Source organism: Actinoplanes xinjiangensis, assembly GCF_003148685.1.
GTDB classification, from domain to species: domain Bacteria; phylum Actinomycetota; class Actinomycetes; order Mycobacteriales; family Micromonosporaceae; genus Actinoplanes; species Actinoplanes xinjiangensis.
Window position 1 is genome coordinate 54,948 of the sequence record NZ_QGGR01000006.1, and the last position, 57,671, is coordinate 112,618.

The 57,671-nt window shown below is 70.9% G+C and carries 52 protein-coding genes (2 of these 52 cut by a window edge); 27 read left to right on the plus strand and 25 right to left on the minus strand.

What is annotated here, in order from left to right; all coding sequences use genetic code 11:
• Positions 1–323, minus strand: partial view of a trans-sulfuration enzyme family protein gene (locus BC793_RS14875; RefSeq protein ID WP_109593113.1) — the beginning only. 844 nt of this gene lie to the left of the window's left edge; the window shows 323 of its 1,167 coding nt (coding positions 1–323); its start codon is at positions 321–323; the stop codon falls past the left edge of the window.
• A gap of 63 nt (positions 324–386) precedes the next feature.
• Between BC793_RS14875 and BC793_RS14880 the strand changes: the two genes are divergently transcribed.
• From BC793_RS14880 to BC793_RS14895, 4 genes are all read left to right on the plus strand, one after another.
• A complete protein-coding gene (locus BC793_RS14880) occupies positions 387–1,778 on the plus strand; it encodes an aminotransferase-like domain-containing protein (RefSeq protein WP_109593114.1) in 1,392 nt (463 codons plus the stop codon).
• Between the two features lie 20 nt (positions 1,779–1,798).
• Complete coding sequence (locus BC793_RS14885) at positions 1,799–2,080, plus strand: hypothetical protein (RefSeq protein ID WP_146246284.1); 282 nt, start codon at positions 1,799–1,801, stop codon at positions 2,078–2,080.
• A gap of 80 nt (positions 2,081–2,160) precedes the next feature.
• Entirely contained in the window at positions 2,161–2,484 is a 324-nt protein-coding gene (locus BC793_RS14890) for a PadR family transcriptional regulator (protein ID WP_109593116.1), read from the plus strand.
• Positions 2,481–3,350 carry a hypothetical protein gene (locus tag BC793_RS14895; protein WP_109593117.1) on the plus strand — a complete coding sequence of 290 codons (870 nt, stop codon included), beginning with the start codon at positions 2,481–2,483 and terminating at the stop codon, positions 3,348–3,350. The genes BC793_RS14890 and BC793_RS14895 overlap by 4 nt, the downstream gene beginning before the upstream one ends.
• A 189-nt stretch (positions 3,351–3,539) precedes the next feature.
• Here the strand turns inward: BC793_RS14895 and BC793_RS14900 are convergent, their stop codons facing one another.
• From BC793_RS14900 to BC793_RS14955, 12 genes are all read right to left on the minus strand, one after another.
• On the minus strand, positions 3,540–5,582 hold the full coding sequence (locus BC793_RS14900; RefSeq protein WP_109593118.1) for a protein kinase domain-containing protein: 2,043 nt from the start codon (positions 5,580–5,582) through the stop codon (positions 3,540–3,542).
• A 200-nt stretch (positions 5,583–5,782) separates the two neighbouring features.
• Positions 5,783–6,853 (minus strand): hypothetical protein, encoded by a 1,071-nt coding sequence (locus tag BC793_RS14905; protein WP_109593119.1) that lies wholly within the window; start codon positions 6,851–6,853, stop codon positions 5,783–5,785.
• Entirely contained in the window at positions 6,850–7,407 is a 558-nt protein-coding gene (locus tag BC793_RS14910) for an RNA polymerase sigma factor (protein ID WP_239170048.1), read from the minus strand. Before BC793_RS14910 ends, BC793_RS14905 begins: the two co-directional genes overlap by 4 nt.
• Before the next feature lie 84 nt (positions 7,408–7,491).
• Complete coding sequence (locus BC793_RS14915) at positions 7,492–10,200, minus strand: exo-rhamnogalacturonan lyase family protein (protein WP_109593120.1); 2,709 nt, start codon at positions 10,198–10,200, stop codon at positions 7,492–7,494.
• Between the two features lie 5 nt (positions 10,201–10,205).
• Positions 10,206–11,042, minus strand: a complete 837-nt coding sequence (locus tag BC793_RS14920) for a carbohydrate ABC transporter permease (RefSeq protein ID WP_109593121.1) — start codon at positions 11,040–11,042, stop codon at positions 10,206–10,208.
• Positions 11,039–11,932 (minus strand): carbohydrate ABC transporter permease, encoded by an 894-nt coding sequence (locus tag BC793_RS14925; RefSeq protein ID WP_109593122.1) that lies wholly within the window; start codon positions 11,930–11,932, stop codon positions 11,039–11,041. Before BC793_RS14925 ends, BC793_RS14920 begins: the two co-directional genes overlap by 4 nt.
• Positions 11,929–13,200 (minus strand): ABC transporter substrate-binding protein, encoded by a 1,272-nt coding sequence (locus BC793_RS14930; RefSeq protein WP_158319256.1) that lies wholly within the window; start codon positions 13,198–13,200, stop codon positions 11,929–11,931. Before BC793_RS14930 ends, BC793_RS14925 begins: the two co-directional genes overlap by 4 nt.
• 252 nt (positions 13,201–13,452) lie before the next feature.
• Positions 13,453–14,595: an alpha/beta hydrolase family protein gene (locus BC793_RS14935; protein WP_109593124.1), complete on the minus strand. Its 1,143-nt coding sequence runs from the start codon at positions 14,593–14,595 to the stop codon at positions 13,453–13,455.
• 158 nt (positions 14,596–14,753) lie between these two features.
• A complete protein-coding gene (locus tag BC793_RS14940; protein WP_158319257.1) occupies positions 14,754–15,044 on the minus strand; it encodes a carboxypeptidase-like regulatory domain-containing protein in 291 nt (96 codons plus the stop codon).
• A complete protein-coding gene (locus tag BC793_RS14945; RefSeq protein ID WP_158319258.1) occupies positions 15,029–15,922 on the minus strand; it encodes a trypsin-like serine peptidase in 894 nt (297 codons plus the stop codon). The genes BC793_RS14940 and BC793_RS14945 overlap by 16 nt, the downstream gene beginning before the upstream one ends.
• A 198-nt stretch (positions 15,923–16,120) precedes the next feature.
• On the minus strand, positions 16,121–17,914 hold the full coding sequence (gene ctaD / locus BC793_RS14950) for an aa3-type cytochrome oxidase subunit I (RefSeq protein ID WP_109593127.1): 1,794 nt from the start codon (positions 17,912–17,914) through the stop codon (positions 16,121–16,123).
• 128 nt (positions 17,915–18,042) lie between these two features.
• The gene (locus BC793_RS14955; RefSeq protein ID WP_109593128.1) at positions 18,043–20,301 is read right to left on the minus strand and encodes a putative bifunctional diguanylate cyclase/phosphodiesterase; all 2,259 of its coding nucleotides are present in this window, start codon (positions 20,299–20,301) and stop codon (positions 18,043–18,045) included.
• A 133-nt stretch (positions 20,302–20,434) separates the two neighbouring features.
• On the opposite strand from BC793_RS14955, the gene BC793_RS14960 reads away from it, so the two are divergent.
• From BC793_RS14960 to BC793_RS15000, 9 genes are all read left to right on the plus strand, one after another.
• Complete coding sequence (locus BC793_RS14960) at positions 20,435–21,451, plus strand: LacI family DNA-binding transcriptional regulator (protein ID WP_109593129.1); 1,017 nt, start codon at positions 20,435–20,437, stop codon at positions 21,449–21,451.
• Between the two features lie 112 nt (positions 21,452–21,563).
• Complete coding sequence (locus BC793_RS14965; protein WP_109593130.1) at positions 21,564–23,705, plus strand: carbohydrate-binding protein; 2,142 nt, start codon at positions 21,564–21,566, stop codon at positions 23,703–23,705.
• A 121-nt stretch (positions 23,706–23,826) separates the two neighbouring features.
• Positions 23,827–25,845, plus strand: a complete 2,019-nt coding sequence (locus BC793_RS14970) for a glycoside hydrolase family 36 protein (RefSeq protein ID WP_109593131.1) — start codon at positions 23,827–23,829, stop codon at positions 25,843–25,845.
• A gap of 44 nt (positions 25,846–25,889) precedes the next feature.
• On the plus strand, positions 25,890–27,191 hold the full coding sequence (locus tag BC793_RS14975) for an ABC transporter substrate-binding protein (RefSeq protein WP_109593132.1): 1,302 nt from the start codon (positions 25,890–25,892) through the stop codon (positions 27,189–27,191).
• Positions 27,188–28,036 carry a carbohydrate ABC transporter permease gene (locus BC793_RS14980; RefSeq protein WP_109593133.1) on the plus strand — a complete coding sequence of 283 codons (849 nt, stop codon included), beginning with the start codon at positions 27,188–27,190 and terminating at the stop codon, positions 28,034–28,036. The genes BC793_RS14975 and BC793_RS14980 overlap by 4 nt, the downstream gene beginning before the upstream one ends.
• On the plus strand, positions 28,033–28,845 hold the full coding sequence (locus BC793_RS14985) for a carbohydrate ABC transporter permease (protein WP_109593134.1): 813 nt from the start codon (positions 28,033–28,035) through the stop codon (positions 28,843–28,845). Before BC793_RS14980 ends, BC793_RS14985 begins: the two co-directional genes overlap by 4 nt.
• 24 nt (positions 28,846–28,869) lie before the next feature.
• Positions 28,870–30,774, plus strand: coding sequence for a ricin-type beta-trefoil lectin domain protein (locus BC793_RS14990; protein ID WP_146246285.1), 1,905 nt, complete (start codon positions 28,870–28,872; stop codon positions 30,772–30,774).
• A 267-nt stretch (positions 30,775–31,041) separates the two neighbouring features.
• The gene (locus BC793_RS14995; protein WP_109593136.1) at positions 31,042–32,259 is read left to right on the plus strand and encodes a hypothetical protein; all 1,218 of its coding nucleotides are present in this window, start codon (positions 31,042–31,044) and stop codon (positions 32,257–32,259) included.
• A 95-nt stretch (positions 32,260–32,354) separates the two neighbouring features.
• Positions 32,355–33,653: an aspartate aminotransferase family protein gene (locus BC793_RS15000; RefSeq protein WP_109593137.1), complete on the plus strand. Its 1,299-nt coding sequence runs from the start codon at positions 32,355–32,357 to the stop codon at positions 33,651–33,653.
• A gap of 70 nt (positions 33,654–33,723) precedes the next feature.
• Here the strand turns inward: BC793_RS15000 and BC793_RS15005 are convergent, their stop codons facing one another.
• The 5 genes from BC793_RS15005 to BC793_RS15025 all read right to left on the minus strand — a co-directional run bounded on the left by BC793_RS15005 (position 33,724) and on the right by BC793_RS15025 (position 37,735).
• On the minus strand, positions 33,724–35,196 hold the full coding sequence (locus BC793_RS15005) for an MFS transporter (RefSeq protein WP_109593138.1): 1,473 nt from the start codon (positions 35,194–35,196) through the stop codon (positions 33,724–33,726).
• A gap of 93 nt (positions 35,197–35,289) precedes the next feature.
• On the minus strand, positions 35,290–35,931 hold the full coding sequence (locus BC793_RS15010) for a ribonuclease FAU-1 family protein (RefSeq protein WP_109593139.1): 642 nt from the start codon (positions 35,929–35,931) through the stop codon (positions 35,290–35,292).
• 9 nt (positions 35,932–35,940) lie between these two features.
• On the minus strand, positions 35,941–36,705 hold the full coding sequence (locus BC793_RS15015; RefSeq protein ID WP_109593140.1) for an RlpA-like double-psi beta-barrel domain-containing protein: 765 nt from the start codon (positions 36,703–36,705) through the stop codon (positions 35,941–35,943).
• Between the two features lie 3 nt (positions 36,706–36,708).
• On the minus strand, positions 36,709–36,882 hold the full coding sequence (locus tag BC793_RS49580) for a hypothetical protein (protein ID WP_211340637.1): 174 nt from the start codon (positions 36,880–36,882) through the stop codon (positions 36,709–36,711).
• 61 nt (positions 36,883–36,943) lie between these two features.
• Entirely contained in the window at positions 36,944–37,735 is a 792-nt protein-coding gene (locus tag BC793_RS15025) for a leucine-rich repeat domain-containing protein (protein ID WP_203896217.1), read from the minus strand.
• A 174-nt stretch (positions 37,736–37,909) separates the two neighbouring features.
• Here BC793_RS15025 and BC793_RS15030 point away from each other — a divergent pair, with 174 nt between their 5' ends.
• Entirely contained in the window at positions 37,910–38,362 is a 453-nt protein-coding gene (locus BC793_RS15030; RefSeq protein WP_146246286.1) for a hypothetical protein, read from the plus strand.
• Here the strand turns inward: BC793_RS15030 and BC793_RS15035 are convergent.
• Positions 38,340–39,710, minus strand: coding sequence for a B12-binding domain-containing radical SAM protein (locus tag BC793_RS15035; RefSeq protein ID WP_109593143.1), 1,371 nt, complete (start codon positions 39,708–39,710; stop codon positions 38,340–38,342). The genes BC793_RS15030 and BC793_RS15035 overlap by 23 nt on opposite strands.
• 102 nt (positions 39,711–39,812) lie before the next feature.
• Here BC793_RS15035 and BC793_RS15040 point away from each other — a divergent pair, with 102 nt between their 5' ends.
• The gene (locus tag BC793_RS15040; protein WP_146246287.1) at positions 39,813–40,268 is read left to right on the plus strand and encodes a hypothetical protein; all 456 of its coding nucleotides are present in this window, start codon (positions 39,813–39,815) and stop codon (positions 40,266–40,268) included.
• On the opposite strand, the gene BC793_RS15045 is transcribed toward BC793_RS15040, so the two are convergent.
• On the minus strand, positions 40,226–40,894 hold the full coding sequence (locus tag BC793_RS15045) for a DUF2306 domain-containing protein (protein WP_109593145.1): 669 nt from the start codon (positions 40,892–40,894) through the stop codon (positions 40,226–40,228). The genes BC793_RS15040 and BC793_RS15045 overlap by 43 nt on opposite strands.
• Positions 40,895–41,027: 133 nt before the next feature.
• Here BC793_RS15045 and BC793_RS15050 point away from each other — a divergent pair, with 133 nt between their 5' ends.
• Positions 41,028–42,134 carry a sensor histidine kinase gene (locus BC793_RS15050; RefSeq protein WP_109593146.1) on the plus strand — a complete coding sequence of 369 codons (1,107 nt, stop codon included), beginning with the start codon at positions 41,028–41,030 and terminating at the stop codon, positions 42,132–42,134.
• Positions 42,131–42,790 (plus strand): response regulator transcription factor, encoded by a 660-nt coding sequence (locus BC793_RS15055; protein ID WP_109593147.1) that lies wholly within the window; start codon positions 42,131–42,133, stop codon positions 42,788–42,790. The genes BC793_RS15050 and BC793_RS15055 overlap by 4 nt, the downstream gene beginning before the upstream one ends.
• Positions 42,791–42,827: 37 nt before the next feature.
• Here BC793_RS15055 and BC793_RS15060 read toward each other — a convergent pair whose 3' ends face one another.
• Positions 42,828–43,064: a hypothetical protein gene (locus BC793_RS15060; RefSeq protein ID WP_109593148.1), complete on the minus strand. Its 237-nt coding sequence runs from the start codon at positions 43,062–43,064 to the stop codon at positions 42,828–42,830.
• A 224-nt stretch (positions 43,065–43,288) separates the two neighbouring features.
• Here BC793_RS15060 and BC793_RS15065 point away from each other — a divergent pair, with 224 nt between their 5' ends.
• The 5 genes from BC793_RS15065 to BC793_RS15085 all read left to right on the plus strand — a co-directional run bounded on the left by BC793_RS15065 (position 43,289) and on the right by BC793_RS15085 (position 48,650).
• Entirely contained in the window at positions 43,289–44,881 is a 1,593-nt protein-coding gene (locus tag BC793_RS15065; RefSeq protein ID WP_109593149.1) for a lysyl oxidase family protein, read from the plus strand.
• A gap of 108 nt (positions 44,882–44,989) precedes the next feature.
• Positions 44,990–45,646: a response regulator gene (locus tag BC793_RS15070; RefSeq protein ID WP_203896236.1), complete on the plus strand. Its 657-nt coding sequence runs from the start codon at positions 44,990–44,992 to the stop codon at positions 45,644–45,646.
• A complete protein-coding gene (locus tag BC793_RS15075; protein ID WP_109593150.1) occupies positions 45,643–46,728 on the plus strand; it encodes a sensor histidine kinase in 1,086 nt (361 codons plus the stop codon). The genes BC793_RS15070 and BC793_RS15075 overlap by 4 nt, the downstream gene beginning before the upstream one ends.
• 60 nt (positions 46,729–46,788) lie before the next feature.
• Complete coding sequence (locus tag BC793_RS15080) at positions 46,789–47,088, plus strand: hypothetical protein (protein WP_109593151.1); 300 nt, start codon at positions 46,789–46,791, stop codon at positions 47,086–47,088.
• Entirely contained in the window at positions 47,076–48,650 is a 1,575-nt protein-coding gene (locus BC793_RS15085) for an amidase (protein ID WP_109593152.1), read from the plus strand. The genes BC793_RS15080 and BC793_RS15085 overlap by 13 nt, the downstream gene beginning before the upstream one ends.
• 10 nt (positions 48,651–48,660) lie before the next feature.
• On the opposite strand, the gene BC793_RS15090 is transcribed toward BC793_RS15085, so the two are convergent.
• Positions 48,661–49,074 (minus strand): DUF6010 family protein, encoded by a 414-nt coding sequence (locus BC793_RS15090; RefSeq protein ID WP_109593153.1) that lies wholly within the window; start codon positions 49,072–49,074, stop codon positions 48,661–48,663.
• Between the two features lie 342 nt (positions 49,075–49,416).
• Here BC793_RS15090 and BC793_RS15095 point away from each other — a divergent pair, with 342 nt between their 5' ends.
• Positions 49,417–51,198, plus strand: a complete 1,782-nt coding sequence (locus tag BC793_RS15095) for a S8 family serine peptidase (RefSeq protein WP_109593154.1) — start codon at positions 49,417–49,419, stop codon at positions 51,196–51,198.
• A gap of 3 nt (positions 51,199–51,201) precedes the next feature.
• Here BC793_RS15095 and BC793_RS15100 read toward each other — a convergent pair whose 3' ends face one another.
• Positions 51,202–52,083, minus strand: a complete 882-nt coding sequence (locus BC793_RS15100; RefSeq protein ID WP_109593155.1) for a Scr1 family TA system antitoxin-like transcriptional regulator — start codon at positions 52,081–52,083, stop codon at positions 51,202–51,204.
• 40 nt (positions 52,084–52,123) lie between these two features.
• Complete coding sequence (locus tag BC793_RS15105) at positions 52,124–52,363, minus strand: hypothetical protein (protein ID WP_239170046.1); 240 nt, start codon at positions 52,361–52,363, stop codon at positions 52,124–52,126.
• 198 nt (positions 52,364–52,561) lie between these two features.
• On the opposite strand from BC793_RS15105, the gene BC793_RS15110 reads away from it, so the two are divergent.
• The 4 genes from BC793_RS15110 (at position 52,562) to BC793_RS15125 (ending at position 57,598) form a co-directional block, all read left to right on the plus strand.
• Positions 52,562–52,801 (plus strand): hypothetical protein, encoded by a 240-nt coding sequence (locus tag BC793_RS15110; RefSeq protein WP_109593156.1) that lies wholly within the window; start codon positions 52,562–52,564, stop codon positions 52,799–52,801.
• Positions 52,802–52,891: 90 nt separating this feature from the next.
• The gene (locus BC793_RS15115; RefSeq protein WP_158319260.1) at positions 52,892–54,142 is read left to right on the plus strand and encodes a sensor domain-containing phosphodiesterase; all 1,251 of its coding nucleotides are present in this window, start codon (positions 52,892–52,894) and stop codon (positions 54,140–54,142) included.
• 101 nt (positions 54,143–54,243) lie between these two features.
• Positions 54,244–55,299 carry a M15 family metallopeptidase gene (locus BC793_RS15120; protein WP_239170045.1) on the plus strand — a complete coding sequence of 352 codons (1,056 nt, stop codon included), beginning with the start codon at positions 54,244–54,246 and terminating at the stop codon, positions 55,297–55,299.
• A gap of 181 nt (positions 55,300–55,480) precedes the next feature.
• Entirely contained in the window at positions 55,481–57,598 is a 2,118-nt protein-coding gene (locus tag BC793_RS15125; protein ID WP_109593158.1) for a transglycosylase domain-containing protein, read from the plus strand.
• Between the two features lie 49 nt (positions 57,599–57,647).
• Here the strand turns inward: BC793_RS15125 and BC793_RS15130 are convergent, their stop codons facing one another.
• Positions 57,648–57,671, minus strand: the end of a protein-coding gene (locus BC793_RS15130) for a hypothetical protein (protein WP_109593159.1). Its footprint extends 1,728 nt past the window's final position; 24 of the gene's 1,752 nt are visible here — the last part of the coding sequence; its start codon lies beyond the right edge, outside the window — the gene reads right to left on this strand; its stop codon occupies positions 57,648–57,650.

Below are 57,671 nucleotides of genomic sequence, written 5' to 3' on the forward strand. Positions count from 1 at the left end.
CCGCCGTAGAGGCTGTGCTGCGCGATCACGTGGTCGCCGGCCCGCAGCAGGCTGTGCAGCAGTAGGGAGACGGCACCCATGCCGGAGCCGGTGGCGATCGCCGCGGCGCCACCCTCCAGCTCGGCGACGGTCTCCTCGAGGGCACGCACGGTCGGGTTGGCGAAACGCGAGTAGGCGAACGGGCCGTCCGGCCGGTTGAGGCCGTCGGCCAGCGGATCCGGGTCGTCGAACGCGAACGACGACGTCTGATAGAGGGGCACGCTCAGCGGCGTGCTGTCCGGAACCGGGACGCGGATGTGAACGACGCGGGTGTCGGCATGCATACCCTGATCCTGACCCCACCGGCGGTGCGGAGACAGGGCCAATGCCGCTAGATTGGTTCGCTGATGAGTCCAATCGGGGTTGCTGAGCTGACCGCCCGGCTCGGGCGCTGGTCGGCCGGGCGCGGGCCGCTCTACCTGCTGCTCGCCGGCCGGCTGCGGGCCCTCATCGACGACGGTGACCTGCCGCCGGGGACCGGGCTGCCCACCGACCGGGCCCTCGCCGCCGGGCTGTCGACCGGGCGCACCACCGTCGTCGCCGCCTACGACCTGCTGCGTGCGGAGGGCCGGCTGGTGCGCCGGCAGGGGAGCGGCACCTGGGTCGCCGGGGCCGCGCCCGGTCCACGGGCCGCCACCGAGCCCACCAGCAGCCCCGTCTTCCTGCATCTGCTCGAGCAACCCGACCACGTCACCCAGTTCGCCTGCGCGGGCCCGCTCACCGCACCCGCCGCGGTGCCGGACGCCTACCGGGCCGCGCTGGAGGACCTCGACGGGCTCGGCTACCACCCGGCGGGACATCCCCGGCTGCGACAGGCCCTCGCTGATCGGTACACCGCCCGCGGTCTGCCCACCGAAGCCGGGCAGATCCTCGTCACCACCGGCGGGCAGCAGGCGCTGTCCCTGCTGACCCGGGTGCTGGTCACCCCGGGCGACGAGGTGGTGGTGCAGGCGCCCACCTATCCGGGGCTGCTGGAAGTGCTGCGCGAGCATGCGGCCGTGCCGTACCCGGCCGACGACTTCGTGGCCGCGGCCGGGCGGCGGGCGGCGTTCGCGTACCTGATCGCCGTCTGTCACAACCCGACCGGGGCGACCCTGCCGGTGGCCCGCCGCCGGGCGATCGCGGCGGCCTACGCCTCGGCCGGCGTGCCGCTGATCGTCGATGACGTGCTGGCCGAACTCGGCTTCGCCGGACCGGAGCCGGTGCTCCCCGGAGTGATCACCGTGGGCTCCCTCAGCAAAGTGGTGTGGGGTGGGCTGCGGGTCGGCTGGGTGCGTGCGGATACCGCGCTGATCGGACGGCTGGCGCGGGTCAAGGCGGTGCACGACCTGGGCGGCGGCGTCGTCGACCAGTTGGCCGCGACGTACCTGGTCGCCGATCTGACCCGGCTGGCCGCCGCGCGGGTCCGCGAGTTGCGGCGGCAGCACGATCATCTCTGCGGGCTGTTGCGGGACCGGCTGCCGGAGTGGACCTTCGAGGAGGCGGCGGGCGGGCAGACCCTGTGGGTGCGGATCCCGCGCGGGGACTCGGTGTCGTTCGCCCAGGTGGCGTTGCGGCACGGGGTGGCCGTGCTGCCGGGGACGCAGCTGGACGCCTCCGGGGGCGGCGGCGACCGGCTGCGGTTGCCGTTCGTGGCCGGCCCGGCCGACCTCACCGCGACGGTGTCCGCGCTGGCCGGGGCCTGGCACGGATACCGTGCCGGTCCCGCGGTCGCGGCGCTGCCCGCCATCGCGGTCTGAAAATGTCAGGGGGTCAGGGCATGATGCGGGGCATGTTCGAGTTTTCCGATGTCCCTGCCCTTCCGGATAACACCGCCCTTGCCGATGTCACCGCCTTTCCGGACGTCACCGCCGTGTCCGGCACCGTGCAGCGGTTGCGCGTCGTTCAGGCCGTCGCGGCTCTGCCGGCCGACTCCGACGGTGTCGTGCCATGGCTGACCCGGGTGTCGGCGGACGAGTCGGCCGAGCCGGAGGTCCGCCTGGCCGCGCTCGTCCACCTGGTGCGGCGCACCGCCGATCAGCGGCTTGCCATGTCCTGCTGACGCGGGCCAGCCGGCACACGCCGGATCCGGTGGTCACTTAGGACTCGTCATATGTAGTTCAACTACGTATAGTCGGGTGCATGCGGGAGACCACGTACTTCATCCTCGCGGCCCTTCAGGACGGGCCGCTACACGGTTACGCGATCATCCAACGGGCGTCGGCCCTGTCCAGCGGGCGGATCCAACTCGCCACCGGGACTCTCTACACCGCACTGGAGCGCCTCACCACCGCCGGCCACATCCGCGTCGTCGACGAGCAGATCGTCAACGGCCGGGCCCGCCGGTCCTACGAACTCACCACCGAGGGTGGGGCCGCCCTCACCGAGCACGCCGAGCAGTTGGCCGCCGCCGCCCGCGTCGTCACCGAGCGCCGCGTCAACCGGACGGTGGTGCGCCCCGCATGACCACCGTGGAGCGCCGCTACGCCCGTCTCGTCCACCTCTACCCGTCGCGCTACCCGCGCGACGAGATCCTCGACACCGTGCTCCAGAGCAACGCCCGGTTCACCGCCCGCGAGGCGTTCGGCCTGATCGTCGGTGCGCTGCGAGCCCGGACGGGCGCCGACGTGCACCGGGGGCCCGCCGAGTTCCTGCACTCCGCGAGCCGGCTGGCCGCACTGGCGCTGCTCGTCCACGCGGCCGCCGGTGACGTGCTGCGGGCCCTGCCCCTCGACGTGCCCGCGATCCTCCAGAGCCCGGACGGCATCGTCCAGTACGCGACGGCCGGCCTGATCGCGCTGATCCTGCACGTGACGACGATCGTCACTCTCGCCCGCGGGGCGTACCGGGTGTCCGCGGCCACCGCCGTCCTGGGCATGATCGCGGCCGTGGTGTCCGCCTCCCGCTTCGGCGCTGCGTGGGTCCAGGACGGTTTCTGGGCCGCCCCGATGGCCGCCCTGCTCATCGGTGTGCTCGCGGCCACCGCCCGGCGTGAGCGCTCCTCACCGATGTGGTGGCTGCTCGCGATCCTGCCCGCCGTCGTCCTGCTCCCCACCGGCTCGGGCGCCGTCCTCGGCGTGGCCTGGTTCATCGAGAGGCAGGCGTTCCTGGTGATGGCCGTCCTCGCCATCGCCTGGTCCCTGCTGGACGCACGGGTCCCGCTCGCGGTCGCCGCCCTCGGCCTCTGCAACCTGCTCACGATCGTGCAGATCCTGCTGTCCGCCGGCTGGGCGGGCGACGGCGCGGTCGCCGGCCAACTGGCCCTGGCCGCGGCGCCGACCCTGGTCCTGCTGGCTGCCGCGACGGTCAGTCGCCGCCGGTCACCGATCTGAACCACGCTCCGGTACGGGACTCGCCGCCCCTCAACCGCAGGCGACGGCAGTCCCGTACCTACCGCGCGACCCGGTGCGGCCCCTCCCGGCCGCAAGGCGCCTCACGGGTATCCCTCCGCGGCGGCTGCGGCAGCCCGTCCCGGCATCGTCTTCCGGTCGACGTGCCGGATTCGCTGCTCGATGTCCGCGTCAGGATCTGGTCAGCGACGCGGTCGCCTGGTTGGACGGATTGCCGCTGTCCTGCCAGCGCATCTCCATCCGCCCGTCGTCATCCAGGGTCAGCGTGATGTCGGCTTCGTCGACGCAGGTCTGGCGAGGGTTCCAGCCGGTCCGCTGGTGCAGGTGGATCTCCTGATCGGTGGGCCACGGCGCGACGACGGTCAACGTGCCCGTGCAGTTGAGCGAGGTGAAGAAGCTTCCGGTCCGGGCGGACGCGGCGAACGTGATCACCACCTCCCACGAGGCCACCGTGCCGATCGGCTGTTTCGCCGTTCCGGACCACTCGCCGAGGAAGGCGCCCGGGACAGCCTCCGACGATTCGGGCGAGGGGCTGCCGGGCGGGGCCGGGCTGCTGCTGGACTGGGCCGGGGTGCTGGTGCCCACCTCCGGAGCCGTGGAACGGTCCAACTGGAGCCAGGTCACGCGGATGATCGTTCCGGCGGCGACGAGGGTGCCGGCGACGAGCAGAACCATCCACATCACCTGCCAGGGGAACGCCCGCCCAGGAGCGTGCGCCGCAGCGGGAGAGGCCCCGGCTCCCCACCCCGCTGGCGCCGGCCCGGCCGGATAGTGGACGTCCGGTGAACCCGCCCCGGCCGCCGGAGCAGGCCTGATCACCGGCCGGTCACCGGACAGCCTCACCGGTGGCGCGAAGGCCGGTCCGGTCCCGGGTGGTGCTGCGACGGCCGGCCCTTCTCCGAGCGACGGCGTGACGGTTGGCCCGTCACCCGAGGGCTGGGAGATCAGCGATTCCCCGCCGCGCTCGCCGCTCGTCGGTTCGCTGCGCGGTGGGGTCACCACTGTCGGCGCGGCGGCGGGCGGTGCGGCGGCCGTCAGGATGCCGTCGTGCGGGTCCGCGACCGTAGGGGCGGTGAGGGGCGGCCGTGGCTCCGGCAGAGTGAGTGGCAACTGCGGCTCCGAGGCGGGCCGCCGCCCGGAACGGGACACCGCCGCGTCGCCCGAACTCCCCGGCTGCTCACCTTGGACGACTCCCGCCCGCTCCCCGGAGGCAGCTGCTGTCCGCCCACCGGAGGCGGCTCCCGCCTGCTCCCCGAAGGCGACTCCCGCCTGCTCACCTTGGGCGGCTCCCACCTGCTCACCTTGAGCGGCTCCCGCTTGCTTCCCGGAGGCGGCTCCCGCCTGTACACCTTGGGCGCCTCCCGTCTGCTCACGGGAGGCCCCTCCCGTCTGCTCACCGGAGGCCCGGACGACTGCTCTGAGCAGGGGGTAAGCCTGATCTGCGGTAAGGCGATCATCCGGGTCCTTGGCGAGCAGACCCTCGATGACCGGCCACAACAGACCGGCGTCGGGGGGTGGTTCCGGACTGCGGTTCAGGATGGCGGCGAGTGTGCCCGGAAGATCGCCGCCAGGGAACGGGGACCGACCGGTCACCGCCGTGTACAGGGTGACGCCGAGCGCCCACAGGTCGGTCGCCGCAGTCGCCGGCTGCCCGTCGAGACGTTCCGGCGCCAGGAAGGCGGGCGATCCGATCATCTGCCCGGTCGAGGTGATGGAGGTGGCGTCGTCGATCGCGGCGATACCGAAGTCGGTGAGGACGACCCGATCCGTGCCGAGCAGGATGTTGGCCGGTTTGACGTCCCGGTGCAGCACACCTTGGCGATGGGCGGCGCGGAGCGCGTCGAGAACCTGCGCGCCGATGTCGGCGGCCCAGTGCTCGGCCAGTGTCCCGTGCTGACGGATGGCCGCCGCGAGGGAGGGCCCGTCGATCAGCTCCATCACGATCCAGGGCCGTCCGTCGTCGGTGACCACGTCATGGACGGTGACGATGCCGCGGTGCCGCAGCCGGGCCGCGGCCCGCGCCTCCCGGAACGCCCGCCGGATCATCGGATCGTCGGGCCCGGCGCCGTCCTCAGGCAGGTAGATCTCCTTGAGCGCGACGTCCCGCCCGAGCAGGGTGTCGTGGGCCTCCCAGACCGCCCCCATCCCACCGCGGCCGAGCCATCCCGACAGCCGGTATCGGCCCCCCACCACGCGTGCCGAACCCCCGGACATGCCGCGAATCTACCCGCCCTCGATCCACCGCCATAACCGTCCCACCCGAACCCTCGGCTGGCCCCCACCGCTGTCTCAGAACCTTCGAGACAGCGGTGCGAGCCAGCCGAGGGTTCGTGGCTGGCTGTCACCGCTGTCTCGGAAGCGTTGAGACAGCGGTGGGGGCCAGCCGAGGGCTGGCCCGGGCGGGCTGAAGCGCGCTACTCGTTACAGCCGGCCACACGTTGTACGTCGAGCGGCATGTCCGGGTTCTGCTCGCCGATGGTCCGCCAGAGCATCCGGGACCAGTCGCCGCGTTTGCTCTCGTCCATCTCCTTGAGAATCGGCCAGTTCCGGCTGCCACGGAGTGCCGCGATCGCCGTCTGGGCCGCCATGTCGTCGCCGGCCCTGTCGGCGCGCACCCATTCGCCGGCCCAGCCGCAGGCGGTCAGCTTCACCACCCGGGCCTGGAACTGGTACGGCGTGTACGCCCCGTCCAGTCCGAGTCTCCCGGCGTCGAATCCGGGCGGGCGCGGCACCCCGGTGAGGGCCTTCTCGGCCTCGGCCGTCGCCTCACCGGGAGTGACGACCTCCGGGGGCAGGGCGGCCAGGAACTCCTCCGGCTCCACCCGCCTGATCCGTTCGAGCAGCTCGTCGAGGTAGGAGCGGCTCACCCCGGCGCCCTGGACGCGGATCTCGACGAAGGTGCCGTCGCGGGGGTCGAGCATGACCGCGAAGTCGTCGCGGCTGTAGGTGAACACCTTCGCGCCGACTCCGGCCACCCGGGTGGCCCGTGGTCTGCCGACGTCCAGCCGGTCTGCGAAGTAGCTCTGGTAGGAATCGGCCTGATACCAGGTCATGCCGACGTTCCGGTCGCCCTTGTGGAAGTCGGCGGTGCCGGTGCCGCCGGCGAAGCCGTAGATGACCTGGAGTTTCCAGCCGGGTTCGTCGATGAGCAGTCGCGGATGGCTCGTGGCGTACGTGAGGTCCAGCTGGTGACCGGCTCCCGCGCCGCCGGTCGAGATGCCGGGTGCGGCGCTGGGCACGGTACCGGGCAGGGTGACCGGGGGCGGTGCGGATCGTTCCGGCAGCAGGGTGGAGGCACCGATGACGCCGGTCACCACCGCGGCCGCGGCCACCGCGCCGACGAGACGACGGCGTAAGGGACGGACGGGGACCGACGGCACGAGAGGTACGGACATGATCTCCTCCAGGAGATGCTGCTCCGCCCCGTCGAGACGGCCGGCTACGGGCCGATACGGGTCCGCGTCGAGAAGCTGTTCGTCGTTCATCGGCCCTCCTTCGGGACGGTCGCGGTCAGGACGTCGAGTACATGTCCGCCCCCGCCGGGATCGTCACCGACCAGTTCCCGTAACCGGGCCCGCGCCCGGGACAGCCGGGTCCGCACCGCGCCCGCGCTCAGCCCGACGACCTCGGCCACCTCGCGGGGCTGTAGTCCCTCCCAGACGGTGAGCATGAGAACCTCCCGGTCGGCCTCGGGCAGCCGGGCGAGAGCGGCCCGCACGGCGAGTCGCTGCGGCACGTCGTGTCCGGGGTCGACGGCGATGAGGCTGGTGATGCGGTGCCGTAGCCGCTCACCGAGCCGTTCCCGGCGCGCCCCGCCACGGTGGTGGTTGGCGAGCACGCGACGGGCCACCCCGTACAGCCACAGGGTCACCTCGTCGTCGGGTGGCAGGTCACGGCTGCGCCGCCACGCCACCAGGAACGTCTCGGCGACGATGTCGGAGGCGTCCTCGGCCTGCTCGACGCGGCGCATCGCGTACGCCAGCATCGCCTCGAAGTTGGCCGAGTAGACCCGCCGGAAGCGGTCTTCTGGAGAGATCACGTCACGTCCATGTCCGGTCCGGCCCCGAACGTTACCGCCAGGTGGACCGGAGGAGAGAACGGCCGGCACGACGGCTTCCGCCGGTCAGGCGAGCAGGGCGAGGTTCTGGATGGCGGCCAGGCCGTACAGGGCGGTGGTGTTGGTGTCGACCCAGGGGGCGTCGTCGACCGGGTTGAGGACCTCCGGGCCGGTCAGGGGGACGGTCCGCCAGGGTAGGGCGTCGGTGTAGCCGTCGGTGGTGGTGAACTCCCGCCAGGCGCGGGCGGCCAGTGTCGCGTCGCCGAGGCGGGACGCGGCGTACGCGGTCAGGCGGGAGTGGCCCTGTTTCAGGATCAGGTTGCCGAAGTGGGCGCCGGTCTCGGCGGCCTGTTCCTCGCGGGTCGCGTTGAACAGGCGGCAGTACTGGAGCCAGGCGGCCTCGAAGGCGGGCATGTCGATCAGGGCGATCAGTTCGGCGCAGATTTCCACCTGGCCGAACATGGCGCTCAGGTGTGAGACGCTCACGGTCTTCGCGGCGGGGGCGAACTCGCCGGTGTCCAGGTCGTAGAGGCCGCTGCCGGTGACGAAGCCGTTCGGCATCCGGCCGATGGTGCGCATGGTGGCGAGCAGCTTCTTCTCGGCGATCGCGGCTTTCGGTCCGCGGCGTTCCCATTCGGTCAGCCAGGCCGCGGCCAGGCCGCTCCAGTCGGTGCCGAGGCCGATCGAGAGGGCGTGCGGGTCCGGCGTGTACGGCTCGGTGCGGATCTTGCGGAGCGGGTCCAGGGCCAGGAACGTACGGTCGGAGTCGACGAGTTCGTGCATCAGGTCGCCGACCCGCTCGTCGGCGGTGAGGAAGTAGAAGATGCGCCGGTAGACGGCGGTGCTGATGCGCTGCTGCTTGGCGCTGTCGGCCCAGTGCTGCACCCCGTGCCGGGTGCCCAGGCCGGCCCATTTACCCAGGTGGTAGACGTCGACCTCGCCGGTGTGCCGGGTCATCGCCTCGGCGAACCGGAAGATGTCGGCCCGCCCGGACCGCAGGTAGGCGAACCACAGCCACAGGTCCGGCGACAGTTCCGAGTTGTCCCACGCGTAGCCGCCGACGTCGTAGCGCCACACGTGCCGGTCCACGTCCGGCGTGTGCATCACGTCGCCGTAGTTCCAGAAGCCGTACCAGTGCCGTGATTCGACCTGGTCACGGTAGTAGGCGAAGAGGAAGTCGAGCCGGTCCTCGATCTCGGCCCGGTCCGGCGTGGACCGGTCGACGGGGGCGAACAGACCCCCGAACGCCCCGGCGGCGGCGAGGTGGGCGGGCGGCGCGACGATCTGCGGTGGATTCTTGACGGTACGGGCCAGAGCAGCCGCCTCCACGGAAGAGGGAGTGGCGGCGAGCGCGAAGAAGCTGAGCTCCGTGGTGCGCGCGATGCCGTACGGCGTACCGAATCCGGGCTCGTGGTCCTCGTAGGTGATGTTGAGCCCTTCGAGCTGCTCGGGATAGGTGTCCTGGCCGAGACCGTCGTGATAGAACCGGGTGTCCATCGGTCCCGCCTCGGGCGACCACAGCCACAGCGTGGCCTGCGCCTCGGCGGTGTCGGCGCCCCGGATGTCGAGCTGCGCCGGATACTTCTGCCAGAAGTCCCGCATCCCGAACCCGAGCCCGCCGCTGACCCCGCCGACATAGCCGAACCCGCCGGCCCGCTGTCCCGCGTCCACGTCGATCCACGCGTGCCCGGCCTTGGTGCGCTTGCGGATCGTGTACCCCTCGGAGCTGAGCTGCGCGAGCGTGTAGTCACCCCAGGTCGGGATGAGCGGCAGCCGGGTGGTGACGCGCTGGTCCCAGGTCGCCGGGTCGGGTAGCTTCCGGCCGGCGAGCTGCGCCGTCCGTACCGCTGCTCCGGGGTCGCGCCGCAGGCCGGTGATGCCTTTCACCGCCTCGCGCAGGAGCCCGTCGCCGTCCCCGGAGATCCGGATGTGCCGGTCGTAGGCCTCGTCGCGCATCGGCACGCCGACCCGCACCCCGAGCCCGGCGATGAACTCCTTCTGTCCCTCGGAGTCGAACAGGAAGGTGTGCACCACCCGCACGTGCTCGGCCCCGGCGTAGAGGTAGAGCCGCACGATGAACGGCAGCCACGACCGCCCGCGCCGCCGGTGGTCGCCCTCGATCCTCACGACCGCCCGCACCGGCCCGCGCTGCTCGACGGTGACCTTCCGGATGGTGCTGACCAGCCGTTCCCGTGAGGTCCGGCGCTCGTCCTCGTCGTCCGCGGTCGTCTGACGCAGACTGACCAGCTGCAGATCCCGGGCGACGACCACGCCGCCCCGGGTGATCGACCTGATCAGCGACGACCCGCGACGGCCGATGACCACGCTGATCACGCCCGTCGCGACGGTGATCGTGTCGTGCTTCTCGGCGACGGTGACGGCCGTGGTCACCGGCGCACCGGCGGATCGCGAAAGGGTGTAGGAGGAGGAGAGCGGCGCGGAGGCGGGCAGCGCGTGCGCGCTCCACTTGAGCGACCCGTCCGGCCAGTACCCGATCGGCCAGCTCTGCACCGGCACCGCGGTGCCCTCGGCACTGGTCAGGGCGAACGGCGAGTCGGCCGGCACCGCACCCTGCGGCCACGGCACACCCCAGGTGCTGCCGACATTGGTTCCGGGCGTGTCCTCGAGCCACTTCAGCGGCACGGTGTCCGGCGCGGTGTTCACCGCGGCACGCAGCGGGGGAGCGGCGGCCGCAGCGGGGGAACCGGGCACGGCGGCGAGCAGGGGAGTGGCGGCGACACCGCGGACGAAAACGCGGCGGGAGAATTCCTGCATGGGGATCAGCCTTTGAGTCCGGAGGTGGCGAAACCCTCGACCAGCAGCCGCTGGAACGCGGCGAAGAACAGCAGGATCGGCACGATGGCCAGCGCCGACAGCGCCAGCATGGGCCCGAACGCGTTGTGGTCGGTGGTGTCGATGAACAGGCGCAGCGCGAGGGGGAGCGTCAGGCGTTCCGGTGACGACAGATAGATCAGCTGGGTGAAGAAGTCGTTCCAGGTCCAGATGAACGTGAAGATCGCCGTGGTGACCAGGGCCGGCCGGACCAGCGGCAGCACGATCGAGCCGAAGATGCGGATCGAGCCGCAGCCGTCCAGCCGGGCCGCCTCGTCGAGCTCCCGCGGGATGGTCCGCATGAACTGGACCATCAGGAAGATGAAGAACGCGTCGGTGGCCAGCAGTTTCGGCAGGATCAACGGCCAGAACGTGTCGACCATCCCGAGCTTGGAGAACAGCGAGTACTGCGGGATGGTGATGATGTGCACCGGCAGCATGATGGTGGCGAGGGTGAACGCGAAGAGCACGCCGCGCATCCGGAACCGCAGCCGGGCGAACGCGTAGGCGGCCAGTGAACAGCTCGCGATGTTGGCCAGGGCGCACCCGCCGGCCACGATCGTCGAGTTCACGAAGAACCGCCACGCCTGCACCCCGGCCAGGTCGTCGCCGAGCGCCACGTAGTTGTCCAGGATGAAGTCCCGCGGCAGCAGCGCCAGACTCTGCACGATCTCCGAACCGGACTTGAACGACGCGAGGAACAGCCAGGCGATCGGGTAGAGCAGCGGGATCAACAGCAGGATCACGACGGCGTGCCAGCCGGTCACCCGCAGCCGCCCGGTCACGACTCGTCCCCGGAATAGAAGACCCAGGATCTGGCGGTACGGAACAACAGCGCCGTGATCGCGGCGATGACCACGAGCAGGAACCACGACATGGCCGACGCGTAGCCCATCTTGAACTCGACGAAGCCCTTCTCGTACAGATAAAGGGTGTAGAAGAGGGTCGAGTCGCTGGGCCCGCCGGTGCCGTTGCTGACCACGTAGGCGCCGGTGAAGACCTGGAACGCCCGGATCGTGTCGAGCACCAGGTTGAAGAAGATCACCGGTGACAGCATCGGGACGGTGATCTTCAGGAACGCGCGCCACGGCCCGGCCCCGTCCACCGCGGCGGCGTCGTAGTACTCCTGCGGGATCTGCTGCAGCCCGGCCAGGAAGATCACCATCGGGGCGCCGAACTGCCAGACCGCGAGCAGCACCAGCGCCAGCAGCGCCCGGTCCGGGTGGCCGATCCAGTCGTGGAAGATGACCCGCCAGACCAGGGCGACGCTGACGCTGGCACCGAGCAGCGACGGGGCGTAGAACGCGGAGCGGTAGAAACCCTGCGCCGGGCTCCTGCGGTGGATCAGCAGCGCGACACCGAGGGCGGCCGCCAGTTGTACGGGCACCGAGATCAGCACGAACTTGGAGGTGGCCCACACCGCGTTCCAGAAGTGCGGGTCGACGGTGAGCATCCGTACGTAGTTGTCCAGGCCGACCCAGCGCGGGGCGGTGAACAGGTCGTACTCGGTGAACGACAGGTAGAGCAGCCACAGCATCGGGCCGAGGGTCAGCAGGAGGGCCCCGGCGATCCAGGGCGTGAGGAACAGATAGGCGATCGACGGCCGCTCGCCGTACCGCTTCGGCGGGGGTGGCGCCGCGGCCTTGGCCGGTGGCCGGTCCAGCACGGTCGTCATACGCCCAGGGCCTGCTGAATCTCGCTCATCAGGCGGGGCGCGGCCGCCTCCGGGGTGGCCTTGCCGTGCATGACGTCGTCGTAGATCCGCTGGAACTGGGTCTTGACCACGCCGGCGCCCTTCGGTGGCGGCGCCGGGGCGGGCAGCAGCTGCGGCGACACCTTGGCCTCGTAGTCGGCGACCATCTTCCACTCGTCGGTCAGCTTCGCGGCGAGGGTCTCCCGGACCTTCAGGTTCGCGGGCAGGCCGCGGGCCATCCCGAGGATCGCGCCCGCCTCCGGGTCGTTGAGGAAGAAGTCGACGAACTTCAGGGCGACGTCGCGGTTCTCGGTGCGCTGGGCGACGCTGAGCATCATCGGCGGCTGGGTGAACTGGCCGATGCCGGTGCCCGCGGTCGGGAACTGGCTGAGCGCGAACTCGCCGCCGTACGTCTCCCAGGACGTCATGCCGACCGTGCTGTCCGGACAGAACTCGGCGGTCGACTCCTTACGCGGGAACGGGGTGAGGGTGGTGTTCGCGGTGATCTCCGGCGGGGTGATCGCCTTCGCGTCCCGGAACGTCACGCCCAGCTTCCACCACGCGACCACCTCGGCCTCGCCGTAGCCCAGCTTGCCGTCCGCGGTGTAGAGGTCCTTCCCCTGCTGGCGCAGCCAGTCGCCGAACCAGTCCTCGATGCCGAACGGATCGCTCAGCCCGCTCACCTTGGGCCCGAACTTCGCGGTCACCTGGGCGGCGGCCGCGCGCAGGTCGTCCCACGTCCATCCGTCGGCGGGCAGCTTGGCGCCGGCCTCCTCCCACCGCTTGGCGTCGTACTGGAGCACGTGTGTGGTCTGGCCCATCGGCAGGCCGTACGTCTTGTCGCCGATGTTGCCGGCCGGGAACAGCTTCTTCTCCAGGTCGGCGGTCTGTACCTCCCTGCCGAGGTGCGCGGTGAGGTCGAGCAGGGTGTTGCGCTCGGCGTACTCGCGCAGGTAGCGGTCGCCCATCTGGAGCACGTCCGGGGCGTTGCCGCCGCTCATCTCGGTGGCGAGCTTCTGGAAGTACGGGTCGTAGGCGGCGTAGGTGGTCTTCACCTCGACGCCGGGGTTCCTGCCGACGAACAGGTCGACGACCTGCTGGGTGAGTTTGGCGCGTTCCTCGCTGCCCCACCACGCGAACCGCAGCGTGGTCCGGCCGTCGCCGCCGTCGCCGCCGCACGCGGTGGTGGTGAGCCCGGCGCCGGCCAGGGCGAGGCCGGTGCGCAGGAGGGTGCGCCTGCTGACCGTCATGGGAGTCCTCCCCGTGTAACGTTTCATATGCATGCGAGAAAAGACCCCCATGAGGTGGGGGTTAAGATCTAATTATCGAATTGCTTCGATTGAATGACGGCAGCTTTGCATGCGGATCAAGGGCACGTCAACGCCCTCAACGCATCGATAGGAACCTTTATCGTGGAGCGTGAGGGCGGGCCGTCCGTTACTTGGCGGAAACCCTTGACAGGTTCCAAGTGATCGCTAACATCCGGTCGGCCCGCCCGGTCGTCACCGTGCCGCCACGGTCACCTCGGGATACCGCGCCGACACCGCGTCGAGCAGCGGCTGGGGCCGGTGCCGCAGGTGCTTGTCGAACATCGCCCGCACGTAACGGCGGGTGATCCCGGTGGCCCGGACACCCGGCGTGGCCGCCCCGATGTCGATGCCGAGCTGATCGGCGAAGATCCCGAGATCGGTGAACGAGGAGTGGTCCATCCCCGCCACCGCGAGCCACCGCTTCCACCCCGTCAGGTTCGCGAAGTCCGCGGTCAGCCACCGGTCCGGCCCGCCCGGCAGGTGATCGTCGCCGGTGAGCACGAGAGCCGGCCGCGACAGCCCGGTCACCGGGATCACCGGCTCACCACCGGAGTTCGTGGTCCCGTCCACATCGATCCCGGCGTCGATGCGCCGGTCCTTCGCCAGGGCCGCCAGCGCGGCCGCCCCGCCCGCCGAGTGCCCCGCCGCACCGATCCGCCGGGAGTCGATCAGCCGGCTGCCCCGCCACGCCGGATCCCGGCCGGTCAGCTCGTCGACCACGAACGACACGTCGGCCGCCCGGCTCTGGTAGAGCTTGCCGAAGAACGGCCGGTCGTCGTCGAACGCGCACGCCGCGCACCCGGCGATCCGCCCGTCCGGGAAGGTGATCGCGTAGGTCTCGTAGGTGTGGTCGATGCCGGCCACCACGTACCCGTGACTGGCCAGATCCTCCGCCACTCCGGTCAGCGTGGCGATCGGCTGGGTCCACCCCGGCGACAGGACGATCAGCGGCAGACTGTGCGGACGGCCCGCCGGTCGCGCGTCCACGATCGCGTGTGTACCGACCGTGCTGAAGATCTCCGGCGGCAGCACGTCCTCCAGGCGCTTGCCCTGAATCAGCAGGCGGGACTCCTCGGCGGACAGATATTCGGTGCGGGTGCCCTGCCGGGTGTCCGTCGGATACCAGAGGGTCACCATCAGTTCCCGGGCGGTCTGCTCGGGCACCCACGGGTCGGGCCGGGAGGTGTCCTTCAGATACAGCTCGGTGGCGCCCACCGCGTACCGGCCGGTCGGCGCCGACAGTTGCAGCGGCTCGGCGGCCAGGGCTGCGGTCCCGGTGGCAACCGGGGTGAGCAGGCCCGCAGCGAGGACGCACACCCCCAGCAAGGCTCTCATACGAGACATGCGGATGTTCCCTTCGATCGGAGTCAACCGATGCTAGGAACGGCGGCGCCCCCGGATCGTCTGCCCGCGGAGGGACATCCCGGGCCCCTCGTCAGACCCAGGGCCTACGACGTGCGATGGATCAGGGCGCCGCCGGTGACCCGTGGTCCCTACTCTCCTTCAGCGACCGTCTGCGGGGTGATCGTGATGACGATCTCGTCGCCGGCGGTGCCGGCCTCGACGGCGGTGTCGCCGGAGCCGTCCGGGCCGTGGGCGCGCAGGGTGAAGATCCCCGGGGGCAGCCGCAGACCGAAACGGCCGTCGGCGTCGGTGCGCAGGGCGATCTCCGGCATCGGCACGCTGCCGGAGACGATCACGACGATGGCGTACGGGACGGGCCGGCCGGAGGTGTCGACGACCCGGCCGGCCCGTTGCGTGGGCGGGGTCAGTGGCCGGGCCATCCGCCGTCCTGTGCGACCCATGCGGTGATCAGCGTGAGCACCTCCGGCGTGATCCGCGGGGCTGAGTTCGCGGTGATGCCCAGGGACGCCGGGGTGCCGCCGGTGCCGTACGCGTGCACGGCCACCGCCAGCGGCCGGGTGGTGTCGTCGTCCTCGTAGATCCACACCGGCGCACCGCTCTGCCCGCCGAACGTGTCCACCTCGTAGAAGACCCGGCGGTCGGTGACCTGCGCGATCCGGTTGCGTCCGTGGAACTGCGCGGTCCCGTTGCCGCGGTCGCCGGGGTAGCCGGACACGTTGACCTGGAAGCCCTCCAACTGCTCGGCGGTACGCACCCCGAGCGGGAACCAGCCGACCGTCTCGCCGATCGGCTCGTCCAGGTGGATGCAGCCGATGTCGAAGTCCGGGTCCTCGTCGCTCTGCCAGCGGTCCACCGACGAGAACCGGGTGCCCGTCACCCGGCCGAACGGCTCCGACTCGGCGGGTGGCCCGGCCCCGTTGCGGCCCGGGATGACGTCGATGGTGGCCGCCCAGCCGCCGAAGAAGGAGGTGCTGAACACGCAGTGCCCGGCGGTCAGTACGGTCCGCGGGCCGACGAGCCATCCGGTGCCGATCGCGCCGGACCCGGACGGCCCGCGCATCTGGAGCGAGCAGATCATCCGCCACGGCGCCAGGTCGGTGTCGACGATCCGGACCCGCTCGTCGCGGCCGATGACCGATTCGAACGGTGGCAGAAGCGGGCCGCTGCGACCTTTCCCGGTCAGGAACCGCACCGACCGGGAGATCTCGCCGGAGGCCGTTCCGGCGGATCCGGGCGTGACCGCCGGCCGCACCGGAGCCGTCTCGAGAGCCTCCGACGGCGACCGTGGGTTGGTCACGGATTTGAGTTGGTTCATTTTTTCCGCAGTCTCCTGCCCGAATCCGAACATTATCTCTTGCGCGTTTCTCCGCGCTCTTGGGCGACATGAGTATCTACGACCGATGGCACGGCGAGGCCACCGTTTCATGCTCCTTCTGCACGTTGTCGGTTTCCCGACAAAAGAAAGGCCGGGCGATTCGCCCGGCCTTTCGCGTATTCATTTTCTCTTTTTGCGATCCCGGTTGCGATCCCGGTTGCGATCCCGGTCCGACGCGATGTCCTCGGCATACGTGGCGCCGCCGTCGGACTCCTTGGTCAGCGGCCGCGCCCCGCCCTCCGGTGGTCCGGCCAGCGACTGCTCACCGGCGGCCAGGTGCGGGAACTTCTGGTCGAAGGCCGGCCGCTCGGAGCGGATCCGGGGCATCCGGTCGAAGTTGCGCAGCGGAGGTGGGCTGCTGGTCGCCCATTCCAGCGAGTTGCCGTGGCCCCACGGGTCGTCGACGGTGACGACTCTGCCCATCTTGTAGGACTTCCACACGTTGTAGACGAACGGCAGGGTGGCGATGCCGAGGATGAAGGAACCGATCGTGGAGAACGTGTTGAGGAACGTGAATCCGTCGCTCTCCATGTAGTCGATGTACCGGCGGGGCATGCCCTCGTTGCCGAGCCAGTGCTGAACCAGGAACGTGCCGTGGAAGCCGATCATCGTGAGCCAGAAGTGAATCTTGGCGAGGCGTTCGTCGAGCATCCGGCCGAACATCTTCGGGAACCAGAAGTAGACGCCGGCGAACACCGCGAACACGATCGTGCCGAAGAGCACGTAGTGGAAGTGGGCGATCACGAAATACGAGTCGGAGACGTGGAAGTCGATCGGCGGGGCGGCCAGCAGCACACCGGACAGCCCACCGAACAGGAAGGTGACCATGAACCCGATCGCGAACAGCATCGGGGACTCGAAGGTGATCTGGCCGCGCCACATGGTGCCGATCCAGACGAAGAACTTCATGCCGGTCGGTACCGCGATCAGGAAGCTCAGGAAGCTGAAGAACGGCAGCAGCACCTGGCCGGTCACGAAGAGGTGGTGTGCCCACACCGACATCGACAGCCCGCCGATCAGCAGGGTCGCGGCGACCAGGCCCTTGTAGCCGAAGACCGGTTTGCGGCTGAAGACCGGGATGACCTCGGTGATGATGCCGAAGAACGGGAGCGCGATGACGTACACCTCGGGATGTCCGAAGAACCAGAACAGGTGCTGCCACAGCATCGGCCCGCCGGTCTCGACGTTGAACACCTGCGCGCCGAGCACCCGGTCGGCGGCGAGCGCGAAGAGGGCGGCCGCCAGGAACGGGAAGATCAGGATCACCAGGAGGCTGGTGACGAGCATGTTCCAGGTGAGGATCGGCATCCGGAACATGGTCATGCCGGGTGCCCGCAGGCACAGGATCGTGGTGATCAGGTTGACCGCGCCGAGGATCGATCCGAGGCCGCCGATCGCCAGGCCGACCACCCACGCGTTACCGCCGACGCCCGGCGAGTGCAGGCTGGTGCTGAGCGGTGTGTACGCGAACCAGCCGAAGTCCGCCGCCCCGCCCGGCATGATGAACCCGCCCATCGCGGTCAGCGTGCCGAACAGGTAGAGCCAGTAGGCGAACGCGTTGAGCCGGGGGAACGCCACGTCGGGTGCGCCGATCTGGATCGGCACCACGAAGTTGGCGAAGGCGAACACGATCGGGGTGGCGAAGAACAGCAGCATGGCCGTGCCGTGCATGGTGAACAGCTGGTTGTACTGCTCCGGGGACAGGATCTGCATGCCCGGTTTGGCCAGCTCGGCACGCATCAGCAGGGCCATCAGCCCGCCGACCATGTAGAACACGATCGACGTGATCATGTACATGATCCCGATCTGCTTCGCGTCCGTGGTGCGCAGGATGCGGACCAGCGCCGACCCCTTCACCTGTCGGCGAACCGGATGCGGCCGGACGGGTACCGGCCTCGGCGCGACGGTAGTCATGCATAGCTCCTCGGCTGCGGATGCGGATACTTCTGGCCTATACCCGTTATAGGCGTCGACCGCAGCAATCCGCTCCGAATCGGCGTAAGAGCCGCATTCAGTGCATCACTTCATGTATAGGGGCCGGGTTAGGCGGCGATGCCGATTCCCGGATCGAGCAGTTCGTCGATCGCCGCCGCGGACATCGGCCGGGCGAACAGGAAGCCCTGCGCCCGCCGGTAACCCAGCTCGAACAGCCGCCGGGCCTGCTCCGGCCGCTCCACGCCCTCGGCCACCGTCGCCAGGCCCATCTTGTCGGCGATGTCGGCGATCGCGCCCGCGATCGCCTCCTGCTGCGGCGTCCCGTTGAGCCCGTCGACGAACGACTTGTCGACCTTGATCACGTCGACCGGGCAGGTACGCAGCAGGCCGAGCGACGAGTGACCGGTGCCGAAGTCGTCCAGGGCGATGTGCACCCCCAGGTCGGCCAGCGCCTGTACCGACGCCAGCGCACGGCCGCCGCCGAACACCGCGGTCTCGGTGATCTCGACGGTCAGCTGCTCCGCCGGAAGCCCGTGCCGGGCCAGCGCGGCCGCCACCATCTCCGGCAGTCCCGGATCGAGCAGCTGGCGTGCCGACACGTTGACGGCGACCGAGTCCAGGGCGTCCGGGCCGTGCCGGTGGCGCCACTCGGCCGCCTGCGCGCACACCGTGTCGATGATCCACTCGCCGAGCTCGACGATCAGCCCGGTCTCCTCGGCCACCGGCACGAACGCGGCCGGCGAGATCACCCGGCCGTCCGCCCTGGTCCACCGGATCAGCGCCTCGACCCCGGTCATCAGGCCGTGCGGCAGCGCCACGACCGGCTGGTACAGCATGTGGAACTCACCGGCGGTCAGCGCGCGCCGCAGGTCGGCGGCGATCGTGGCGCGCTGGGTGATCTGCCGTTGCAGGGAGACGTCCCAGCGGACCACCCGGGCGTCGGTGTGCGAGCCGGCCTCGCGCAGGGCGATCTCGGCCCGCCGGTACAGGTCGGCGCCGTCGGCGAGCCCGATCGACACCTCCACCACCACCTCGTGCCCGGCCGCGCAGAGCGGTTCGTCACCGGCCGCCATCAACCGGTCCACGGTCACCGCGGTCTCGTCCGGCGTGCCGGGCAGCAGCAGACCGAACTCGTCGCCGCCGAGACGGGCGACCACCGCCCGCTCACCGGCGATCCGGGTGACCCGGGCGGCGTACTCGGTGAGCAGCGCGTCACCGGCGACCGGCCCGAGACTGTCGTTGATCGACCGGAAGTCCTTGAGATCGAGCAGCGCCACGGTGTGCGGGCCCTCGGCGCCGGCCACCGCCGTGGTGAACGACCGGCGGCTGTACAGCCCGGTCAGTTCGTCGTGCATCGCCTGATGGGCGACGGTCTCCAGCAGGGTGGCGTTCTCGGCCAGCGCGAACGCCTGCCGGGTCACCACGAGCAGCAGCAGCAGCGTGGTGCCGGCCACCTGAACCGTGGTGAGATGCCCGGTACGCAGGTAGACCGTACCCACGAGCAGGCTGGTCAGCCCGGTCGCGACGAGCGGGACGACGGCGCCGCGCCGGTACACGGCCGGGTGTGCGACACGCGACGACGGTGCGCCGTGCCCGGCGTACACCCGCTGCTGGGCCCGGGCGGCCAGGACACCGAACAGCCCGACGAACGCCAGCACCGCGGCGCTGCCGTTGAGATGCGGCCAGGGCAGCAGCAAGGTCATCAGGATCACCGACATCGGGCCGGCGATGCCGATCGGGGCCAGCCACCACAGCGCGGTGCGGGCGGCCGGGCTGCGGCTCGCCGACATGATCTTGACAACCACGGTCACGCCGGCGACACCGATCGCCACCATGGCCAGGTTCAGCCACCACGCCGAGGCACGGCCGCCGAACCTGTCGACGGCCCAGCCCAGATACTCCGAGGCCGCGACCCCGGCGGTCACCCCGACCACGGCCAGGTCCAGCACGGCCGTGGTGAGCTGGCGCCAGGTACGGCCGCCGCCGGGCAGGCGCAGCATCGCGACGATCGCGAGCAGCGTGCCGACGACGTAGCAGAGCAGGGTGCGTGAGCCGAGTGGTGGCATCCCGTCGAAGGGGATCAGGGCGACGTCGACGGTCTGGCTCACCGCGCCGACGAGGACGGCGCCCATGGCGACCGCCACCCGCCGCCAGAACAGCCGCAGGGGGCCGGTGGCACCGCCCGCGGTGGCGGCGAAGGCGGTGACCGCGAGCCCCACCCCGCCGACGGCCGGAATCCACACCAGCAACCGGTGGAAGCCGAGGTGCGGGCCGAGCGCGATCAGCGCGACCTCGACCACGGCGAGCAGGACGGCCACCGGTGTGAACCAGGGACGCCAGCGAGGCGGAGGCGCTGTCCGGGCCACGTCCGCCTCCCCTTTTCAAGCATCGAGTTCTGCCGCAGATCGTGAATCGGCACGGCCGATTTTGATCTGAGAATTCCGGTACAGCGTGGGGGCGGGACGAACGACACAGTTTGGTTCGGATACAAGTTAGTGCGTGGACAACAGTGAGCGGCCGGGCAGACGGCGGGAACCGGGGCCCCAGATCCGGGACGTGGCGGCCGCGGCCGGGGTTTCGTACCAGACCGTGTCGCGCGTGCTGAACAACTCGCCCCGGGTGCGGCCGGAGACCCGGCAGGTGGTGCTGGACGCCATGGAGCAGCTGCGATACCGGCCCAACCGGGCGGCGCAGACGCTCGGCTCGGGGCGGGCCAACGCGGTCACCGTGGTCACCGCGAACACCACGCTGTACGGCTACGCCGGCGTCCTGCAGGGCGTGGAGGAGGCGGGCCGGCTGCTCGGTCTCGCGGTCGGGGTCCGGGTGGTGGAGTCGGAGGCGACCGCCGATGTGCGCCAGACCGTCGACTACGTGAGTGATCCGAGCGCCGGCAGTGTGGTGGTGGTGGCCTTCGACCCGGCGGGCGCGGCCGTGGTGCGGGCGCTGCCGGAGGAGGTGCCGGTGGTGGCGGCGACCGAGGCGGGCGGGCTGCCCGGCGCGATGCGGCCGATGTTGTTCCTGGACGAGCGGCAGGCGGCCGCCGAGGCGACCCAGCACCTGCTCGACCTGGGCCATCACACCGTGCATCACGTGGCGATCCCGTCCGAGGCGCGGGCCAGCGCGCGGCAGAGCGGCTGGCGTGACGCGCTGCTGGCGGCCGGCCGGGCGGTGCCGGAGGTGGTGGCCGCGGGCTGGGACGTCGCGTCGGCCCACGTGGCCGGGCGGGAGCTGGCGGCCGATCCCGCGGTGACCGCGATCCTGTGCGGCAACGACGACACGGCACTGGCGGTGCGCCGGGCGCTGTACGAGGCGGGCCGCGACGTCCCGGGTGACGTGAGCATCATCGGGTTCGACGACGTGCCGGGTGCCGCCTTCTGGACTCCGGCGCTGACCACGGTGCGGATGGACTTCCAGGGTCTCGGCCGGGCGTGCGTGTCGCAGCTGGCCGGTGAACCGATCGTCGAGCCGCAGGTGCCGCATCTGGTGATCCGGGAGTCGACCGCCACGCCCAGGTAACGAAACCGTAACACGCTCTTCCGGTCGTGCCGTGTGACCGGTCACACTAGCCAGGTCCTCACACGTGTGACCGGTCACATGGATAGCTGTCAACCCCGGACAGAGGAGCCCCATGAGACGCACGATCGCAGCGGTGGTCGTCGCCACCACGACCGCGAGCCTGCTCACCGCCCTCCCCGCACAGGCCGCTCCCTCCCAGATCACCTTCGACCTCGCCGTCGGCACCGGCCCGCTGCGCTACGGCGCGACCGGGTTCCTCTACGGGCTCGGTGACGAGGGCATCCCCGACGAGACCATGCTCGCCGCCCTGAAGCCCCAGGTCACCGCGCAGAAGGCGCCGGACGGGCTGCAGCACCCCAACGGCGACGCGCTGCGGATCGCGCCGATGTTCAAGCGCGCCGGCGGCCGGGACATCCAGATCTACATGCAGGACGTCTACGCCCAGTGGCCGTACGAGAACCTCGGCATCAACGACTACCTGGCCAAGGTCGAGACCCAGGTCCGCAAGGTGATCGCCGACCCGTACCGCAGCTCGTACGTCTACGTGCCGTTCAACGAGCCCGACCAGATCTGGTACGGCGGCGACCTGAACCGCCTGCTCGCCGACTGGAAGACCGTCCACCAGCGGATCCGCTCCCTCGACCCGGGCGCGCGGATCGCCGGTCCCGGCTTCGCCTCCTACCGCTCCGCCGACCTGCGGACCTTCCTCACCTACGCCCGCGACAACGGCGTGCTGCCCGACGTGATGGCCTGGCACGAACTCGGTGACGACTTCTACTCCAGCTGGCATCTGCACTACGCCGACTACCGGGCGATCGAGACGGGCCTCGGGATCAGCCCGCGGCCGATCACCATCAACGAGTACGCCCGGATCAACGGCGACCTCGGTGTGCCCGGTAACCTGGTGCAGTACGTCGCCAAGTTCGAGAACAGCAAGGTCGACGGCTGTCTCGCCTACTGGACCACGGCGGGTGGGCTCAACGATCTGGTCACCCGCAACAACCAGGCCACCGGCGGCTGGTGGCTCTACAAGTGGTACGGCGACCTGACCGGCAACACCGTGGCGGTCACCCCGCCCTCGCCCGGCGGCCCACTCCAGGGCCTCGGCGCCGTGGACTCCGCCAAACGGCAGGCCCGGATCATCCTCGGCGGCAACAACCCGGCCTCCGGTACCTACGACACGAACGTCGTGGTCCGCGGTGTGCCCGGCTATCTCGGGACGACCGTGCACGCGACCGTCTGGGGTGTCGACAGCACCGGCACCAACCCGTCCGGCGGGCCGTACGTCGTGTCCGAGGGTGACTTCAGCGTGACGAACGGGCAGCTCACGATGCCTCTGACCGGATTGAGAGGGCAGTCGGCGTACCAGATCATCCTGACGCCGAACAGTGACCGGACCGCCGCGGTGACCAACCGCTATGAGGCCGAATACGCCGTCCTCGGCGGCTCGGCGCGGGTCACCTACGGCACCGGCACCGGATACTCCGGGACCTACTTCACCGAGGGGTACGGCGCCAGCAGCACCGCCTCGACCCGGTTCGTCGTGACCGCCCCGTCCGACGGCTACTACAACCTGAGTCTGCGCTACAGCGCCGGCCCCTACACCGGAGCGCCGGCCGCCCGGTCGATCCGCCTGCGGGTCAACGGCTCGAACCTGACCGACGTGGCGCTGCCCGGCACCGCCGACTGGAACACCTGGAACACCGTCACCACCAAGGTGTACCTGCCCGCCGGGATCAGCCGCGTCGAGTACAACGCCCACACCTCCGACGACCGGGACGCCGTCAACCTCGACTACCTGGGGGTCGCCGCGACCAGCGGGACGGTCACCGCCTACGAGGCCGAGAGCGGCACCACCCTCGGCGGAACCGCGGTGGTGACAGCCGACAGTGCCGCCTCCGGTGGCCGCTACGTCGGCTGGGTCGGCGCGGGTGCCGCCAACACGCTGCGGTTCACCGGGGTGACCGCGCCGGCGGCGGGCCGCTACCGCCTGGTCGTCGGCTATGCGAACGCCGAGGTGGTCGGCGACCACGCCTACAACAACAACATCGTCGACCGGTACGCGGAGATCAGCGTCAACGGCGCGGCACCGAAGAAGTACTACTTCCGCAACACGCTCGCCTGGAACACCTATCGCACCAGGGTCGTCGACGTGGACCTGGTCGCCGGGGCCAACACGATCACGTTCGGCAACGCCTCGGCCGGCTACGCCCCGAACATCGACCGCATCCAGATCGCCGCCGTCCTCGGCTGACCGTTCTGCTCGGCTGGTCCTCACCGCTGTCTCAGGCCGTCCGAGACAGCGGTGGGCGCCAGCCAAGATGACCGTTTCGTGCGGCTGGAACCAGCCGGGAAGATCTCTTGAGGAGTAATCAGTGAGCTTGGCCTGGGGTCAGTTCGTCATCGACACCCCCGCCGACGGGCCGGTCACCCTGCGCGCGGCCGCGGGCGCGGCGGCGCAACCACTCGTGGAGGTACTCACCGCGGGCAGCGGGCGCGGGCACGTCTCGGCCCGGTTCTCGGAGACCACGATCGGGCGGCGGCTGCGGTTCACCGGGTCGTCGGCAGATGGCGCCGGGTTGCGGATCCGGCTGCGTGACGACGAGAGCGGGCTCACCGCGGAGGTGCTCCTGAGCGGAGGACTCCAGGCCACGACGACGATCACCAACGACGGGCCGGAACCCGTCCTGCTGCTCGGCGTCACCACGCTGGCGATCGGTCTCGGTGACGCCGGTGACCTGGACCTGATCGCCGGCGACAGCGAATGGCTGGGCGAGGGCCGGTGGACGCGGCGGCGACTGCGTGACGTGGTGCCGGACCTCAACCTGCGGGCACACGGGCAGGACGGCCGCGGCCGCCACGCCGTCATCGGCACCGGCACCTGGTCGACCGGCGCGCACCAGCCGTCCGGGGTGCTCGTCGACCGCGTCACCGGGCACGCGGTGGCCTGGCAGATCGAGCACAACGGACCGTGGCGGTGGGAGATCGGCGAACGCCTCGACGGCGCCTACCTGGCACTGACCGGGCCGACCGACATCGACCACCAGTGGCAGCAGCCGCTCGCGCCGGGGGAGTCGTTCACCACCGTGCCGGCCTCGATCGCCGCCGGCCCCGGTCTGCACGGGGCCGTCGCCGCGCTCACCGCGCACCGGCGCACCCTGCGGCGGCCCGACCCGGCGCTGCCGGTCGTCTTCAACGACTACATGAACACGCTGATGGGCGATCCGACCACGGCCAAACTGCTGCCGCTGATCGACGCGGCGGCCGCGGCCGGCGCCGAGGTCTTCTGCATCGACGCCGGCTGGTACGACAACGACACCACCTGGTGGGACAGCGTGGGGGAGTGGCAGCCGTCGACCACCCGCTTCCCCGGCGGCCTGGCCGAGGTCGCCGACCGGATCCGCTCCCACGGCATGGTCCCCGGTCTGTGGCTGGAGCCGGAGGTGATCGGGGTGCGCAGCCCGATGGCCGACAAGCTGCCCGCCGAGGCGTTCCTGCAACGCGGCGGCATCCGGCTCGTCGAACACGGGCGCTACCACCTGGACCTGCGGCATCCGGCGGCGACCGCGCACCTCGACGAGGTGGTCGACCGGCTCGTCGAGCAGTTCGGGACCGGCTATCTCAAACTCGACTACAACATCGACCCGGGGGTGGGCACCGACCTCGGGGCGACCGGGGCCGGGGCGGGGCTGCTCGACCACAACCGGGCCCACCTCGCCTGGCTGGACGGGGTGCTCGCCCGGCATCCGCGGCTGATCCTGGAGAACTGCGCGTCCGGCGGGATGCGCGCCGACTACGGGCTGCTCAGCCGCATGCACCTGCAATCCACCAGCGACCAGCAGGACTTCCGGAAATACCCGCCGATCGCCGTGTCCGCACCGCTGTCGATCCTGCCGGAACAGGCCGCCAGCTGGGCCTATCCGCAGCCGGACATGACCGACGCGGAGATCGTCTTCACCATGTGCACCGGGCTGCTCGGCCGGCTCTACCTGTCCGGCCGGCTCGACGCCATGACTGACGCGCAGCGGGAGCTGGTGCGCGACGGGGTGGACGCGTTCCGGCGGATCCGGGGCGACCTGGCCGCGACGGTTCCGGTGTGGCCGCTCGGTCTGCCCGGCTGGGACGACCCCTGGCTGGCTCTCGGGCTGCACGCCGGTGACACCACCTACCTGGGGCTGTGGCGGCGGGCCGGGGCCGTTGCCGAGGTGACCGTCGAACTCGATCATCTACGGGGACGGCGGGTCGACGTCGACGTCCTCTACCCGGACCGGGCGGTCGCCTGGCCCCACCACTGGACCAGCGAGACCGGCGCGCTCACGGTCACCACCACTGCGGACGAGCCGTATGCCGCGCGGATCCTGCAGCTCCGCGTCACCGCCCCGCCCACTGTCTGAACGCAACGTCCTCCTCGAACCGACTCCCTCACCGAAGGATCAGAATGAAACGCTGGATAGCCATCGGCGCGGCCCTCACCCTGGGGCTGGCCGCCTGCTCCGACCCGTCCGCCGCGCCCGAGACCGCAAGCGGGACCGTCACCTGGGCCGACCCCACCGCCAAGCTGGACGGGGTGAAGCTCACCATCTGGGCGGCGCAGAACAGCAACACCGTCCCCAAGTCGGTGGTCGACGCCTTCCAGCAGGCCACCGGTGCGACCGTCGACGTCGTCACGGTGCCCGACCCGTACGAGCAGAGCGTGCAGACCAAGGTCGCCACCGGCGACAAGCCGGACCTCGCGTTCTGGCAGCCGACCGCGTCGATGCTGACCGCGATCAACGCACGGACCAACCTGCAGCCGCTCACCGACGCGCCGTGGCTGCCCTCGTTGGATCCGGCGCTGAAGGACATCACCGGCCTGCTCGACGGCACCCGGTACGCCGCGCTGGTCACCAGCCCGGCGGTCGAGGGCGTCTACTACAACAAGGAGGTCTTCGCGGCCCAGGGCATCACCGCGACGCCGAAGAGCTTCGACGAGATGATCACGCTGGCCCGGTCGCTGAAGGCCAAGGGCGTCACGCCGTTCCACGAGATGGGCGCCGACCGCTGGGCCACCCAGTGGTGGGTGCAGGTCCAGCTCGCCGACGCGGCCAAGGCCGGACTCTGGGACCGGATCAACTCCGGCCAGGCGAAGTTCACCGACCCGGACGTGGTCAAGGCCATCGAGACCTACGACGGCCTGATCAAGGAAGGGCTGTTCAACAGCGACATCAAGACCGCAAAATTCGAGGATCAGGGTACGGCCCTGCTCGACGGCAAGGCGGCCATGGTGGTGCAGGTGAACTCGTTCTTCGGACAGCTCCAGGCCAAGGCCGACACCGCCACCCTCGATGAGAAGATCGGTTTCTTCCCGATCTCGCCGTCCGGCAACGTCGGCACCTTCATCCCGGACCAGTCCAACGCCCTGGTCGCGTTCAAGACCGGTGACGCCAAGCGGGAGGCCGCCGCCCGGCAGCTGCTCGCCTACTGGATGGGCCCCGGCTATCAGGCCTTCGTCACCGACCGCAACACCGTGTCGCTGGAGACCGCGGTGCCCAGCCCGGCCGGCGTGCCGAAGGCGCTGCTCGACGTGCACGCCTCGCTGCCCACCGCGGTCGGGTCCATGCAGGCCCTGGCGGTAGCCAACCCGGATCTCTACATCAACCTGGCCGACATGATCGCCGGCACGATGACCCCGCAGCAGGTCGCCACCGCCACCCAGGACCAGTTCGTCCAGCTCGCGAAGGCTGCTGGTTACTTGAAGTGACGACCTTCACCACGGGTGCGCCGGGCGCCATCTCCCGGCGCACCCATCCTCTCTGGTTCCTCGTCCCGGCGTACGTGCTCCTGCTCGTCTTCTTCTTCCTGCCGACCGTCTTCAACTTCGTCTACGCGTTCACCGACTGGTCCGGTTTCAAGGCCGCGATCAACCCGGTCGGGCTGGACAACTTCGTGCAGCTCACCTCGGACGGCACGCTGTTCCGGTCGCTGCGGATCACCATCGTCTACGCGGTCCTGGTCGCGGTCTTCCAGAACCTGTTCGGGTTCGGGCTGGCCGTGCTGCTGGAACGCGACACCGTGGTCAACCGGATCGCCCGGGTGTTCTTCCTGGTCCCGGTGCTGATGTCGGCGCTGGCCGTGGGCTACATCTTCCAGGCGCTGCTCAAGGGCACCGGGTGGCTCGCCGACACCACGTGGACGATCGTGGTGGTCGCGCTGATCCACGCGTGGAAGTGGATGGGCCTGTCCATGCTGATCTACCTGGCCGGGCTCAAGACCATCCCGCTGGACGTGACCGAGGCCGCGCACATCGACGGCGCCTCGCAGTGGCGCACCTTCTGGTCGGTGCGGGTGCCGTTCCTGGCGCCGGCGGTCACCTTCAACGTGGCGACCGCGCTGCTCGGGTCGATGAACGGCTTCGACATCGTGCAGGCCACCACCGGCGGCGGCCCGGCCCGGACCACCGAGATCCTCAACATCTTCATCTACCGGACCTTCGGGCAGGGGCTGTTCGCGCAGGCCACCACGATGAGCCTGGTGCTGTTCCTGCTGGTCGCGCTGATGGCGTTCCCGGTCATCCACGTGCTCCGCAGACGAGAGGAGATCCTGTGACCCGCCGCCTGCAACCGGTGGTCGCGCTGCTGCTGGTCGCCGTGGTGATCGGGGTACCGCTCTGGCTGGTCGTCGCCACCGCCGGCAAGTCACAGGGGGAGGCCGTCGACCCCGACCTCACCCCGCCGTCGTCGTGGCACCTGTGGGAGAACCTGCGACAGGTGTGGGTGGACGCCGACATCCCGGCCGCGTTCCTCGGCAGCATGCTGATCGTCGTCCCGACCGTGGCCGTCGTGCTGATCCTCGGTTCGATGGCGGCGTGGGTGCTGGCCCGGCGCTCGACGCGGCTCACCGCCGTCCTCTACGCACTCGGCATCAGCGGGATCATCCTGCCGCCGGCCGTCGTCACGGTCGTCCTGCTGCTGCGGCAGCTCGGCCTGGCCGGCACCGTGACCGGCATGATCGGCGTGTACGTCGGCATCTACCTGTCCACGGTGATCTTCTTCGTGACGGGCTTCGTGCGTACCATCCCGGAGGCTCTGGAGGAGGCGGCGCGGATCGACGGCGCCGGACCGGTGGCGGTGTTCCGGCGGGTCGTGCTGCCGTTGCTGCGCCCGGTGCTGGCCACCGCGACCATCCTGATCTGCCTGTACGTCTGGAACGACGTGTTCTACGCGTTCTTCGTGATCGGCGGGCGCGTCGACACCCTGCCGCTGAACCTGTTCCAGGTGGCCAGTGCCGGCCTCTACCTCAACAACTGGCACCTGATCTTCGCGTACGTGATCCTGATGAGCCTGCCGCTCGTCGTCACGTTCGCCCTGGCCCAGCGGAAGATCATCGCCGGCATCACGAGCGGGGCAGTGAAATAGCGGGTTCATCGCTATAAATTCCCTGTGTTACTTCAATGGGCCGCAGCCCTCCTCATGCTGCCCGCGGCGCCCGTCGCCGCGGAACCCGTGCCGATCCCGAACCCCTATGTGTTCACCGTCGACGACGTGGGCTTCGCCGACGGTGGTGACGCGGACACCTCCGTCGGCCGGATCTCCGCCATGGACGAATACCTCGGGCCGAAGAAACCGATCCTGCGTCTCGACCTGTTCTGGGAACTCATCCAGCCGCAGCGGGACGGCGAGATCAAGTGGAACGCCGGTCATCTCGACGACCGGGTCAACGCCGCCTACGAGCAGGGCATCCGGGTGCTGCTCATCCTCGACTACGCGCCCGACTGGGCCGGTGGGCACGACAAGCAGCACAACTGGTTCCCGACCAGCAACGACGACTGGCGGAAGATCGTCACCGCGACGGTCGACCACTTCGGGCCCAAGGTGCAGGCGTACGAGGTGTGGAACGAACCCAACCTCAGGAACTTCGGCAACTACGGCGACAACAGCCTCGCCCAGCGGGCCGGGCGCTACTGGGAACTCGTCGGGATCGCGCACGACGTGATCGACGCGAAGTGCCCCGACTGTGTGGTTCTGGCCGGCGGGTCCGCGGGGGGCGACGCCGACACCACCGTCAACCCGATCCGCAACGACAACGAGGCAGCCGACTGGCTCGAACACGGGTACACCCTCGGGATGGGCGGCAAGTTCGACGCGGTCACCTACCACCCGTACCCCGACATCGGCGGCGGCCACCTGCCCACCTATTCCCGGACCACCTGCACCGGCACCATCTGGTACCGCTTCTGGTCCGGGTTCGGACCCGACGGCGACCCACAGTGCGGTGGCGCGGCCGCCCTGTACGACGTGCTGAAACGGCACGGGCAGGGCGACAAGAAGATCTGGGCCACCGAGTTCGGCTACTCCACCCTCGGCCCGCGTGAGCCGCTGGCGCTGCGGTACGTCCGGGACGCGCTCGAGGAGGGGGTCCGCAACTGGCGCACCCGCTCGTACGCCGGCCCGCTGTTCATCTACTCCTTCCAGAGCGCCGACCCCGCCGCGGAGATCTGCACCGACATTCCCGGCGAGTGCGCGTTCGGGCTGCGCGACGCCGGCGGCGTGCCACGCGAACCCATGTACACCGACGTCGGCATCGCCCTGCGCGGCGACCCGTGGCCGTCCGCGCTGGCCCCCGGCCGCTCACTGTTCCGCGGCTCGGCGCTGCGCTCGCCCAACGGGCGATACCACCTGTGGATGCAGGGTGACGGCAACCTGGTCCTCTACGACGGCAACCGGGTGCTGTGGGGGCGGGGCGGCCAGAAGGCGTACCGCCTCACCAATCAGGACGACAGCAACCTGCTCCTCGCCGACCACACCCGCGACCACACCGTGAAGGCCGGTGACCCCTACGCCAACCCGGCGATCTGGGCCGCCGGAACCGCCGGCAAGGGCCCCGCCACCCTGCGCCTGCAGGACGACGGCAACCTGGTGCTCTACCGCGACAGCACCCCGGTGTGGGACACCGCCACGTACACGATCACGCTGACCAGTGCCCTCGGTAAATGCCTGGACGTCCCGGAGTCCGACTTCACCCGGACCGTGCGCCCGCAGACGTACACCTGCAACCGCACCGCCGCCCAGCAGTGGATCCACGCCGACGAGCGGATCCTCACCCGCAACAACCTGTGCCTCGACGTCCTCGGTGGCGCCACCGCCAACGGCGCGGTCATCCAGCTGGAGACCTGCAACGGCGATCCGGCCCAGCGCTGGCAGTACACCGCGGGCGGCAGCCTGCTCAACCCGCGGTCCGGTCGCTGCCTGGACATTCCCGGCAGCAGCACGAACAACAACGTCCGCCCGCAGCTCTACACCTGCAACAACTCCAGCGCCCAGCGTTGGACGAAGACCCAGATCTGACGACCCCCACGGTGCCGGCCTCTCCCCGGGGCCGGCACCCTCCCGCCCACTTCCCGGCTGGTCCCCACCGCTGTCTCGGACGCGCTGAGACAGCGGTGGGAGCCAGCCGGATCTTTCGGGCTGGTCCCCACCGCTGTCTCGGACGCGCTGAGACAGCGGTGGGAGCCAGCCGGGTCTTTTGGGCTGGTCGTCACCGCTGTCTCGGACGCGCTGAGACAGCGGTGGGGGCCAGCCGGCAGCCACCAGCGGTGGTGGGGCGTCGGTAGGGTGGTCCGGAAGGTTCTCGCCGCTCTTCTGACGCTGGTCGCGGTGGTCGGAGCGGTGCGGCTCATCGTTCCAGCGACGTCGGAGGATCAAGAGCCTCCGGGGGTACGGCTACAACTCGCCTTCCTACGAGAGAGGCTGGAGGGCGGCGCCGACACGGAGGCGCAGGCACTCTTTCCCGAGGGCTACTACTTCCTCAACGTCCTCTACGGCCTGACCTGGATCGAGCTCGGCAGACGTGGCGTGGAACCGGACCGGGCCGCCGACGAGGCCGCCTGGGCACTGTCCCGGGTGGAGTCCCCGGCCGGCCGGGCACCGTTCGACGCGTCGGCGATCCCGGCGTACGGCGTGTTCTACGCGGGCTGGACCAACTGGCTGCGCGGAGGTCTGCTGACCCTCCGTGACGACGCGGGCGAGCGGGCCCGTTTCGAGGCCGGCTCGCGGGCTCTGGCCGCCGCCTTCGACGCGTCACCGTCGCCGTTCCTCACCGCCTACCCGGGGCAGGCCTGGCCGTGCGACTCGACGGTGGCGATCGCCTCGCTGCGGCTGGCCGGCACGGTCACTCAGACGGCGGAGTTCGCGCCCACCGTGGACCGCTGGGTGACCCGGGCCCGTGGGCTGCTCGACCCGGCGACCGGGCTGCTCCCACACTATGTCGACCCGGTGACGGGTGCGCTGGTGGACGGGGCCCGCGGCACGTCGCAGGCGATCATCCAGCGCTTCCTGGTCGACGTCGACCCGGTGTTCGCGCGCGAGCAGTATCCGCGGTTCCGGGACGGGTTCCTGGACCGTCCGCTGTGGCTGGGCCCGGCGATCCGGGAGTATCCGCACGGCGTCGACGGTGCCGGTGACGTCGACTCGGGCCCGCTGATCCGTGGCATCAGCCTGTCCACGACGGTCGTCGCGCTCGGGGCGGCCCAGGCGCACGGCGACCACTCGCTGGCCGCGGCGCTGGCCGGTTTCGGGGAGTTCGCCGGGATCCCGCTGACGACCTTCCACACCAAGCGGTACGCACTGGGCTTCCTCCCGATCGGTGACGCCTTCCTGGCCTGGTCGAAGACGGCCCGCCCGTGGACCACCACGCCACCGTCCCCGCCCGCCGCGGTGATCGGCGCCGGGTGGCGCGTACCCCTGCTGGTGATGCTGTTCCTGATCGGGTCTCTGCCGTGGCTGCCGATGATCCGCCGCCGCTGGTTCGCCGGGAACGGGGTGAGGTCGTGAGTTTCCGCTGCGCCCGGAGCCCAACGGGTGACACCGGAGAGCGGCGACGGAAATGTGCGATGGACGTGACGCCCGGCGGTTCCTAGCGTCAGGGCATGTCTGAGAACTTCTGGTCCGACGCCGAGCGTCACCTGGTCCGCTACATCGGCGCGAGCAGCTTCGTGCCGGAGATCATCGAACGGGCCGAGGGCGCATTCCTGTGGACCGCCGACGGACGGCGGCTGCTCGACTTCACGTCCGGGCAGATGAGCGCCATCCTCGGGCACTCGCACCCGGCCGTCGTCGCGACGATCCAGCGGCAGGCCGCCACCCTCGACCATCTGTTCAGCGGCATGCTCAGCCGGCCGGTCGTCGACCTGGCCCGGCGCCTAGCCGAGTCGCTGCCCGAGCCGTTGAGCAAGGTGCTGCTGCTGACCACGGGCGCCGAGTCGAACGAGGCGGCGATCCGGATGGCCAAGCTGGTCACCGGCAATCACGAGATCATCTCGTTCGCGCGGTCGTGGCACGGGATGACGCAGGCGGCGGCGGGCGCCACCTACAGTTCCGGGCGCAAGGGGTACGGTCCGGCCGCCCCCGGCAACTTCGCGATCCCGACGCCGAACGCGTTCCGGCCCGACTTCACCACCGCCGACGGCGACCTCGACTGGCGGCGGCAACTGGACTTCTCGTTCGAGCTGTTCGACGCGCAGTCGGTGGGCAGCCTGGCGGCGTGCATCGTCGAGCCGATCCTCAGCTCCGGCGGCGTGATCGACCTGCCGCCCGGCTATCTGGGGGCGCTGCGCGACCGGGTCCACGCGCGCGGTGGGCTGCTGATCCTGGACGAGGCGCAGACCGGGTTGTGCCGGACCGGGGACTGGTATGCGTTCCAGCGTGACGGCGTGGTGCCGGACATCCTCACCCTGTCCAAGACGCTCGGGGCCGGACTGCCGCTGGCCGCCGTCGTGACCAGCCCGCAGATCGAGCGGACCGCCCACGAACGGGGCTTCCTGTTCTTCACCACGCACGTGTCGGATCCGCTGGTCGCGGCGGTCGGCAACACCGTGCTCGACGTGCTGACCACGGAACGCCTCGACGTGCGGGCGGCCGATCTGGGGTCGTACCTCAGGAAGGGTCTGCGGGAACTGGCCACCCGGCACCCGGTGATCGGTGACGTGCGCGGTCGCGGCCTGCTCATCGGTCTCGAACTGGTCGAGGACCGGGGCCGGCCGGCCGACGAGATCGGCGCCGCGGTCACCCGGCGCTGCCTGGAGCTCGGCCTGCACATGAACGTGGTGCAGCTGCCCGGGATGGGGGGAGTGTTCCGGATCGCGCCGGCGCTGACGTCGTCGACGGCCGAACTGGACCTCGGCCTGGAGATCCTGGATCAGGCGATCAGCGAGGTCACCACGGCATAGACCGCGGCCACCCGGCGACGATGCACAGTTGCGTCGCCGGGCGGCCGCGAGGCGTGGGGCCGAGAGCCCGTCAGGCGTTGCTGCGGTGCAGCATGTGAATCTCGGCGGGCTCGTCCGGCACGTCGGTCACGCCGACGGCGACCGCCTGCTCGTGCCGCCGGCGTGCGCCCGGCAGCAGCAGCGCCGCGACGATCGCGAGCACGGCGACGCCGGCGCAGACCCAGAAGCCGTCGGTGAACGCGGCGTCCGTCGGCAGGCCCTGCGGCGTGGTGTTCGAGGTGATCACCGCGGCGACCACGGCGGTGCCGATGCTGCTGCCGATGGTCCGGGCGATCGAGTTGACGCTGGTCGCCTCACCGGTCTGCGCCGGCGGGACGCTCTCGATGATCGCGTTCGACATGGCGGCGAACGCGAAACCGATGCCGGCGCCGGTCAGCAGCCCGGACGCGAGCACCTGCCAGATCTCGCCGTGTCCCAGCGCGGGGATCGCGAACGCGGCCACCACCAGGATCGAGCCGAGGAACATCGGGACCTTCGGGCCGTACCGCCGGTTGAGCAGACCGGCGATCGGGCCGAACACCACCATCATCACGACCGTGGGCAGCAGGAACAGGCCGGCCTGGGAGACCGACCTGCCGAACCCGTAGCCGGTCGCCTCCGGCAGTTGCAGCAGGGTCGGGACCAGCAGGAACGTGCCGAACATGGCGAAGCCGAGGATCAGTGCGACCAGGTCGGTGGCCCAGACACCGCGGATGCGCATCAGCTTCATGTCGATCAGCGGCTCCTTGACCCGCAGCTCGACCAGCACGAACACGACCAGGCCGACGGCACCGGCGGCGAGCAGGCCGATCGTCTTCGGCTCCCCCCAGCCCCAGGCCTGACCCTTGCTGATCGCCAGCAGCAGGCCCACCAGGGACACCGACAGAATCGTCGCGCCGAGGACGTCGAGCTTGCCGGGGGTGCGGACCGGGGACTCCTTCATCCCGAAGATCGCGCCGATCAGGGCGATCGCGACCAGGATCAGCGGCAGCCAGAACAGCCAGTGCCAGGAGAGATGCTCGACGATCGGGCCGGCCGCCACGATGCCGATGCCGGCGCCGACCCCGAAGATCGCCGAGATCATGCCGACCGTGGTGGCGACCCGCTCGCGGGGCAGCTCATCGCGGACCATGCCGATGGAGAGCGGCATCATCGCGCCGCCGGCGCCCTGGAGGACCCGGCCCAGGATCAGCACGGTCAGGTTGGTGGCGAGCGCCGCGACGATCGTGCCGACGGCCAGGACGGACAGCACGACGATGAGGATCCTGCGCTTGCCGACCATGTCGCCGAGGCGCCCGAAGATCGGCGTGAGGACCGACGCCGACAGCAGGTAGGCGGTGACGATCCAGCTGACATCGCTGGTCGACACCTTCAGCTCGTGCCCGATGGTGGACAGCGCGGGCGAGACCAGGGACTGCAGGCACGCGAAGGCCAGACCGCCCAGAGCGAGGTAGAGCACCAGCAGGCCGCTGCTGTTGCCGCGGGTCTCGGTACGTGGGGTCATGGTGTCCTCGGCGCTAGTAGTAAACAACTGCTGACTTTATATCGGCAGCCCGCGCCGGAAGTAAACGGTTGCTTACATCACACTCGCCGGCGCTCAGACGTCGATCCGGTCCCAGCCGTCCGGCAGCTCACGAGGCAGGGCGGGCCAGGACGGGTCCGGGCGGAAGTCGCGCCACGTGCCGTCGAACGGGAACACGCCGGCCTCGGCCAGCGCGATCACCTCCCGGCCGGCGCGGCGGACCCGGTCCTCGTCGTCCACCCAGTACGCCCCCGGCATGGTCAGCCGGGTCGCGAACAACTCCTCGTCCTTCCAGCGCCAGCTCCCGTCCGGCTCGACCACGACGTCCAGATCCCAGTCGGTGGTGTCCAGGCCGGCCAGGTCACCGTGGCGCCAGAGTGCGGGTGGTGCCTCCAGGTTCGCGTACCACCGGAAGAACGTGCCGTCCGGCCGGAAGAACCAGCGGATCGAATAGTCACGCCCGCGCGGATGCCAGCTGAGGACGCCGTGATCGATGGTGTGGGGCGCCGGGATCCGGTCGGAGGCCGACCACTGCGGCAACGGCACCTGACTCGTGCCGCGGCCGTCGGGCAGAGTGAAATGCCAGGCCGCGGCGTCGGCCGGCGCCCACAGCAGGACCGCGTCGCCCAGGTCGGCGACGGCCCGGAACGGCACCACCAGACCGATCCGCCGACGTTGGAGATGACGCAGCCAGACGGTCTCACCGGGCACCAGCATGCACCGAGGCTATCGAATCTCCAGGCGGGCACCGATGAGCGAGAGATACCACGGCGAATCGGTGAAACCGGGGCCGGTCTCCTCACCGATGTACGCGTCCAGGTGCCGGGGACCACCGAGGCCGGGCGTGAACTCGTCGGTGATCGTCCAGGCGGCCTCGCGCAGAGCCGCGCACACCGCCCGCGGCGCCGTCGAGCCGTCCTCCTGGGTGCCGCAGCCCGCCACGGTGAACCGGGTGCCGCGGGGCAGCACGTCCGGGTCGGTGGCCGCCGACACGAACGGCACGAGGGTGCCGCCGTCACTGGTCCGCGGTGCCGAGTCCAGCCAGAACCCGGTGTCGTACGACCAGTTGAGATATCGCCCGGACACGGTACGCCCGGTGCCCTCGTCGCGGACCGCGTCGACGAAGTCGGAAGGGTAGGAACCCAGGTCGTCGCCGCCGCCCGAACACTCGATCGTCGGGCAGCCGGTGACCTGCGCCGGGTCGCCGTCGTGGAACCTCTCGACCGCCGTGTAGTACACGGTGATCTCCCAGTCGGTGCTGGTCCGGGTGCTGGGCGACGGCGCCGGCGGTGGCGCGGACGCGGACGCGGACACGCGCGCCGGGGGCGTGCGGGTGGCGGGCGGGACGAGCGGGAGGGACGCGGACGGGGCCGGCGACGGGATCGCGGACGGCGCCGGAGCGGACGCGGCGACCGTCGGCGGATCCGGTGCCGTACCGCAGCCGGCGACGGCGAGGACCAGCGCGGCGACCCACACGTGCCGTACGGCCATCGGTTACGCGGCCGCGGGCAGTTCCGGCAGCGGGAGGGCGTCCAGGTTCGCCGCCTCCTCGAGATCGCGCACCCACACGTGCCGGGGCGGCAGGATCACGGCGACGCGGCGGTCCAGAACGCTGGCTTCCGGGAACGCGATCATCTTGAACTTCGGCATGGTGCCTGGCATCGGCACGACCGCGGCCACCCTTGAGCCTTTCTTGAGCTTTCACCCGTTCGGTGGAGCCGGCGGATGCTCACCATCCGGGGTCCGGCTGGATCACGCCCGGCCCGCCACGGTGCGGGGTGGGCACGTGATTGCGGGCCGGTACGGGCAGCGCGTCCACACACGCCCGCGAGCACGCGTTGACCAGCAGTGGCCACACGTCGGTCCCGGCGCCACGGGAGATCCACACCTGCCGCAGTTCGGCACCGATCGGCCGGTCGCAGACGCTGCACGTGCGGACCCCCTCGGTGCCGTGCAGGTAGGGGTCGAGATCGGTGAGGTCACCGTGGGTGACCTCGCGCAAGGCGGGGAACGGAGGCCGGTGCTTGAAGTTGCCGTAGAGAGCCCGTGTGCTGACCGTGCTGTCGACGAGCCTCGTGCACCGGGTCAGCTCGTAGGGGAACCAGTGCAGCCGGTACGACGTGTACGGGTCGAACCGTTCCAGGCCGCTCATCAGCCCGATCTCCGGCGGGATCCGCACCAGGTTGCTGCCGTAGAGCACCAGGTGCCGGACCTTCGTGAGCCGGCCGATGCTCCGCGGCAGCGTGATCAGGTCACGGCGCTGCCCGGCGGTCATCTCGACGAGCGGGCGGAACACCTCCCGCCCGTCGGCGGCCGCCTCGTCGATCAGCTCGAGCATCCGCAGCCACCCGGACGACGTGGTGTCCTGGCGCTCGCCGTGGAAGGCCACCGCCACCGGCCGGGTCCGTTTCGAGTAGCCGACGCACCGGCAGTGCTGGCGTGCCACCGCCTGGGGACCGGGCCCGACGGCATCGGCGAACCGGTTGACGAGCACCCGGGGCTGCACCTCGTCCGACGTCATCGCCGCAATATATCGACGTGTGTCCAGAACGCGGCGCGAAGGTCGCCGAGGAGGCCGCTGCCGTGTGCGGAGGCCGCGAACTGCGACACGAACCCCGTAATCCACGAGAGTCTATGCAGGGCCGGCCGGGTCGGTTTCCTTCAGGTTGGCGTCCGGTTGCCGATGCGGTGGCCCGTGACCGAACCACGTGAGTTCCCCCCGCCCCGATGGCTGCCGTCCGCCGCGCCTCGATGGGCGCCGCTCGCCGCGATGGCCGCGGTGGGTGTCGCGGGTCTTGCGGCGGCCGCCGTGGCCTGTCGCCGCAGGGCGGCCGTCGCGGGGGAGCCCGCGACGCCGGAGGAGCCGCCGCCGCCGATGGGGCCGGCCCTTCCGCCGGTGAACGCCGAGCCCCGGTCTCTGCGCTGGTTCCTCCTGGCCGTCGGCCTCGCCGTCGCGGTCACCGGGGTGTGGTCGGTGACGCTCCTGCACAACGTGACGGCCGATCGGGCCTGCTGGGAAGCCGTCGGACAGGGGAACCGGTGGGACACGCCGGCGCGGGTGAGTTCCTACCGTTACTCCGACGGCTACGGCCACGGTTCGGCGCTCCACGCCGATGGGGTGGCGGTCAGCTGCGCCGGCCGCCGCTGAGTGTGGTCTCCAGGACGGGCAGGGCGCGCAGCACCTGGCGCGAGCGGATCAGGGCATCCCACAGCGGTTCGAACTTCTTCCAGCCGCCCGCGTACGCCAGGTGGCGCCACCGCCCCGCGCCCGACTTCGTGGCCGCACCCCGCCAGATCGACCCCCAGCGGTAGAAGTCCCGGTAGGCCCGCCAGTAGCCGTCCTCCAGCTGCTCGGGAGTCATGCCCCGGGGCCGGTACACGACGTGCCGGGTGTCGTAGCGATCCCAGTCCCGGTGCACGATCCGGTCGGCGGCCGCCATCCGCCGGAACAGGGCCGTCCCCGGATACGGCGTCATGATGTGGAAGGTCGCCGTCTCCAGGCCGTGGTCGACCGCCCACGCGACGGTCCGGTCGAACACGTCCGGCCCGTCGCCGTCCATGCCGAACACGAAACTGGCGTTGACCATCACCCCGGCGTCGTGCAGCCGCCGTGCCACGGCCGCGTAGTCCTGCCCGATGTTCTGCCGTTTGCGCTGCTCGGCCAGGTTGACGTCGTTGATCGTCTCGAAGCCGACGAAGATGCTGCGCAGCCCGGCCGTGACCGCCTTCTCCAGCAGCCCCGGCCGCAGGATCGCGTCGACGGTGCTCGCCGCCTGCCACACCCGGCCCATCCCGGCCATCCCGTCGAACAGTGCCTCCGCGAACCGGCGGTTGCCGAACAGATGGTCGTCGAGGAAGTACAGGTGCCGGCCGGGCAGCCGGTCGATCTCGGCCAGCGCGTCGTCGACGAGTTGCGTGTAGAAAGACTTCCCGCCCTCGAAGAACGCGTCCTTGTAACAGAAGTCGCAGTGGTGCGGGCAGCCCCGGGACACCACGATCGAGTTCGGCACCAGATAGCGTTCCCGCCGGATCAGGTCGCGGCGCACCGGTGGCAGGCCGTGCAGGGTGCGTTCGGTGGAGACGTACCGGGCGGCCGGCTCACCGCGGCGGAAGTCGTCGAGGAACCGTGGCCAGGTGTCCTCGCCCGGACCGAGGAAGACCGCGTCGGCGTGCCCGGCGGCCTCCTCCGGCAGCGAGGTCACGTGCAGCCCGCCGAGCGCGACGAACACACCGCGTTCCCGGTATCGGTCGGCCAGCTCGTACGACCGCCGCGCCGACGTGATGTACACCTGGATCACCACGAGGTCCGGCAGGTCACCGGCGACGGCGTCGTCGATGCGTTCGACGTGCTCGTCGAGGATGCGTACCTCGTCGTCGTCGCGCAGATAGGCGGCCAGGGTGGCCAGTCCCAGCGGCGGGAACAGCGAATACTTGATCGGCCGGAACAGTGGGCTGGTCGCCTCGGTCAACGCGGGCAGGATCATCGTGACGCGCATACGGTGACGCTAGGAAACGTTTGCGGAGATTCCGTGTGCTCACCGGGGAGACCCCGCGCCGGTTTCCTTCAGGTTGGCGTTCGGTTGCCGATGCGGTGGCCCGTGACCGAACCTCCCGAGTCCTCCGTACCCCGATGGTTGCCGTCGGCCGCCGCGATCGCCGTGGGGGTCGCCGGTATCGCGGCGATGGCCGCTGTCGTCGTCTGCCGCCGCCAGGCCGTCGCCGGGGAACCGGCACTCCCGGAGGAACCACCGCCGCTCCCGGCTCCGCCGCGTCTTCTCGTGAGTCTTCTGGGCACCCTGTCCGCCGAGAAGCCCGGGCCATCGGTGCCGGCGCCGCGCCCGGCGGCATCGCGACTCCCGCCGGAGGACCCGCAGTCCCGGCGGTCCCACGTGATCGGCTTGGCGATCGCCGCCGTCGTCGTCTGGGCGTGGGTGGCCGCGTACCTCTACGGTGCGATGTCCGGACCCACCTACGAACCCCGGCCTTCGCCGGAGATCGGCGTCGCCCCCGGCTACCGGATCGAACCGAGAGGATTCGACGCGGACCGGTACTGACGTGCCGGCACCGCCCGGCGGCGGATCAGCCACTCGGCGACGAGGACGTTGATCAGCCAGGCGGCGGCCATCGTGCCGGCCCGGCTCGCCGGGGTGAACGGGCCGGCCGCCACCAGCCAGGCGGCCTGGGTGAAGAACTGGGTGCCCGCGCCCATGCCGATCGCGTAGCCGCGGATCATCCAGGCCCGGTGGGTGGTGAAGTCGCGGCGCATCGCCGCGGCGACGCCCAGGACCAGCGACACCACCATCGCGACGACCACCACGACGCGGATCACGACCAGGGCGGTGCTGTCCGCGGCGGTGGCGGGCAGGAACAGGGTCAGCCACAGGCCGCTGACCGCGGCGATCAGGCCGGCCGGTGCGACGATCCGGCCGGCGATGCGGTGCCATCGACGGAAACGGCGGCGTACGCCGGGCGCGAACTGGAACGCGCCGAGAACCCCGAACACGGTGACACCGACGATGTGCGCGACCAGGGCGACCGGCGACTGGGTGACCCGGTCGCCGTCCGGCAGCACCGTGGCGCCGCCGGCCATCTCGGACAGCCGCAGCGCGCCCGCGACCACCGGCACGAAGGTGAGCGCCAGCAGCCCGGCCGGGATGAGCCAGTTCGATGAGGACTTCATGAGTGGAATGGTGGCCGGGGGACGGGACCGGTTCCATCGGAGCGCGGGCCGGGATCGCACCGGCCGAAAGTGCGGGACGGCGGCCGTACTTGCGGCCGGTCCGGGGAGCGGGCGGGCTGCGTACGATCGGCTCGTGGTCGAACCGCTCCGGGCGTTGCTCGCCGAACCGCGCCCGCCGGATCCCCCGGCCCGCGGCCGGCGGGATCTGATACTCGTCGCACTGGTGATGATCGGGGTGCTGGCCGAGGGCCTGCTGCGGCCCGGTGTGCCGGCGCGTGCCGCGATGCTGACCATGACGCTGGTGCTGGTGCCGGCGCTGCTGTGGCGCCGGGACCGGCCGCTGCTGATGGTGGCGATCGTCTTCGCGGTCACCGGGCTGGTGCCGCTGTTCACCGGACACCAGCCGGAGCTGGTGTCCGGCGCGTACGTGCTGCTGCTGGTGTATGCGCTGGTCCGCTGGGGTTCCGGCCGGGAGATCGCGGCCGGGGCGGCGCTGATCCTGGTGAAGACCGCGGTGATCTCGGCCGGCGCCGACCTGGTGGCCGGGCTCCTGGTGATGTTCGCGGTGTTCGCGCTGGCGGTCGCCGCCCGGTACCGGTCGCGGCTCCGGGCCCGCGAGCTGGACCGGGTGAAACTGCTGGAACGGGAGCGGCTGGCCCGGGACCTGCACGACACCGTCGCCCATCACGTGTCGGCGATGGCGATCCGGGCGCAGGCGGGCATCGCGGTGTCACGGACCTCGCCGGAGGGGGCGGTGGACGCGCTGCGGGTGATCGAGGCGGAGGCGGTGCGGGCGCTGGGCGAGATGCGGACGATGGTGCGTGCGCTGCGCGACGGCGACCCGGCCGAGCTGGCACCGAGTCCGGTGATCGCCGACCTGTCCGGGCTGGCCGGTCCGTCGCCGGAGGGCCCGGACGTCGACGTGGAGATCGACGGCGACGTCGGTGACCTGCCGCCGGCGGTCGGTACGGCGATCTACCGGCTGGCCCAGGAGTCGGTGACGAACGCCCGCCGGCACGCCCGGCACGCCACCCGGATCTCGGTGCGGGTGTCGGCCGACGCGGGCACGGTGCGGCTGTGCGTGACCGACGACGGTGCCGGCGGCACCGCCCGGGGCGCCGGGTTCGGGCTGGCCGGGATGCGGGAGCGGGCCGCCCTGCTGGGCGGGGTCTGCGAGGCCGGCCCGGGCACCGGGCGCGGCTGGACCGTGACCGCCGCGCTGCCGAGGGGCCTGGCATGACGGTGCGGGTGGTGGTCGCCGACGACCAGGAGATCGTCCGGACCGGGTTGACGATGATCCTCAACGCGGAGCCGGACATCGAGGTCGTGGGGCAGGCCGGTGACGGGCTGGGTGCGGTGGAACTGGCCCGGCGGCTGCGGCCGGACGTGTGCCTGTTCGACATCCGGATGCCCGGCGTGGACGGCATCGAGGCGACCCGCAGGCTGGCCGGGCCCGCGGTCGCCGATCCGCTCGCGGTGGTCGTCATCACCACCTTCGATCTCGACGAGTACGTGTACGCGGCGCTGCGTGCCGGGGCGCGCGGGTTCCTGCTGAAGGACGCCGGTGCGGCGCTGCTGGCCCAGGCGGTGCACGCGGCCGCCGCCGGGGACGCACTGATCGCCCCCGCCGTGACGACCCGGCTGCTCAAGGCGTTCGCCGGGGCGGGACCGGCCGGGCCGGCGCGACAGCCGGTCGACCCGCTGACCGGCCGGGAGGAGGAGGTGCTCGGCGCGGTCGCCCAGGGCCGTACCAACACCGAGATCGCGACCGAGTTCCACATCAGCCTGAGCACGGTGAAGACGCACGTGGCGAGCCTGATGGCGAAGTTGGGGGCACGGAACCGGGTGGAGATCGCGATGTGGGCGTACGAGACCGATCGCGTCCGTTTCCGCTGAGTCGTCGGCACGGCCCGGCGGTGAGCGGCCGCACCGGTCAGTTCTGCGCGTTGGCCCGGACCAGGCCGTAGATCACGGCTGCCGCGATCACCACGAGCAGCGCGACGAACCGGACCAGCGCGAAGAAGGCGGCGCGGGACTTCTTCCGGGCGCCGGGCAGGTCGGTGTTCGCCTTCTGGTAGCCGGCCCGTGCGCCCTTGCGGCCGTCGAGCAGCCGGGCCAGCCGCATCCCGACGAAGAGCGCGATGGCCGCACCGAGGATGAACCCGCCCACCCTGCCTCCCGAGGAATCCGGCCTCAGCCTTCCCGGCGGCACCGGCACATGTCAATGCACCGATGCGTGCCCGCCCGTCGGCGGGGGTGGCCCCCGCCGACCGGCTGGACTCTCTACCGGATTCGTGCCCGGGCGGGTTCTTTTCACAGGGCCTTCACAGGATGTCGCGTGGGATGCCTTCTGCACGGCCGGAATCTCACCGGCCGACATGGAGGGGAGAACGGATGACTGACGCGCAGAACCGTCGTCGGCGGTCACGCTGGCCGGTGGTCGGCGTCGCGGCGGGTGCGCTGGTGCTCGCCGGAGGCGGGGTCGGGGTCGCCGAGGCGGCCGCGACGCCGCCCGCGCTGAGTTTCGTCGCCGCGACCGGCACGGTGACGGCGGAGCGGTACGCCGCCGAAGGGGAGGTGTACATCTCCCTGGACCTGGGCCTGCACGTGATCGCCGGCAAGGACCCGTTCGAGATCCGGGCCAAGCGCGCCGGTTACGACAAGCCGATCGTGGCGTACCGGACGGTCCGTAAGAACGGCAAGAACACCCAGGTCAAGCTTCCGGCCGGGACGGTCCGGGACTTCACCGGCCTGACCGACTTCACCACGATCACCATCAAGAACCCGGCCGGGAAGGTCGTCAGCAGCTACAAGACGTCGTTCTGCGGGAACTCGTACAGCTCGGCGCGGACCCGGCGGGACGCTCCGGCGAGCAACCCGTACCCGACGCGGTGCGGTGGCGAGAACCCGTTCACGCTCGGTTCGGTGTGGGGTGTGCAGGCCGGCTGGAACGCGCAGGTGCCGGACCAGCCCGCCTCGGCGGCGCCGCTGGCGAAACTGGTCGCCGGCAGGTACATCGCCGAGGCCTCGGTGAACCCGAAGTACCGCAAGGCGTTCGGGATCCCGGCGAAGAACGCCACCGCCAAGGTCACCGTCAACGTCGTCGACGTCAAGACCGACGACGAGGGCCTGGCCGCGGCCCGGTCCGCGGACGCCCGGGAGGAGCCGGCCCTGGCGCTGGCCACCACCGCCGGCGGTCACGACCGGCACACCGCCGAGGGTGACGCGAGCCGTCAGGTGTCGGCGTTCCGGCCGGAGTTCCGGGCGGCCGCCCGCCGTCCGGCCACGCTGAAGGCGGCCCCGAAGACCGGCCCGAAGCCGGACCTGCGGTCGCTGCCGGCGTGGGGCATCTCGATGTCGCAGGAGGGCGGCAGGTGGTACGTCAACTTCGGCGCCACGGTCTGGAACGCGGGCACGTCGCCCCTGGTGGTGGACGGGTTCCGCCGGACCGGCACCGAGGTGATGGACGCCTACCAGTACTACTTCGACGCCAACGGCAAGCAGGTCGGTTCGCGGCCCGCCGGCACCATGCAGTGGGACCCGCGTGAGGGGCACTTCCACTGGCACTTCACCGACTTCGCGCAGTACAACCTGCTGAAGGCGGACAAGAAGTTCGCGGTACGCAGTGGCAAGGAGGCGTTCTGCCTGGCCAACACCGACGCCGTCGACTACACCATCAAGGGCGCGAAGTGGCGGCCGGACAACACCGACCTGTCCACCTCGTGCGGCGCCAACACCGTCGTCGCGGTCCGTGAGGTCCTCGACATCGGCAACGGCGACACCTACAGCCAGGACCGTCCGGGCCAGTCGTTCGACATCACGAACCTGCCGAACGGCACCTACTACATCCAGGTCGTCGCGAACCCGGCGAAGCGGCTGAGCGAGCTCAACACCGCCAACAACACGGCACTGCGCAAGATCGTCCTGGGCGGTACGGCCGGGAAGCGCACCCTCTCGGTGCCGAAGGTGTACGGCATCGCCGGCTGATCCAGCCCGGTGGCGGGGGCGTTCCCGCCGGTCGGCGGAGTGGCCGGCCGGCGGGAACGCTCTAGGGTGCCTACGGCATTCGATCCAAAGCGCAGAGCGGCGGTGTACGTGATCCGGGTGGTGGTCGTCGACGACGAGGCGCTGGTGCGGTCGGGTTTCCGGATGATCCTGAACGCGGCACCGGACATCGAGGTCGTCGCGGCCACGAGCGGTGCGGGCGCGTACGACGCCGTCCGCGAGCACCGGCCCGAGGTGGTGCTGGTCGACATCCGGATGCCGGACGTGGACGGGCTCACCGTCCTCTGCCGGGTCCGTGAGCTGCCCGAGCCGCCGGTCGTGGCGATGCTGACCACCTTCGACGCCGACGAGTACGTGCTCAAGGCCCTGCACCTGGGCGCCGCCGGGTTCCTGCTCAAGGACACCGAGCCCGAGCATCTGGCCCAGCTGGTGCGGACCCTGGCCATGGGTGGGGTGGTGATGTCGCCCAAGGCGTCGCGGACCCTGCTGCGCAGCCTGCCCCGCACCGACGAGGCCGCCGCGGACCGGGCCGACACCCGCGTCGAACGGCTCACCGAACGGGAGCGCGACGTGCTCGTGCTGCTGGCCGAGGGCCTGTCCAACGCCGAGATCGGGGTCCGGCTGCACCTCGGTACCGGCACCGTCAAGGATCACGTCAGCGCCCTGCTGACCAAACTGCGCGTGTCCGGCCGGGTCCAGGCGGCGTTGCTCGCCCAGCGGGCCGGCCTGCTGGACACCGGCCGGTGAAGGCCCGCCTGATCGAGATCGCCCTGATCGTCGCGGCCGCCGCCGACATCTGGGTGGACCTGTGGAGCGACCACCCGGTGAGCATCGGATCCGCGGTCGTGGCGTGCGCCGCCCTGGCGTTCCGGCGGCGGCTCCCGCTGACCGTCGTCCTGCTCACCCTGCCGGCCACCCTGCTGGAGGCCGCCCTCGTCGCGCCGTGCATCGCCCTCTTCACGCTCGCCGAACGCTCCCGGAACCGGGCGCTGCTGACCGTCTGCGTGGTGCTGGCCGCGATCGCCTCGGCCGCGCCGTCACCGCTGGAACCGGACGGCGACCCGATCGGCGACAGCCTCGTCTACTTCGTTTACGCCCTGGCCACCGTGGTTCTGCCGGTGCTGCTCGGGCAGCTCCTGCAGACCCGGCACGACCTGCGGCAGCGCCTCGAGGAGATCGAGGAGGTCAAGGAGCACGAACGGGTGCTGCACGCGCAGGCCATCCTGGCGCAGGAACGCGCGCAACTCGCCAGGGAGATGCACGACGTCGTGTCGCACCAGGTCAGCCTCATCGCCGTACAGGCCGGGGCGCTGCAGGTGTCGGCCGGTGACGAGGACACCCGGGAGGCGGCCCGCACCATCCGTTCGCTGAGCGTCGGCACCCTCGACGAGCTGCGCACCATGGTCACCCTGCTGCGTGCCTCGGGTGACGACATCACCCAGCTCACCCCACAGCCCACCCTCGCCGACCTGTGCACGCTGATCGCCAACAGCGGCATCGAGGTGGACCTGACCGGCGATCTCAGCCTCTCCGTCGGCACACCACGGCAGCGGGCGATCTACCGTACGGTCCAGGAGGCGCTCACCAACGTCCGCAAGCACGCCCCCGGCGCCGCCGCGACCGTGGACCTGTGGCACGACGGCAAGTTCGTCGGCGTGACCGTCACGAACGGCCGGCCGTCGCGGCCGTCACTGCCGCTGCCCGGCGCCCACCAGGGCCTGATCGGCCTCCAGGAACGCGCCGACCTGCTGTGCGGCACGCTGGAGTCGGGCCCGACCCCGGACGGCGGCTACCTCGTCCGGATGCGCCTGCCGGTCCACACCGACTGAGATCCACCGTGTGACCCTCCGGACACAGGATCGACACAGTCGGATCCAAGAGTGATCCACATGGCTGTCACACCACCCACCGACGCCGAACTCGACACCATGATCCGGGCCCGGCTCGCGTCGCTCGGGATCGACCTGGACCAGTTGCCGCCCGGCACCACCGCCGACCCGGTGACCGGATCGCCCGGCCGCGACTCGGTGCTGGCCTCGCTGCGCGCGTTCCTGCGGGGCAGCGTCACCACGCTCGCCGCCTACCGGCTGCCGGCCCCGGCGGGCAGTGATCCGGCACAGGCCGGCGCGCACTCGCAGCAGCCGGCGCCCATGCTCTACCCGTCGATCAGCACGGCATGGCGATCGTGAGCACCACGAACCGGCGGCTGTTCCTCACCCGTACCGCCGCGATCGCCGCCGCCGCGGCCACCGGAACCGCCGCACTGCCCGCACCCGCCGCCTGGGCCGGCGGAACCCCGCGCTTCGGTGCCGGTGCCTATGTGCGGCCGCGCCCGGAGGCGCTCGCCGACCCGACCGAGCTCACCGTCGCCGAGGCGGCCTGGATGATCCGCTACGGCAGGCTGTCGCCGGGCGAACTGGTCGAGGCGTACCTGGCCCGGATCGGCGCCTTCGACCCGGTCTATCAGGCGTTCAACACCGTCCTGGCGGACGGCGCCCGGTCCGCCGCCGCGGCCGCGGCGAAGAGGCGGCACACCGGGCCGCTGCACGGCATCCCGCTGGCGATCAAGGACAACTACTGGACCGCGGGGGTACGGACGACCGCGAACTCCTACCTGTTCCGGGATTTCGTGCCGCCCTCGGATGCGACCGCGGTGGCCCGCCTCAAGGCCGCCGGCGCGATCGTGCTCGGCAAGACCCAGATGGGCCCGCTCGCCATCACCCGTGCCACCATCCCGGACGGGCGGATCACCACGGTGAACGCGTGGACCCCGGCGGATCCGGGCACCGATCCGGGCGGCTCGTCGACCGGCACGGCCACGGCGGTCGCCGGGCGGATGGCGGCGTCCGGCACCGGCACACAGACCGGCGGCTCGATCACCGCCCCGTCGAACGCGCAGAACCTGACCGGCCTCAAACCCACGATGGGCCGGGTGTCACTGGCCGGGATCATCCCGCTCAGCTACACCCGGGACCATCCGGGCCCGCTCGCCCGGGACGCCCTCGACGCGGCGATCATGCTGACCGCGATGGCCGGCGAGGACCCGGCCGACCCGCGGACGCAGGGCCTCCCGCCGGTGCCGGACCTGATCGAGGCGGCCACCCCGGTGCGGTCGCGCGGCCGGGTCCGTGCCCGGTGGAACACCCGGATCGGGGTGCCGCCCGGTTACGCGACCACGCCGGAGCGGCAGGCGTTCCTGGCCGCGATCGACGCGATCGACGGTGTCCGGTTGGTCGACGTCCCGCTCCCGGACGAGTGGGACCTGCTCACCGGACCCGCGTTCAACAACGTGCGCCTGCCGGAACGGTCCGAGCCGTTCATGCCCTACCTGCGCACCGACCTGCGTGGTTTCGGAGTGTCGGTGACCGGCTGGCTGCAGGGGGCGCTGCTCGGGGCGGGCGAGTTCCTGACCGGCCAGCGGGCCAAGCTGCTGCTGCTGGAACGGGTGCTGGACCAGATCTTCGGGCGCTGTGACGTGGTGGTGCAGACCGGCCCGGTGCCGTTCGACATCCTGGGGCTGCCGGAGATCGGGTTCCCGATCGGGTTCACCGCGGCCGGCGTCCCGGTCGGCACGATCCTGGGCGGCGCACCGTACGACGAGGACCGCCTGCTCGCGGTGGTGGCCGCCTACCAGGCGGTGACCGGCTGGCACCTGCGGCGCCCGGCCGACCCGCGGGCGGCCCGGTCGCTCGCACCGGCCGGTGACCGTGGCCGCCTGACCGCCGAGGACGTGGCGGCCCAGACGCAGTGACCCGGCCGGGTCACGGTGCGGCCCCGGTCCGCCGGGGCCGCAACCGGCCGGTCATCGTGCTCAGCGACGGACCGCCGGCCAGGCACCACAGGGCGATCACCGGGTCGCAGATCGCGCATCCGAACGACGAGCCGTGGTCGAACGGCAGGATCGGCTCGCCGCGCAGGTGGTGCACGACGTCCCAGGCGGTGTGCAGCAGCCAGCCGAGGCCGATGAATCGCCAGGACGTCAGCCCGCGGTAGGCCACGAACGCCATGACCGACGCGAACACCACCTCGGCCCCGCCGAGCCCACCACCGCTGAGGTAGGCGGCGCCGGCTCCGGCCACCATGATCGCGTTGAACGGACGGCGATGCCGATCGGGGAGCAGTGAACTCAGCAAGACATAGAGGACCCCGATGAGCAGGGGGACGACAACTGACATGCCCGAAACCTAGGTAGCGCCGGCGGCTCGGCACAGTGGCCATCGAGCCGTATATCAACGGGATCCGGCCAGCGCGGCTTCCGGCGCTTCAGAAACATCTTGCAGCTGCGTCCGGCGCTCTGTGCCCGCATTGTTTCGCGGCACCTGAAATCCGTCGAGATGTTTTTGTTCACTTCATAATAGCAGCTCAGAACGCATTCAATTTCGCTGGAAGCGGTCTCATTCCCCTTGATCATGGCCTTCGTCATTGACCTGCCCTCGTAATAGGACCACTCTCCACCGGGTATGTCTCTGAGAGTTCTTGCAGTCAAAGCAAGATCTTGCTTACTCGGGAGGATCGAGATGGAACGGCATCGACGCACGATCGCGCTGCTCGCGGCGATGATGTGCGGGCTCGTGCCGCCGGCGGTGACGGCCGGCCCGGTGTCCGCGGCACCGGTCGTCGCCACCGACGGCCTGCGGGAGGGGCAGGCCTACCGTTCGTTCATCGTCACGCCGGAACCGGGGGCGGCCCTCTCGGTCGCCGGCACCCGCACCCTCGCCACCGGCGGCGAGGTGGTCCGCGCCGGGCGGCCCCTGGACGCCGCCGGCGCCCGCGCCTTCATGGCGGAACTGGCCGCGTCCCCGGGCGTCGCATCGGTCGAGCCGGATCTGCCGGTCGCCCGCACGTCCACGCCCGATGACCCCCGCTACGGCGAACAGTGGCCGCTCTGGCAGGTCTACGGCCAGACCGACAGCGCCTTGCGCGTCGACGAGGCGTGGGACACCGGCGCCGACGGTGGCGGCGTGACCGTGGCCGTCCTCGACACCGGCATCCGCCCGCACGCCGACCTCACGCCCAACCTGGTCGCCGGCTACGACTTCATCGCCGACCCCGCCAACACCGCCGACGGCGACGGCCGCGACGGCGACGCCCGCGACCCCGGCGACTGGAACGACGAGGGCGACTGCGGCGCCACCGCGTTCTCGCCCAGCAGCTGGCACGGGACCCACATCGCCGGCATCGTCGCCGCGGTCCGCGACAACGGCATCGGCGTCACCGGCGTCGCCCCCGCCGCCCGGGTGCAGCCGGTCCGCGTCCTCGGCACCTGCGGCGGCCTGGACTCCGACATCGCCGACGCCATCGTGTGGGCCGCCGGCGACCCCGTCCCCGGAGCACCGGTCAATCCCACCCCCGCTCGCGTGATCAACATGAGCCTGGGCGGGTACGGGCCGTGCGGGCCGACCCTGCAGGCCGCGGTGGACAAGGCGCTGTCCCGCGGGGCGAGCGTGGTCGTGTCGGCCGGGAACGCCGCCGCCGACGCCGCCGACTACCACCCGGCCAACTGCGCCGGTGTCGTCACCGTCGGCGCCACCGGTGACGACGGGTACCTGGCGTCCTACTCCAACCACGGCGACACCGTCGAGGTGGCCGCGCCCGGCGGGTGGGGCTACTGGCGCGACAACGACCCCGCCCACCGGGTGCTGTCGACCGTCGACGCCGGCGCCCGTGAGCCGTCCGGCGACGCGTACGGGGTCATGCGCGGCACCAGCCAGGCCGCCGCCTACGTCTCCGGGGCCGTCGCCCTCCTGCTGTCACGCCGCCCCGACCTGACACCCGCCCAGGTCAGCGACTATCTGATGCGCGACGCACGGCGGCTGCCCCTGGGCGGCGGGTGGTACAACAGCGCGTACCCGATCGGCGGCGGCCTGATCGACGTGGCCCGGACGATCCACGACGCGACCGGCACCCCCGGCGGCGAGTGCACGGTCTGCACCGGATCCGCGGTGATCGTCGACGTGGCCGTGCCCACCGGCACGCCCGCCCCGGTCCATCTCGCCGGCACCCTGTCCGCCCTGGGCACCGGCCGCCCCGACTGGGATCCGGCGTCGGTGCGGGCGATGCGCTGGATGCGGACGTCCTGGGACGGCACGGGCACTCCGGCCTGGCGCATCCAGTTGGCCGGTACCCCGGGCGCCACCATCGACTACAAGCTCACCCTGGGCGGCTGGCCCACCGTGGAGAGGGCCCGCGACTGCGCCGAGACCCCGAACCGCACCGTCACCCTGCCCGGCGACGGCACCCTGTGGGCGTACGCCACCGTCGACAACTGGAACGGCACCGGTCTTTGCAGCGGAGCCTGACTCTCAGGCGCCCGAGGGCCCGCGGAGCAGATCGACATAGCGGGCGTGATACTCGTCGAGGATCGGCGCGATGTCGACGGCGTGCTCGTCCAGCCGGTCGAAGACCTGCCGGTAGGCCTCCAGATCCCGGCGGCCCCGGGAGGTCAGACCGGTGTTGAAAAGCTCGACGACGACGAGCTTGTCGTCGAGAAGCGTGAAGCCGTGCATCTGGGGGACGGTAGGAGCGCCGTCGCGGATGACACCGATGCTGACGTTGTCGTGCCGGGCTTCGACCTCACGAAGGTGCTGGATCTGAGCCAGCATCTCCACCGGCGAGATAGTGCGCGGCTTCAGGGCGGACTCGCCCACGAGGAAACGAAACGACTTGGCGGTGTCGGCCAGACCCTCCTGGCGCTTGATCCGTGCCGACACCGCTTCCAGGAGTGCCCGCTCGGTGAGGGCTCCGATGGAGGGCAGGTGATATTGCCAGATCTCACGGAACACGGCAGTGGCGTATCCGCTTGTCTGTAGCGGACCGGGAACCAGCGCCGTATCGAAGATCCGCAGGTTACTCGCTGCGGACTCCCACTCCGCCATGGTCTTCTGCCGCCCGGCGATCCCGGCCGCGGCCGGCCGCCAGTCGGTCATACCGCCGTGCTGCCGTTCCGCGCGTTCCACCAGGGATTGCGCCTGGTCCTCGCCCGCGCCGAGAGCGCGGGCGAGGACACCGATGTCCCGGGGATCAGGCGTTCCGTGGCCCCGCTCGATCCGCGAGATCTTCGGCTGGCTCATACCGACTGCGGCGGCGAGTTCGATGCCGCGGAGGCCGCTCGCACGGCGCAGTCTGGCGATGGCCGAGCCGACCGGCTCGTCCTCGTCATCGGGGATCCCGTCGGTGAGTGTCAGTCCGCTACCTCTTTCCGGCTGTCGGTTCGGGTCGCGAGGGTCAGGGCAGGTTCTTCAGTGCCTCGGTGAGCAGTTCGAGCGGGATCTCCACGAGCGTCTCACCGTCGGCCACGTCCACGCCGGTCCGATTCGCCGAGATGGTATAGCCCTGCACCACCGCTGTTCCATTGCCGGTCAGATAGATCGTCGGGCAACTGCCGGACTGGCATCGGTTGGCAATCGGGTGCAGGGAAAGAAGTTCGGGTACGCCGTCCTGAACCGGCGACGATGTCGTATTCACATGGTGAATTTATACCGTCGCCTGGTGATCTGGATGGGGAACACGCCGACCAGGGAAAATATCGGCCGATCATGCTGCCTGGCAGACAGGTACCTGGCAGGTTGGCCGGGGAATTTCAGCCGTCCGTGAATAGCTGTGGAAAATTTCAAGGGCATGAATAAACACTGGCGGTAGCCGCTTCCAAACCTTGGGGTAGTGATGAACGACGACGCCTCCCAGCCCTCCGCCTTCACCGGTCGCCGTCAGCGCCCGGACCGTCCGCAACGGACCCGCCTGCTGCTCGTGCTGTTCGTCGCGGGCATCGCCGGCGTGATCGCGGGCTGGCTGTCCCACGCTTCCGGCACCAATCTGCCGGCGGCCGTGCTCACCGGCGGAGGCGCGTTCGCCGGAGCCGTCGGACTCCTGCTCGCGATCGCCCGCCACGGCGAAGCCGGATGACGCCGGGGCAGGCGCCCGCCCCCGATGTCCTCTCGGTGATGGGAGCGGCGCCCGGCTCAGGGGAGCAACCCGGTTGCCGATAGGTGGTTGGTGAGTTCCACGGACACCGCCAGCCGCATCGGCCTCGACGTCCTCCTGCGGGACGACGGCGGGCTCTACTGCGTCTATCAGCCGTTCGTCGACCTGGACAGTGGGGCGGTCCCGGCCTTCGAGGCGCTGCTGCGGGCGCCCGCCGACTCCGGATGGCCGTCGCCGATGGCGCTGCTGGGTGCCGCCCGCGAGGCCGGACGGCTCGCCGACCTGGAGCGGGCGTCGCTGCGGGCCTCGCTCGCCGACGCGGCCCGCCTGTCACACGGCCGGCCGGTGACGCTCTTCGTCAACCTGGAGCCGAGCACGCTGACCCGGCGGCGCGACGTCGTCCTGGAGGCGCTCGCGTCCCGGGCCGCGCACGTGCAGGTGGTCGTGGAGATCACCGAGCGGGCGCTGGCCGAGGACCTGTCCGGGGTGCTCACCGGGGCCGAGGAGCTGCGGGCCGCGGGCTGTGCGATCGCCCTGGACGACGTGGGTGTGCACCCGGAGTCGCTGGCCTTCATCCCGCTGCTGCGGCCCGAGGTGGTCAAACTCGACCTGAAACTCCTGCGTACGGTCAAGGACCCGGCGACCGTGGTGGTGGCCGGTGCGGTCCGTGCCTACGCCGAGCAGGCCGGCGCCGAGGTGGTCGCCGAGGGCATCGAGACGCCGGACGACCTGGTCCGGGCGGAGGTGCTGGGGGCCACCCTGGGTCAGGGCTGGCTGTGGGGCCGCGGTGAGAGGGAGTTCGTGCCGTCGGTGTCCGTCCCGGAGCGGTTCGCGGCCCGCCCGATCGGTGCGGCGCTGGGGGCCACTCCGTACCAGCTGCTCGGTGCCGGCCGCCGGGTCCGGCACGCACCCAAGCATCTGCTCGTCCCGGTGTCCAAGACGCTGGAACTGATGGCCCTGGAGGCGAGTGTGTCGCCGGTCGTGCTGGCCGCCTTCGAGGACGTCCGGTTCTTCCGGCCCTCGACGGCGCGGCGGTTCACCGAGCTGGCCGAGCGGCTGCCGTTCGTCGCGGCGCTCGGGGTCGGGATGCCGCGATCGCCGGCGCCCGGTGTCCGCGGCGCCGCCCTGACGCCGGGGGACCCGCTGGCGGGGGAGTGGACGGTGGTGGTGCTCGGGGCACACACGTCGGCCGCTCTGATGGCGCTGGACCTGGGTGACACCGGCGCCGACGCGGACCGGCAGTTCGAGTACGTGGTCACCTACGACCGGGCGCTGGTCACCGCTGCCGCGCACTCGATGGTGGGCAGGCTCACCGCCGGATAGACCGGTGCAACCGTTCCGCACTTCGACCGGGCCCTGATCGCACCCTCCGCTCCGCACAGTCGGATACGCACTGCCGACTGAGCTTGAGGAGCGTACGCCCGGTGAAGAAGCGCACCCGTGGATTCCGTCTCGTCGCCGCCGCGGCCCTGACCCTCGCGAGTGTCGCGCCGGTGGCCGGCACGCCGGGGACCGCGCAGGCCGCGGTGCCCGGTGTCGCGAAGTCCTACGCGAGCCTGATGTACCGGAGCCTCACCGCCGACGCGACGATGGCGCAGCTGCGGGCCACCCTCGCCGGGCAGCAGGCCGACCTGAAGAAGCGCAACGCCGACGCGGCGAAGGCGCAGAAGGCGAGCGCCGCCGCGCAGAAGAGGCTGGCCACGGCGACCGCCGGGCACGCGGCCGTGCACGAGAAACTCAAGTCGGCGGAGCGGGCGCTCACCGACGCCAAGAACGCCGTGGCCCGGCAGTCGAAGCAGCGGCCCCGCAGCAACGCCGCGATCGCCCGCGCGAAGCGGGCGGTGACCGCGGCGACGACCGTACGCGACACCCGGCGGACCCGCCTGCACCAGGCGGCCGCCGAGCTGCGGGCCGCGAAGAAGCTGGCCGGTACCACCACGTCCGCCGTGGCCGGCGCGCTCGCCGCGACCGGCCGGACCACCCGGGCGATCGCCCAGACCCAGAACCGGATCGCCACGGCCGGCACCGCGGCCGGTTATGCCGCCCAGGCGGCCGCGATCAGCCGCAGCGTCGTCGCCGAGGTCCGGCCGGTCTTCAGCGTCGCCGACACCACCAACGTGTACGGCACGACGGTGCACCGGAACATCGCGTACGCCTTCAAGCGCATGGTCGACGACGCGAAGGCCGACGGCGTCGCGCTGGCGGGCGGCGGTTTCCGCACCAAGGAACGGCAGATCGAGCTGCGGGTGATCAACGGCTGCCCGGACGTCTGGACCGCCCCCGCGTCGTCGTGCCGGGTGCCGACCGCGATCCCGGGCCGGTCGCTGCACGAGATCGGCCTGGCGGTGGACGTGACGTCGGGCGGCCGGACGCTGACCCGCAAGAGCAGGGCGTTCACGTGGATGACCAAGAACGCCGCCGAGTACGGCTTCGTGAACCTGCCGTCCGAGGCGTGGCACTGGAGCATCACCGGCGGCTGATCGGCGGTCCGGGGCGGGTGCCCGACCGGCCCGCCATGATCCGGTCCCGCTGATTCAAAGCCATTTCCCAGGCTGCCCACAGGTTTGCGCAACGCTGTTCCGGGATACCGCGTGTGACGGATTTCCCTAACCCTGAACGTTGCCGTTCCTGCTCGTTAGCCTGAGTGGAGTGAATACCGGAATGCCAGTTCCTGAACGTCGTGTCCTTCGCAGTGTGGCAGTCCTCGCCACCTGCGGCCTGATAGCCGGTCTGGTGGTCGCCGCGGCGTCCTTCCCGGCCGTCGCGATGTCCGGGCTGGCGGCCAAGGCGGGCGCGGAGGAGCTCGGCGAGCTGCCGCCGGCGCTCGTCGAGCAGTCGTCGCCGCAGGTCTCCCGGGTGTATGCGTCGGACGGCAAGACGCAGATCGCGCTGATGTATGACGAGTTCCGCAGTGACGTGCCGCTGGCGCAGATGTCCAAGAGCATGCAGGACGCGATCATCGCCGCCGAGGACCACAAGTTCTACGAGCACAACGGCGTCGATCTGAAAGGTGTCGCCCGCGCATTCGTGAACAACAACCAGGGCGGCGGTAAGCAGGGCGCATCCACGCTGACCATGCAATACGTGCGGATGGCGCTCGCTTATTCGACCACCGATCCGCAGGAAGTGGTGAACGCCACCAAGGACACCGCCCAGCGGAAACTGAACGAGATGAAGTATGCGATGCAGGTCGAGAAAGACCTGTCCAAGCAGCAGATTCTCGAGCGGTATCTGAACATGGCGCCGTTCGGCAACGGCGCCTACGGGGTGAACGCGGCGAGCCAGGTCTACTACGGCAAGAAGCCGGCCGACCTCACCGTCGGCGAGGCCGCACTCCTGGCCGGCATGGTGAAGGCGCCGACCGCGTTCGACCCGACCACCGAGGGCGGCTACCCGCAGGCCGTCGCCCGGCGCGACTACATCATCGACAACATGGTCGACCTCGGGCAGATCACCGCCGCCCAGGGTGCCGAGGCGAAGAAGGAGAAGGTGGCGCGCACCGCGAAGCGGCCCAGCCGGGGCTGCGTGTCGGTCGCCAAGAACCACTGGGGCTTCTTCTGCGACTACTTCTACCGCTGGTGGCTGGACCAGGAGGCGTTCGGCGAGACGACGTACGACCGCGAGCGCCTGCTCAAGAGCGGCGGCTACCGGATCGTCACCACCCTCGACCTGGACGCCCAGTCGGCGGCCCGCAAACGGGTCACCGAGCACATCGCCGACACCAGCCAGAACGCCCTGATGCTGGCCGCCGTCGAGCCCGGCAGCGGCGCGGTGCGGGCGCTCGCCACGAACCGCAAATTCAAGATCGACGACGCCGAGAACCCGCAGAACCGGCTGTCGTCGAACCCGGACGAGGCCCGCGAGGGGATCCGCGGCACGTATCCGAACACCACCAACCCGATCATCACCGGCAGCGCCGACGTCCCCGGCTACCAGGCCGGCTCGGTGTTCAAGATGTTCACCATGGTCGCCGCCCTGGAGAAGGGCATGGGCCTGGACACCACCATCTACTCGCCGCAGCGCTACAAGTCCCGCTATCTCGACTCGGCGGCCCCGGCCGGCTGTGACGGCTACTACTGCCCCAGCAACGCCTCGGCCTCGGAGTCCGGCAACTTCAACATGTGGACCGGCTTCGGCAGGTCGGTGAACACGTACTTCATCCCGCTGCAGGAGCGGGCCGGCGCGGAGAACGTGGTGGCCGTCGCCAAGCGGTTCGGGGTGCGGTTCCGGTCGGCGGACGACGCCACACGAGCCGACGATCCGGCCCAGGCGCACGAGTGGGGTGCCTTCAGCCTCGGCGTCTCGGCGTCCACCCCGCTGGACATCGCCAACGCGTACGCGACGCTCGCCGCCGACGGCATGTACTGCGAGCCCACCCCGATCCAGCAGATCACCACCGCCGGCGGCGCGGAGATCGAAACCGGCAAGTCGGCCTGCTCCCGGGCCACCACCAAGGACGTCGCCCGCAAGGCCCTCGACGCGGCCCGATGCCCGGTCGGCGACCGCGCCCAGCTCGGCAACTGTGGCGGCTCCACCGCCCCGCAGGTCCGCAGCGTCGTCGGGCACCCGGTGTTCGGCAAGACCGGCACCACCGACAGCGACAAGACGGCCGCCCTGGTCGCCGGCACCCGTGACCTGGTCGTCGCCGGCTACCTGGCCAACCCCGACTGGGCCGCCCACACCGACCGCATGTCGCACGGCATCGTGAACCCGGCCGTCTACGAGACGCTCGCCGATTACATGAAGGACCGGCCGGAGAAGGAGTTCCCCACACCCTGACCGGCCTCCAGGACCCCGCTCGCGGCGGCCACCCGGCGATGACAGCCTGTCAGCGCCGGGTGGCCTCGCGGAC

What these genes read in the sequence shown, in the direction of transcription:
- BC793_RS14900 (WP_109593118.1), bottom strand. Translation starts at nt 5,582, where the DNA reads ATGTCCGGGGGTTCGGCACGCGTGGTGGGGGGCCGATACCGGCTGTCG.
- BC793_RS15095 (WP_109593154.1), top strand. Translation starts at nt 49,417, where the DNA reads ATGGAACGGCATCGACGCACGATCGCGCTGCTCGCGGCGATGATGTGC.
- BC793_RS15055 (WP_109593147.1), top strand. Translation starts at nt 42,131, where the DNA reads ATGACGGTGCGGGTGGTGGTCGCCGACGACCAGGAGATCGTCCGGACC.
- BC793_RS15080 (WP_109593151.1), top strand. Translation starts at nt 46,789, where the DNA reads ATGGCTGTCACACCACCCACCGACGCCGAACTCGACACCATGATCCGG.
- BC793_RS15065 (WP_109593149.1), top strand. Translation starts at nt 43,289, where the DNA reads ATGACTGACGCGCAGAACCGTCGTCGGCGGTCACGCTGGCCGGTGGTC.
- BC793_RS14915 (WP_109593120.1), bottom strand. Translation starts at nt 10,200, where the DNA reads ATGCAGGAATTCTCCCGCCGCGTTTTCGTCCGCGGTGTCGCCGCCACT.
- BC793_RS14935 (WP_109593124.1), bottom strand. Translation starts at nt 14,595, where the DNA reads ATGAGAGCCTTGCTGGGGGTGTGCGTCCTCGCTGCGGGCCTGCTCACC.
- BC793_RS15090 (WP_109593153.1), bottom strand. Translation starts at nt 49,074, where the DNA reads ATGTCAGTTGTCGTCCCCCTGCTCATCGGGGTCCTCTATGTCTTGCTG.
- BC793_RS14940 (WP_158319257.1), bottom strand. Translation starts at nt 15,044, where the DNA reads ATGGCCCGGCCACTGACCCCGCCCACGCAACGGGCCGGCCGGGTCGTC.
- BC793_RS15110 (WP_109593156.1), top strand. Translation starts at nt 52,562, where the DNA reads ATGAACGACGACGCCTCCCAGCCCTCCGCCTTCACCGGTCGCCGTCAG.
- BC793_RS14905 (WP_109593119.1), bottom strand. Translation starts at nt 6,853, where the DNA reads ATGAACGACGAACAGCTTCTCGACGCGGACCCGTATCGGCCCGTAGCC.
- BC793_RS15035 (WP_109593143.1), bottom strand. Translation starts at nt 39,710, where the DNA reads ATGCGCGTCACGATGATCCTGCCCGCGTTGACCGAGGCGACCAGCCCA.
- BC793_RS15025 (WP_203896217.1), bottom strand. Translation starts at nt 37,735, where the DNA reads ATGACGTCGGACGAGGTGCAGCCCCGGGTGCTCGTCAACCGGTTCGCC.
- ctaD (WP_109593127.1), bottom strand. Translation starts at nt 17,914, where the DNA reads ATGACTACCGTCGCGCCGAGGCCGGTACCCGTCCGGCCGCATCCGGTT.
- BC793_RS14885 (WP_146246284.1), top strand. Translation starts at nt 1,799, where the DNA reads ATGATGCGGGGCATGTTCGAGTTTTCCGATGTCCCTGCCCTTCCGGAT.
- BC793_RS14930 (WP_158319256.1), bottom strand. Translation starts at nt 13,200, where the DNA reads ATGACGGTCAGCAGGCGCACCCTCCTGCGCACCGGCCTCGCCCTGGCC.
- BC793_RS14895 (WP_109593117.1), top strand. Translation starts at nt 2,481, where the DNA reads ATGACCACCGTGGAGCGCCGCTACGCCCGTCTCGTCCACCTCTACCCG.
- BC793_RS15085 (WP_109593152.1), top strand. Translation starts at nt 47,076, where the DNA reads ATGGCGATCGTGAGCACCACGAACCGGCGGCTGTTCCTCACCCGTACC.
- BC793_RS15125 (WP_109593158.1), top strand. Translation starts at nt 55,481, where the DNA reads ATGCCAGTTCCTGAACGTCGTGTCCTTCGCAGTGTGGCAGTCCTCGCC.
- BC793_RS15005 (WP_109593138.1), bottom strand. Translation starts at nt 35,196, where the DNA reads ATGACCCCACGTACCGAGACCCGCGGCAACAGCAGCGGCCTGCTGGTG.
- BC793_RS15015 (WP_109593140.1), bottom strand. Translation starts at nt 36,705, where the DNA reads ATGGCCGTACGGCACGTGTGGGTCGCCGCGCTGGTCCTCGCCGTCGCC.
- BC793_RS14880 (WP_109593114.1), top strand. Translation starts at nt 387, where the DNA reads ATGAGTCCAATCGGGGTTGCTGAGCTGACCGCCCGGCTCGGGCGCTGG.
- BC793_RS15010 (WP_109593139.1), bottom strand. Translation starts at nt 35,931, where the DNA reads ATGCTGGTGCCCGGTGAGACCGTCTGGCTGCGTCATCTCCAACGTCGG.
- BC793_RS14965 (WP_109593130.1), top strand. Translation starts at nt 21,564, where the DNA reads ATGAGACGCACGATCGCAGCGGTGGTCGTCGCCACCACGACCGCGAGC.
- BC793_RS14975 (WP_109593132.1), top strand. Translation starts at nt 25,890, where the DNA reads ATGAAACGCTGGATAGCCATCGGCGCGGCCCTCACCCTGGGGCTGGCC.
- BC793_RS14890 (WP_109593116.1), top strand. Translation starts at nt 2,161, where the DNA reads ATGCGGGAGACCACGTACTTCATCCTCGCGGCCCTTCAGGACGGGCCG.
- BC793_RS15045 (WP_109593145.1), bottom strand. Translation starts at nt 40,894, where the DNA reads ATGAAGTCCTCATCGAACTGGCTCATCCCGGCCGGGCTGCTGGCGCTC.
- BC793_RS14925 (WP_109593122.1), bottom strand. Translation starts at nt 11,932, where the DNA reads ATGACGACCGTGCTGGACCGGCCACCGGCCAAGGCCGCGGCGCCACCC.
- BC793_RS15000 (WP_109593137.1), top strand. Translation starts at nt 32,355, where the DNA reads ATGTCTGAGAACTTCTGGTCCGACGCCGAGCGTCACCTGGTCCGCTAC.